37 protein-coding genes, 3 tRNA genes and 1 pseudogene (1 of these 41 cut by a window edge) are annotated in these 43623 nt (G+C 57.1%); 20 read left to right on the top strand and 21 right to left on the bottom strand.

Annotated features, from left to right (window positions below):
* Positions 1-78 precede the first annotated feature (78 nt).
* From GRX64_RS17935 to GRX64_RS17915, 5 genes are all read left to right on the top strand, one after another.
* Complete coding sequence (locus GRX64_RS17935) at positions 79-1650, top strand: transposase (RefSeq protein ID WP_166269262.1); 1572 nt, start codon at positions 79-81, stop codon at positions 1648-1650.
* 211 nt (positions 1651-1861) lie between these two features.
* Positions 1862-2188: an antibiotic biosynthesis monooxygenase family protein gene (locus GRX64_RS17930; protein ID WP_166269260.1), complete on the top strand. Its 327-nt coding sequence runs from the start codon at positions 1862-1864 to the stop codon at positions 2186-2188.
* Positions 2189-2308: 120 nt separating this feature from the next.
* A complete protein-coding gene (locus tag GRX64_RS17925; RefSeq protein WP_166269258.1) occupies positions 2309-2674 on the top strand; it encodes a cupin domain-containing protein in 366 nt (121 codons plus the stop codon).
* Between the two features lie 513 nt (positions 2675-3187).
* The gene (locus tag GRX64_RS17920) at positions 3188-3781 is read left to right on the top strand and encodes a hypothetical protein (protein WP_166269256.1); all 594 of its coding nucleotides are present in this window, start codon (positions 3188-3190) and stop codon (positions 3779-3781) included.
* A gap of 400 nt (positions 3782-4181) precedes the next feature.
* Complete coding sequence (locus GRX64_RS17915) at positions 4182-4562, top strand: hypothetical protein (RefSeq protein WP_166269254.1); 381 nt, start codon at positions 4182-4184, stop codon at positions 4560-4562.
* 561 nt (positions 4563-5123) lie between these two features.
* Here the strand turns inward: GRX64_RS17915 and GRX64_RS17910 are convergent.
* Positions 5124-5210: transfer RNA gene (locus GRX64_RS17910), tRNA-Leu, on the bottom strand.
* Positions 5211-5469: 259 nt separating this feature from the next.
* On the opposite strand from GRX64_RS17910, the gene rnr reads away from it, so the two are divergent.
* From rnr to alr, 8 genes are all read left to right on the top strand, one after another.
* A complete protein-coding gene (gene rnr, locus GRX64_RS17905; protein WP_166269252.1) occupies positions 5470-7956 on the top strand; it encodes a ribonuclease R in 2487 nt (828 codons plus the stop codon).
* A 3-nt stretch (positions 7957-7959) separates the two neighbouring features.
* Positions 7960-8697, top strand: coding sequence for a 23S rRNA (guanosine(2251)-2'-O)-methyltransferase RlmB (gene rlmB / locus GRX64_RS17900; protein ID WP_166269250.1), 738 nt, complete (start codon positions 7960-7962; stop codon positions 8695-8697).
* Between the two features lie 191 nt (positions 8698-8888).
* Positions 8889-9305 (top strand): 30S ribosomal protein S6, encoded by a 417-nt coding sequence (gene rpsF, locus GRX64_RS17895; protein WP_166269248.1) that lies wholly within the window; start codon positions 8889-8891, stop codon positions 9303-9305.
* A 28-nt stretch (positions 9306-9333) separates the two neighbouring features.
* Positions 9334-9564: a 30S ribosomal protein S18 gene (gene rpsR, locus GRX64_RS17890; RefSeq protein ID WP_166269246.1), complete on the top strand. Its 231-nt coding sequence runs from the start codon at positions 9334-9336 to the stop codon at positions 9562-9564.
* Between the two features lie 29 nt (positions 9565-9593).
* Positions 9594-10460, top strand: coding sequence for a hypothetical protein (locus GRX64_RS17885; RefSeq protein WP_166269244.1), 867 nt, complete (start codon positions 9594-9596; stop codon positions 10458-10460).
* 20 nt (positions 10461-10480) lie between these two features.
* The gene (rplI, locus tag GRX64_RS17880; RefSeq protein WP_166269242.1) at positions 10481-10927 is read left to right on the top strand and encodes a 50S ribosomal protein L9; all 447 of its coding nucleotides are present in this window, start codon (positions 10481-10483) and stop codon (positions 10925-10927) included.
* Between the two features lie 239 nt (positions 10928-11166).
* Positions 11167-12564 carry a replicative DNA helicase gene (gene dnaB / locus GRX64_RS17875; RefSeq protein WP_166269240.1) on the top strand — a complete coding sequence of 466 codons (1398 nt, stop codon included), beginning with the start codon at positions 11167-11169 and terminating at the stop codon, positions 12562-12564.
* Positions 12564-13637 carry an alanine racemase gene (alr, locus tag GRX64_RS17870; RefSeq protein WP_166269238.1) on the top strand — a complete coding sequence of 358 codons (1074 nt, stop codon included), beginning with the start codon at positions 12564-12566 and terminating at the stop codon, positions 13635-13637. Before dnaB ends, alr begins: the two co-directional genes overlap by 1 nt.
* Before the next feature lie 17 nt (positions 13638-13654).
* Here alr and GRX64_RS17865 read toward each other — a convergent pair whose 3' ends face one another.
* Positions 13655-14017, bottom strand: coding sequence for a hypothetical protein (locus GRX64_RS17865; protein WP_166269236.1), 363 nt, complete (start codon positions 14015-14017; stop codon positions 13655-13657).
* Positions 14018-14209: 192 nt separating this feature from the next.
* Here GRX64_RS17865 and GRX64_RS17860 point away from each other — a divergent pair, with 192 nt between their 5' ends.
* On the top strand, positions 14210-15088 hold the full coding sequence (locus GRX64_RS17860) for an SDR family oxidoreductase (RefSeq protein ID WP_166269234.1): 879 nt from the start codon (positions 14210-14212) through the stop codon (positions 15086-15088).
* A 68-nt stretch (positions 15089-15156) separates the two neighbouring features.
* Here GRX64_RS17860 and fabB read toward each other — a convergent pair whose 3' ends face one another.
* Positions 15157-16368, bottom strand: a complete 1212-nt coding sequence (gene fabB / locus GRX64_RS17855) for a beta-ketoacyl-ACP synthase I (protein ID WP_166269232.1) — start codon at positions 16366-16368, stop codon at positions 15157-15159.
* 202 nt (positions 16369-16570) lie between these two features.
* Here fabB and GRX64_RS17850 point away from each other — a divergent pair, with 202 nt between their 5' ends.
* On the top strand, positions 16571-17077 hold the full coding sequence (locus GRX64_RS17850; RefSeq protein ID WP_166269230.1) for an Mpo1 family 2-hydroxy fatty acid dioxygenase: 507 nt from the start codon (positions 16571-16573) through the stop codon (positions 17075-17077).
* Positions 17078-17173: 96 nt separating this feature from the next.
* Positions 17174-17899, top strand: a complete 726-nt coding sequence (locus GRX64_RS17845; protein ID WP_235937740.1) for a helix-turn-helix domain-containing protein — start codon at positions 17174-17176, stop codon at positions 17897-17899.
* Here the strand turns inward: GRX64_RS17845 and ylqF are convergent.
* Positions 17888-18784 (bottom strand): ribosome biogenesis GTPase YlqF, encoded by an 897-nt coding sequence (gene ylqF, locus GRX64_RS17840; RefSeq protein WP_166269226.1) that lies wholly within the window; start codon positions 18782-18784, stop codon positions 17888-17890. The two genes, GRX64_RS17845 and ylqF, sit on opposite strands and share 12 nt — an antisense overlap.
* 220 nt (positions 18785-19004) lie before the next feature.
* Here ylqF and GRX64_RS17835 point away from each other — a divergent pair, with 220 nt between their 5' ends.
* Positions 19005-19460, top strand: a complete 456-nt coding sequence (locus tag GRX64_RS17835) for a Spy/CpxP family protein refolding chaperone (protein WP_166269224.1) — start codon at positions 19005-19007, stop codon at positions 19458-19460.
* Positions 19461-19688: 228 nt separating this feature from the next.
* Positions 19689-20636, top strand: a complete 948-nt coding sequence (locus GRX64_RS17830) for a substrate-binding periplasmic protein (RefSeq protein ID WP_166269222.1) — start codon at positions 19689-19691, stop codon at positions 20634-20636.
* Here GRX64_RS17830 and GRX64_RS17825 read toward each other — a convergent pair.
* The 4 genes from GRX64_RS17825 to GRX64_RS17810 all read right to left on the bottom strand — a co-directional run bounded on the left by GRX64_RS17825 (position 20537) and on the right by GRX64_RS17810 (position 26508).
* The gene (locus GRX64_RS17825; protein WP_166269220.1) at positions 20537-23044 is read right to left on the bottom strand and encodes an efflux RND transporter permease subunit; all 2508 of its coding nucleotides are present in this window, start codon (positions 23042-23044) and stop codon (positions 20537-20539) included. The genes GRX64_RS17830 and GRX64_RS17825 overlap by 100 nt on opposite strands.
* A gap of 137 nt (positions 23045-23181) precedes the next feature.
* Positions 23182-24219, bottom strand: coding sequence for a lipoyl synthase (lipA, locus tag GRX64_RS17820; protein ID WP_166269218.1), 1038 nt, complete (start codon positions 24217-24219; stop codon positions 23182-23184).
* Between the two features lie 130 nt (positions 24220-24349).
* Positions 24350-25624: an O-acetylhomoserine aminocarboxypropyltransferase/cysteine synthase family protein gene (locus GRX64_RS17815; protein WP_166269216.1), complete on the bottom strand. Its 1275-nt coding sequence runs from the start codon at positions 25622-25624 to the stop codon at positions 24350-24352.
* A 230-nt stretch (positions 25625-25854) separates the two neighbouring features.
* Positions 25855-26508 carry an SOS response-associated peptidase family protein gene (locus GRX64_RS17810; protein WP_345790094.1) on the bottom strand — a complete coding sequence of 218 codons (654 nt, stop codon included), beginning with the start codon at positions 26506-26508 and terminating at the stop codon, positions 25855-25857.
* Positions 26509-27047: 539 nt separating this feature from the next.
* On the opposite strand from GRX64_RS17810, the gene GRX64_RS17805 reads away from it, so the two are divergent.
* Both GRX64_RS17805 and gbdR read left to right on the top strand, forming a co-directional pair.
* Positions 27048-29618, top strand: a complete 2571-nt coding sequence (locus GRX64_RS17805; protein WP_166269212.1) for a GcvT family protein — start codon at positions 27048-27050, stop codon at positions 29616-29618.
* Positions 29619-30347: 729 nt separating this feature from the next.
* Positions 30348-31472 (top strand): choline metabolism transcriptional regulator GbdR, encoded by a 1125-nt coding sequence (gene gbdR, locus GRX64_RS17800; protein WP_166269209.1) that lies wholly within the window; start codon positions 30348-30350, stop codon positions 31470-31472.
* A 67-nt stretch (positions 31473-31539) separates the two neighbouring features.
* On the opposite strand, the pseudogene GRX64_RS17795 reads toward gbdR, so the two are convergent.
* From GRX64_RS17795 to GRX64_RS17735, 13 genes and pseudogenes are all read right to left on the bottom strand, one after another.
* Positions 31540-33176 (bottom strand): annotated as a pseudogene (locus GRX64_RS17795) (formate--tetrahydrofolate ligase).
* Positions 33177-33281: 105 nt separating this feature from the next.
* Positions 33282-34211, bottom strand: a complete 930-nt coding sequence (locus tag GRX64_RS17790; RefSeq protein WP_166269207.1) for a methylenetetrahydrofolate reductase — start codon at positions 34209-34211, stop codon at positions 33282-33284.
* A gap of 47 nt (positions 34212-34258) precedes the next feature.
* Complete coding sequence (locus tag GRX64_RS17785; RefSeq protein WP_166269205.1) at positions 34259-35620, bottom strand: glycine cleavage T C-terminal barrel domain-containing protein; 1362 nt, start codon at positions 35618-35620, stop codon at positions 34259-34261.
* Positions 35621-35775: 155 nt separating this feature from the next.
* Positions 35776-35852 (bottom strand) — tRNA-Met (locus tag GRX64_RS17780).
* Positions 35853-35973: 121 nt separating this feature from the next.
* Positions 35974-36693 carry a 4'-phosphopantetheinyl transferase family protein gene (locus tag GRX64_RS17775; RefSeq protein WP_166269203.1) on the bottom strand — a complete coding sequence of 240 codons (720 nt, stop codon included), beginning with the start codon at positions 36691-36693 and terminating at the stop codon, positions 35974-35976.
* 31 nt (positions 36694-36724) lie between these two features.
* Positions 36725-37816 carry a redox-regulated ATPase YchF gene (gene ychF / locus GRX64_RS17770; protein ID WP_166269200.1) on the bottom strand — a complete coding sequence of 364 codons (1092 nt, stop codon included), beginning with the start codon at positions 37814-37816 and terminating at the stop codon, positions 36725-36727.
* A 94-nt stretch (positions 37817-37910) separates the two neighbouring features.
* Complete coding sequence (gene pth / locus GRX64_RS17765; RefSeq protein WP_166269198.1) at positions 37911-38495, bottom strand: aminoacyl-tRNA hydrolase; 585 nt, start codon at positions 38493-38495, stop codon at positions 37911-37913.
* A gap of 21 nt (positions 38496-38516) precedes the next feature.
* Entirely contained in the window at positions 38517-39167 is a 651-nt protein-coding gene (locus GRX64_RS17760; RefSeq protein WP_166269196.1) for a 50S ribosomal protein L25/general stress protein Ctc, read from the bottom strand.
* A 155-nt stretch (positions 39168-39322) separates the two neighbouring features.
* Complete coding sequence (locus GRX64_RS17755) at positions 39323-40267, bottom strand: ribose-phosphate diphosphokinase (RefSeq protein ID WP_166269305.1); 945 nt, start codon at positions 40265-40267, stop codon at positions 39323-39325.
* Positions 40268-40319: 52 nt separating this feature from the next.
* Positions 40320-40394: transfer RNA gene (locus GRX64_RS17750), tRNA-Gln, on the bottom strand.
* Positions 40395-40413: 19 nt separating this feature from the next.
* Positions 40414-41265, bottom strand: a complete 852-nt coding sequence (gene ispE / locus GRX64_RS17745) for a 4-(cytidine 5'-diphospho)-2-C-methyl-D-erythritol kinase (RefSeq protein ID WP_166269194.1) — start codon at positions 41263-41265, stop codon at positions 40414-40416.
* On the bottom strand, positions 41265-41906 hold the full coding sequence (gene lolB / locus GRX64_RS17740; protein ID WP_235937739.1) for a lipoprotein insertase outer membrane protein LolB: 642 nt from the start codon (positions 41904-41906) through the stop codon (positions 41265-41267). The genes ispE and lolB overlap by 1 nt, the downstream gene beginning before the upstream one ends.
* On the bottom strand, positions 41903-43623 hold the 3' portion of the coding sequence (locus tag GRX64_RS17735; RefSeq protein WP_166269192.1) for a tetratricopeptide repeat protein. Its footprint extends 25 nt past the window's final position; 1721 of the gene's 1746 nt are visible here — the last part of the coding sequence; its start codon lies off the right edge, out of view; it ends in the stop codon at positions 41903-41905. The genes lolB and GRX64_RS17735 overlap by 4 nt, the downstream gene beginning before the upstream one ends.

Raw genomic sequence — 43623 nt, 5'->3', positions numbered from 1 at the left:
GCGTTGAGGCTGTAGAAAAACCCCGAAAATCCCCTCCCGGTTTGATAGGATCAGGCAAACAGACAAGGAGTCGTTGGCATGCCTCGCTTCAAGCATTACAACTACGACCAGAGCGCCCTGGTCGTGATCAACTACCAGGAACAGCTTCAACCCGGCACCTTTGAACACGCGGTGCACTACCTGATCGAACACAAGCTGGACCTGTCAGTTTTCCACCCCAAATACCGCAACGAAGACACCGGCCGCTTAGCCTACAATCCGGCCATCCTGCTGAAGATCATCCTGTTCGCCTACTCCAAAGGCATCACCTCCAGTCGCGAAATGCAGTGGTGCTGCGAGACCAACATCATCTTCAAGGCACTGTCCTGCGATACCGTTCCCCACTTTACGACATTGGCGAAGTTTGTCAGCAGCCATGCCGGGGAGATTGAAGAGTTGTTCGAGCAGGTACTGTTGGTCTGTCACGAACAAGGCCTGCTGGGCAACGAACTCTTTGCCATCGACGGCTGCAAGATGTCCTCGAATGCCGCCAAGGAATGGTCCGGCACCTTCAAGGAATTGGGTGAAAAGCGGGCGAAGCTGCGACGACTGATCCGCCACCACTTGAAGGAACATTACGAGCGGGATGAGGCCGAAACCGAAGCTGAGCTGGACCGGGATATCCGCCGGGCAAACACCATCCTCTCGCTGGATGAAGCCATGAACAAAGTGGACCGCTTCCTAAAGACGAACCGCCCAAGGATGGGTCGGGGGAAGCGGAGCAAGGAAGTGAAGAGTAATATCACCGATAACGAAAGTGCCAAGATGACCACCAGCAAAGGCACGATCCAGGGCTATAACGGCGTGGCCACGGTGGATAAGAAACATCAGGTGATCATCGACGCCCAGGCCTTTGGCGAAGGCCAGGAACACCACACCCTGCAACCGGTACTGGAGAGCGTCGAAACCCGATTCAAGAAACTGGGTATCGCAGACAGCATCTATCAGCAGGGGACCGTGGTCACCGCCGACACCGGCTTCGCCAACGAAGCCAATATGAAGTACCTGCATGAACAACGAATCAACGGCTACGTGCCGGACAACCGCTTCCGCAGCCGGGATCCGACGTTCCAGAACCAGAAAGACAAGTACGGCAAACGCCATCAGAATTTGCCAGATACAGGCTGGAAGAAAACCCTCCCGGCCAGTGAATTCCAGTTCGACCCGGTCACCATGACCTGTGTCTGTCCAGCAGGGGAATCCCTGCACTACGAGGGTACAAGAACCGATCAGAACGGCATACTCCGGACTCACTTCCAGGGGCGACTACTCCAGTGCCGGCATTGCCCCAAGAAACACCAATGCATGCAGAACCCGGACTCTGCAAATCATCGCAAAGGCAAAGGACGGCAAGTCTCCTACACTCTGGAGCTGAAACACGGACCCACTTATACCGATTGGATGAAGCAACGCGTCGACAGCCAGCGGGGCAAAGAGATCTACGGCCACCGTATGTCAGTGGTGGAGCCGGTGTTCGGCAACATCGGCACCAACAAACGACTGAACCGGTTCAGCCTGCGAGGCAAGAAGAAAGTACAAGGCCAATGGCAGCTATACTGCCTCGTACACAATATTGAGAAGCTGGCGAATTACGGGCAGCTAGCGGCATGACGCAGGGATCAGAAGGCCGGAAATGGGGCTGCTGGATGCCAGCAGTACCTCACTGATACCGTCAAAGAATCAGAACTGATGGCTGAACATCGGAATGACGCAAATCGGCTAGTTGATGGCCGCTACTAAAAATTAGGAACCAGGCAGCGGGAACGACTCAGAATCGGGTTTTTCTACAGCCTCGTTACAAAGCAAGGGAGAGTGCGTGGTAATGATCGCCAGGGAATGGAAATGCCGAATACCTGAAATCCACAGTGAAGGGTTCACGAGCTATCTTTACGAAACCGGGATCAAAGATTCGTCCGCAACTCCTGGGTTTCTAGGCGCACAGATTTTCCGACGTTCCCTCACCGGCAAAATTGAACTCACTCTCATCACATACTGGGATAAGCTGGCATCCATCAAGGCGTTCGCTGGCGACAATATTTCGCAGGCCCGTTTGTACCCAGAAGACGAGGTTTATGAGCTTGAGCCTGACCTCACGGTGCAGCACTATGAGGTTATAGAGCATCAGTTTTTACCAGAGATGCGGGGGTAAACGGGGTGCTCTTGCTTTGTAACCAGTCAATCAAGTTCGTTCCGGCCTGCGGCCTCCACCGGACGTCCCTGACGGGCCGCCGCTTATTTCAGCGTTAACTGTCACCGAAAAGGAGTTCACATGAACTATCAGGCGGTCAATTTCAAAACCAAGCTCGGCCTCTTTGATGAGCAATGGTCACCGAAGGTCATCGCCGAAATGAATGACTACCAGTTCAAGGTCGTCAAAATTCAGGGCGAGTTCGTATGGCATGACCACAAGGAGACGGACGAAACTTTCATCGTTCTCGAAGGTAGTCTTAGAATCGATTTCAGAGATGGGTATGTGGATCTGTCCGAGGGCGAAATGTACGTGGTCCCCAAGGGCAGCGAACACAAGCCCTATGCGGAACATGAAGCCAAAGTCTTGCTGATCGAACCACGAGGAGTAGTCAACACTGGTGACGAGTCCGGTAGTAAGACCGCCGAAGACGATGTTTGGATATAGACCAATTAACAATGCCATTAAGTCTGTTCCGGGCCTTCGGCCCTCCACCGGACGCCCTTGTCAGGGCGCCGCTTATAGCTGGCGTTATAAGCCAAGGCTCCTGTAGTTTTTTGGTGGTTGGGTGTGCGTGGGCCTTGGCGGCAAATTATGTGGTAGTTTTTGGTTTCGCGTCGTTGCCAAGGCCAGCAACATTGTCGTCCAAACTGGAAGCCAATTTCGGCTTCTATCGGGTTATCAGCAGGGTGTCCAGGCTGTGGGGCTGTTCGCCGAAAGTTCCGAGTAGGCCGGGTATTTTGGTGCTTTGTATCGGTGTCGAACCTTGAGCATGTGCGGGACTTCTTTGGAGTTCGCATGCGGGTTAAGGGGTGGACCATAAACTAGCGGGTGAACCGGCTTCTAACCAGTCGCTGTAGTACGCGGCCGATGGCCGCCGGACGCCCTTGTCAGGGCGCCGCTAAGCTTCGCGTTATGCGCCTGGTCTAAATTTCTGCAAAGTCACAGGGAGAGCCTTGGATGGAAAAGCTACTAATGTGGCTCATAGAGCTCTTAAGGGAGATTCGGGGGCGTCGCGGCAAGAACGAGAAAGACCTTCAGTATCTTTGCGCGCATTTGGTTGTCTCTTTGGAACGATATGTAGATAGCTGTGCAGCTGTGGTAGGTGATGATGGCTTATGTTGTGGTCAGCCTGACAAAGACGGATATCACGTCGCGCAGGTGGATCAACCAAAGCTTGGGGTCGATCCATACAATCAAGAACTAAAGCTGCTTCCCACACCAATCATGCATGCGCTCGTTCAGTTCCCAAGGGACATCGAAATAGCCAACGCAAAGATTGATGGCGCTTCGGAACACGCCACACCTCCAGAATATGAAGAGGCGTTTGAGGAACGTCAGTACCAGTACGCCAAACTGGGCCTCGAGGCGCAAGAACTCGCGTCCGAACTTAGAACTTTAGCCGCAATGTCGCCGCGAGAATTCGGAGAATGGAGCATCATCGAATACATAAAAGGGCAGATGGCTGGTATTGAGGAGTATCGGATTCGTCGGGCAGAGGCCAACTCGAAGTTATGGGAAAGCCTTCGTGAAACATCAACTGGCGGCGAATAACAAGGTGGTCAACGGGGCGCCAACTACGCTGCGCTCCGTTGGCGCCCATTACCACTGTCGTTAGGTGAATTCATGAAGTACCGAATTCAGATTCGAAAAGGATTTCACTTTCTGACAATTGGGCTCACTTTCATGAGCTTCAGTCTGGCGTACGCGACTTTCGAATGGACAACAGTCAACGGATTTCGGGTGAACTACTGTCTACTCCCATTTTTCCTTTCAGTGTCCGTTGCTGCCATTATGTTGCGCATAAACAAGAAGCGGATTGATGTTTTTATCAAAAGGAATTTTAGGGTCTAGTGGCCGGTCACCTAACAAGTTGTTGTAGTCCGTTCCGGCCTATGGCCTCCACCGGACGCCCTTGTCAGGGCGCCGCTAAACCAAAGCGTTAGGTGTCAGGATGAGCATAGTGCAAAAACTCTTTGATAGACTCAAACGTAGGAATGCTCCACTTTCTGAGTGGTATCAAGTTTCATTCGATGAGTTGCGGATCAACATCTCGGCACAGCCCCCTGGAAAAGATGCTTGGGAACAATCAATTACATGGGCAACAATTATCCGGGTATTGTGGCAGGGAGAAGGAGGTCTAGTTTCTGATGGTGTTTATCTATTTACGTCAGAACGTGAAGAAAGTTACGTTGTGCCTACAGAGTCCAAAGGTGGTGATCGCCTAGTCAAGGAGCTGATTAATCGGGGGTATTTTTCCTCGGATAAGTTTACAAAGGCGGTTACTGATCCGTATGGTTTTTATTGCTGGCCCGAAGATGAACAAAGCACCTAACAAGTGCAGCTTGCCGGACTTGGGTAAACTGTCACCTTTTTCGCGCTGCGCAGCAAAAAAGCCGCCAGTTCACCCAAGCCGCAACTGCAGGCGTTGATGCCAAAGAACGGCCCAGTTTGGACCGGCAAAAAGGATCGCTTTGAGAACAAAGCGCAGGCGTTACGCCCGAATCTGAATGTTCGCTTTGCGACCTTACCGAGCGGTTAATTTACGGCATGAACTGCGGGTCACGCGATAGCTCCAGTATCAGGTTGCGACACGACTTGCGTGTGAACACTTCAAGGCAGAGCTATCAAAAGCTCATTGGCCATGGCCCTTGTTATTTTGAAGCATAAAGCTTCCTCAATGATGACGATCTGGATGAAAGACTGTGGAAGCATAACTTTTCCAAATCGGCGCCGAGGGGATCAACTGGTTGAAATGCAAATGGAAATTGGGGCGTCGGTCGAGTAAAGGGTTTCTTGGGATCGGAGCGAAGATGAGGTGTGATAACCATAACGCTACCAGGGCGGAAAAGTTATGTTTCAAACGACAGAACTCACCATCTCTTGGGGGAAGAGATGGTGCCGAGGAGAGGACTTGAACCTCCACAGGGTTGCCCCTACTAGCACCTGAAGCTAGCGCGTCTACCAATTTCGCCACCTCGGCAGGTGACCTACAGGTTGCTTCTCACTCAGCGATCAATGTTAGATGGCTGATATTCTGAAAGTTCTGCAGTCTGGCGAGGTGTTGACCTCACCAATGGCGCGTACTTTAATCATTCGCAAAATCACTGTCAAACGTTTTTTTAATAGGTGATTGTGCGACCATGTTAGGTAGGTTTGTGTTCTGGACGTTATACTCGGCACACACCCATAACGCCGGCCCGCACAATGATGTGCCGCGCGGCTCAAAGGCAAAAGACTGAATGTTTTTTAGAAAAAAGAAAACAGATAAGATTAAAGACCCTCATGCAAAGCGTGAGGCAAAGAACTATGACAACCCCATCCAGAGTCGTGAGTTCATTCTCGAGCATCTACGTAAACGCGGCGCTCCCGCCACTCACGAAACACTCTGTGAAGAATTGGGGCAGACCAGCCCGGAAGGTGTTGAAGCGTTGCGTCGGCGACTGATTGCCATGTGCCGTGACGGACAGGCCATTTGCAATCGCCGGGGCGCCTACCTGCCCATTGATGAAGCCGATCTGGTGACCGGAAAAGTGCAGGGGCACCGGGACGGTTTTGGGTTTTTGGTTCCGGACGACGGCGGCTCGGATTTGTTTCTCAGCGCCCGCCAGATGCGTCAGGTATTTCATGGTGACCGCGTTGCAGCCCGCGTCGACAGTGTCGACGACCGGGGGCGCCGTGAAGGTGTCATTGTTGAGGTTCTGGAGTACCGAACCCAGCAAACGGTCGGACGTTTGTTTCGTGAAAGCGGCATTTCTTTCGTGGTGCCGGAAAACGCCAGGATAAACCACGAAGTGCTGATCCCTGAAGAGCAGTGCGGCACGGCGCTTCACGGTCAATATGTCGTTGTGGATATCATTCGGCAGCCCACTGTGCGGGCGAAGCCTACGGGTAAAATCGTCGAGGTGTTGGGGGATCACATGGCTCCGGGTATGGAGATCGATGTCGCCATTCGGTCTTACGATATTCCGCACAGTTGGCCACCCGCCGCAGGCGAACAGGCGGCCGCCATTCCTCTGGAAGTGGGCGAAGCGGACAAGGCAAACCGCGTTGACCTGACCGACCTGCCATTAGTCACTATTGACGGTGAAGATGCGCGTGACTTCGATGACGCGATCTACTGTGAGCGTCGTCCGCGTGGTGGATTCCGCCTGGTCGTTGCCATTGCGGATGTATCGCACTATGTACGGCCTGGTTCGCCGCTGGATGAAGAGGCGGTCAGTCGCGGCACGTCGGTCTATTTCCCGGATCACGTGGTGCCCATGCTGCCGGAGAAACTGTCCAACGGCCTTTGCTCCCTGAACCCCGGAGTAGACCGGCTCTGCGTGGTTGCCGACATGACGATCAGTTCGTCTGGCGGCATCAGTAGCTATACTTTCTATCAGGCGGTGATGCACAGTCATGCCCGGCTGACCTATACCAAAGTCAGCGATATGCTTGAGCGCCCGGATTCCGACAAGGGCCAGTCACTGCGCGACCAATACACCGATGTCGTGCCGCACCTGGAAGTGCTCTACGATGCGTACAAGCTGTTCCGCAAGGCGCGTACCGAGCGCGGCGCCATCGATTTTGAAACCACCGAAACCCGGATCATTTTCGATGCTACCCGCAAAATTGAAGAGATTGTGCCGGTCCATCGCAACGATGCGCACAAGATTGTCGAAGAGTGCATGCTCTGTGCGAACGTGGCGACGGCGCGATTCCTCAAGAAACACAAACTGCCCTCCCTTTACAGGGTACACGATGGCCCGTCGGTCGAGCGTCTGACGGGGCTGCGATTGTTTTTGGGTGAGCTTGGCTTGCAACTGGGCGGTGGCGATAAGCCGGAATCGGCGGATTATCAGGCGTTGTTGTCGAGCATTTCTGATCGTCCGGACGCCAATGTTATCCAGACCGTGATGCTCCGATCTCTCAGCCAGGCAGTCTACAGCCCCGAGGAGAGCGGGCATTTTGGTTTGGGGTTTGAGAGCTACGCGCACTTTACCTCGCCGATTCGCCGCTATCCGGATTTGATTGTTCATCGCGGTATCAAATCGGTCATTCATGGCAGTAAGCGCACCGATACGGTTGTGCGGCCTGGCAAGCGAGACTCTGAACTGGCCAAGTACCCGTATGATCTGGCCAGGATGGTGCAGCTTGGCGAACACTGCTCAATGACGGAACGTCGGGCCGACGATGCAACCCGCGACGTGATGGCGTGGCTGAAGTGTGAATATCTGAAAGAGCATGTGGGCGAGGAATACGAGGGTGTGATTGCCGCAGTGGTGCCGTTTGGCTTCTTTGTGGAGTTGAGTGGCGTGTATGTCGAAGGCCTGGTGCACGTATCGACACTGAGCGGTGATTACTTCCATCACGACGCCGGCAAACATCGCTTGATTGGTGAGCGCACAGCGGTGAGCTTCCGTCTCGGTGACGAGGTTCGGGTGAAAGTGATACGAGTGGGCCTTGAGGACCGCAAAGTGGACCTGGAGCTGGTCAGCGAGCCCAAACGTCGGCAAGCCGATCGCGACGCTCTGAAGGTCAAGAGCCGGGGCGAGCACAAGGACAAAGGGCGGTCTGACGGGCGTGGCAAGTCAGGCGCAAAGTCCAGGCGGGCAGGCGGTAAATCGTCGAAGCCAGCCTCCGCCAAAGCCAAACTGGTGGCCGAGGCGGCTAAAAGTGCTGGCAACGCGGGCTCCAGAGGCGGTGAAGCCAGTAAGCCGTCGAAAGCCCGTAAAGCAAGGAAGTAACCGGTGGCTGACGAGTTTATATTTGGTTGGCATGCGGTCGAAGCCGTCCTTAAGCGAGAGCCCGGTCGGCTGCAGCAAGTGTGGATACAATCCGGCCGTCAGGATCGGCGGGTGCAGGAAATAACTGTGGCATTGGACGAGCTGGGCGTTGGCTGGCAGGAAGTTCATCGGCGCGAACTGGATTCTCGTGTGGCGGGGGTTCATCAGGGTGTCGTGGCCCAGGTCGGAGAAAGCCGGGAGTGGACTGAGGCCGACTTGCTGTCTCAGCTTGAGTCCTCAGGCAAGCCGCCTTTTCTGTTGGTGCTTGATGGCGTTACTGATCCTCATAATCTGGGCGCCTGTTTGCGCACCGCCGATGCGGTGGGTGTGCAGGCCGTGGTGGTGCCCAAGGACAAGTCGGCGGCATTGACACCAACTGCGCGTAAAGTGGCCTGTGGCGCGGCCGAGACCGTGCCCCTGGTCCGGGTCACCAATCTGGCGCGATTTCTGCGCGCTCTGCAGGAACAGGGCGTTTGGCTGATCGGGACCGCGGGTGAGGCGGGTGCGACGCTGTATCAAGCTGACTTCAAGGGCCCCGTGGCGCTGGTCATGGGCGCCGAAGGCAAGGGTATGCGGCGGCTCACCCGGGAACACTGCGATCTGCTCATCAACATTCCCATGCAGGGTCACGTCGACAGTCTCAACGTTTCGGTCGCGACCGGGGTCTGTCTTTACGAAGCCCTGCGGCAAAGGCTTGCATAAGCCGATAGCGGCGCATAGAATGCGTGTCCCCCTTTTTGGGGGTGGTGTCTTATTGTCTGAAAATCATTTCTTGCATCCGACGCTCTGTGTTGAATAAAAGCAGTAAACCGACAGTTGCCAGCGAGCACTGTCACCTCCTTGCTTCTGGCGGAACTGACCGGTAGAAGCTGTACAAACCGTAGGGAGAACTCATGCGTCACTACGAAATCGTATTTATGGTACACCCGGATCAAAGCGAGCAGGTGCCCGCTATGATCGAGCGTTATACCAACGTCATTAATGAAGATGGCGGCAAGGTACATCGCCTGGAAGATTGGGGCCGTCGTCACCTGGCTTACCCGATCAACAAGATTCACAAGGCTCATTACGTCCTGATGAACATTGAATGTTCACAGGTGGCGATGGACGAGTTGACTCACAACTTCCGTTTCAACGACGCGATCATTCGTGATCTGATTACCCGTCGTGATGAAGCGGTTACCGAGATGTCACCGATGAAGGCCTCCGAGTCAAGGGAAGATCGTCGTTCTGGCGGTGAAGAGCGCCCGCGTCGTGCAGCGGAAGCTGACGAACCTAGTCAGGCGGAAACCCAGGACGAAGAAGAGTAAACCAACCCCGGACTTGAGGAGTTCATTCATGGCTCGTTTTTTTAGACGTCGCAAGTTTTGCCGCTTTACCGCGGAAGGCGTAAAAGAGATCGATTACAAAGATCTTGATACCCTGAAAGGATATGTTACTGAAACCGGCAAAATCGTGCCCAGCCGCATCACCGGCACCAAGGCACGTTACCAGCGTCAGCTGGCGTCCGCGATCAAACGCGCACGCTTCCTGGCCCTGCTGCCTTACTCGGACGGTCACGATAACTAAGTAGTCAGTAAACAACAGGATTTGGGACCATGCGTGCATTGGCACAATTTGTAATGCGCGGTCCCTTGCAGGCGGCTGGGGTCGCAGCGGTTACGACCGCGATCCCCCTGCTGTTCTGGATCGGATCCGCCGTCATTGGTCTGGTGATACTGAGGTTGGGCCTTAGTCAAGGCCTGAGCATAGGTCTCTGGGCACTGCTTCCGGCGCTGGGCTGGAGTTGGTTTGGGCAAGACCCGACCGCTCTGGTCGTGCTTTTGGAAGTGGCACTGATGGCGACGGTAATCAGGACGACACTGTCCTGGGAGAAGGCCCTGCTTGCGGGCAGTGGTTTGGCATTGGTGACAGGTTGGCTGCTACCGGTGCTGTACCCCGGGTTGCTGAATCAGCTTGTGGAAGCAGGCGTGTCGTTCTATCAGCAGTATGATCCAGACGTTGCCCGAGAGATGGGGGGCAAGCTCGAACCGGTTATCCGGAAGACCATGAACGCAAGTATGGCAGGCACGTTCCTGTTTGCGGGTGTGGTACTGACGATGCTGGCCCGAAGCTGGCAAGCCGGGTTGTACAACCCGGGCGGCTTTCGCAAAGAGTTTCATGCGCTTCGTTTGTCGGGTCCGGTTGCCATTGCCTGTGTTGTGGCAATGTTTGCCGGGCCGGTACTGGGGTTAAACTCGGTATTGGTGGCGTGGGTGGCGGGTCTCCCACTGGTGGTTGCCGCGATTGCACTGGTGCATGGCCTGGTGGGTCTGAAAGGGATGGGTGTTCAGTGGCTGGTTATGTTTTATATAGCCCTACTGTTGCTCGGTCCAAGTCTGTTGTTGTTGCTACTGGTTGTGGCGTTTGTGGATAGCTGGCTGGATATTCGAGGGCGAATAAAACCCTCCAAACCGGCTGAATAAAGCACGAAGAGGTTAACGAGATGGAAGTTATTCTGCTCGAAAAAGTTGCAAACCTGGGTACCCTGGGTGACAAGGTTAAGGTTAAATCCGGCTATGGCCGTAATTTCCTGGTGCCGTATGGCAAAGCTGTACCGGCCACCCAAACCAACCTGAAGGCGTTTGAAGAGCGTCGCGCAGAGCTGGAAAAAGCGGCCGCTGACAAACTGGCGTCCGCTCAGGCTCGTGCCGAAGCTCTGACTGGCACGTCCTTTACCATCAGCTCCAAAGCGGGTGATGAAGGCAAGCTGTTTGGCTCGATTGGCGTCCGCGATATTGCCGATGCCATCACCACCGGCGGCACCGAAGTTGAGAAGAGTGAAGTTCGCCTGCCTGAAGGACCACTTCGCGTGGTTGGCGAATACGACATCGAACTTCAGCTGCACTCTGACGTAACCGTCGAAGTGAAGCTGGCCGTTGTTGCTGCGTAAGGCGACTGAATCAAGTTGCTGAATAATCAGCGGTTCCGATCTTAAATCGGTGACCGCTGAACCGATACGGGGCTGCCTTTATGTCGTTCAGACGAAGGCTCCCCGGTCGTAAACAGGCCCGGACCGCGACAGCGGCTTCCGGGCCTGTTTCTTTCTGATATGCTTACAGGTTCGAGCGGCCATCGTTATCTGCGAGTATCGATGGTGTGCCCCAGGCAGACATCACTGAAGACGTATTCATGGCCAACACCAATCTGAAGCCAGCTCCGGCTGATAGCGAAACCAGCAGAGTCAAAGTGCCACCACACTCTCTGGAAGCAGAGCAAGCCGTGCTGGGCGGTCTCATGCTGGACAACCGGCGGTTTGACGAAGTCTCCGAAATGATCACTGCCGCCGATTTTTACCGGCAGGATCACCGGCTCATTTTTGGCGCCGCAGAACGCCTGGCGGGGGACAGTGAGCCGCTGGACGTTGTGACCCTGGCGGAATTTCTGGAGCGGGCAGGGGACATTGAGGATGCCGGCGGTCTGTCGTATCTGGCAGAGCTGGCCGAAAAAACCCCGGGCGCAACCAACATCAAGGCCTACGCCCAGATCGTCCGGGAACGGTCGGTGCTGCGGCAGTTGATCGATGTGTCCGGTGGCATTGTTGACTCGGCGTTCAATCCGCAGGGCCGCAACAGTGACGAGATTCTCGATGAAGCGGAAAGAAATGTATTCCGCATCGCGGAGTCCAGAACCAAGGCCGGCTCCGGCCCTCAGGCCATTAACCCCATTCTGACCAAAGCACTGAGCCGCATCGAAGAGCTGTTTGAGTCGGGTGACACCATCACCGGCCTGACCAGTGGCTTCAAGGATCTGGATGAATGGACGTCGGGCATGCAACCGTCCGATTTGATCATTGTGGCGGGGCGGCCGTCGATGGGTAAAACCACCTTCGCCATGAACATTGTTGAAAATGCCCTGATCAGTTCTGGTGAGCCAATACTGGTGTTCAGTATGGAGATGCCCGCCGATTCATTGGTGATGCGTATGTTGTCGTCGCTGGGCCGCATTGACCAGTCACGGATGCGCAGCGGTCGCCTGGAAGAGGATGATTGGCCTCGCCTGACGTCGGCGGTCAGCCTGCTCAAGGACAAGCCGCTGTACATTGACGATACCCCGGGGCTGAGCCCGACCGAGATGCGCTCACGGGCACGTCGAATCGCCCGGGAGAACGATGGCAAGCTCAGCATGATCATGGTCGACTACTTGCAACTGATGCGAGTGCCGGGGAGCAACGAAGGCCGTACCGCCGAAATATCCGAAATTTCCCGCTCACTCAAAGGGCTTGCCAAGGAGTTGAGTTGCCCCGTGGTGGCGCTGTCCCAGCTGAACCGAAGTCTTGAGCAGCGTCCCAACAAGCGACCGGTGAATTCGGATTTGAGGGAGTCCGGTGCGATCGAGCAGGACGCCGACGTCATCATGTTTGTGTACCGGGATGAGGTGTACAACGAGGACACCCAGGATAAAGGCATAGCGGAAATCATCATTGGTAAGCAGCGTAACGGTCCTATTGGCACCGTCCGGTTGGCGTTCCTTGGCAAATTTACCAAGTTCGAAGATTTAGCCCACGGCGATTACGGCGGTGACTACTGATGCCAAGAAATACCGTTGCCAAAATCAACCTGGAGGCACTGCGGCACAATTACCGGTTGGCCTGTGAGCGCGCCGGTGGCGCTCAGGCGATGGCGGTGGTCAAGGCCGATGGTTATGGTCACGGCATTGCTGCGGTCACCCAAGCGCTGGCTACGGAAGCCGGGTGCTTTGCCGTTGCCTGCCTGGAAGAGGCCCTGGCCATAAGAGCCCAGGGGCTGACGCATCCGGTGGTTTTGTTGCAGGGGGTGCACGCGCGTAAGGATCTCGCCGTGTGTCTGCAGGAAGGTTTCGAGCCGGTGTTGCACAGCCAAAGCCAGATTGACTGGTTAATGGCCGACGCCGTGCGCCCGATGATCTGGCTGAAAGTGAACACCGGTATGAACCGCCTGGGCTTCAGTCCCGGCGAGTTTGCAGCGGTGATGGCCAGCCTGAGGCCAATGCAAGGCATAGTGAAAGGCCTGATGACGCACTTTGCCTGCGCGGATGATACAGCCTCCGATGCCACGCAGCTGCAAACCAATGTCTTCAGGGACATTGCCGGCGCCTATCCGGACTGCGTCCGCAGCGTGGGCAACTCAGCGGCCCACTTTCGCGATAACCAGGCGCTATTCGAATGGAGCCGCCCCGGTATCATGTTGTATGGCGCATCACCGATGCTGGGCGCCAGCGGCTCTGAACTGGGCCTCCGGCCTGTCATGAAATTGGAGTCAGAATTGATCGCGGTCAGAACCCTGGCGGCAGGCGAGTCGGTGGGCTATGGCGAAAGCTGGACCGCCGACAAGCCGACGCCGATGGGTATTGTTGCCATTGGTTATGGGGATGGCTACCCCCGTCATGCCGGTACCGGCACGCCGGCGTGGGTTGGCGGCCGACGTATTCGACTGATTGGCCGGGTGTCCATGGATATGCTGGCGGTGGATCTGTCTGACGTGCCGACGGCCCAAGTGGGTGACCGGGTCGAGCTATGGGGTGATCATGTCGGCGTTGATGAGGTTGCGGCCTGCGCGGGTACCATCGGATATGAACTGCTGACCGGAGTCACCGCACGGGTGCCCCGGCTGTACAGTGAGTAGCATTCGCGTCCGAGGGTTCAAGCTGCCGTCGGTTCCGGCTCGAAGATGATCTCCTCGATAAAATCCAGAATATTATTAAGGCTTCGGTCATCCAGTTTCTTCAGAACCTTGTGAATGACCATTTTACTGCCTTTCAGCATGCTGCCGATTCCCATCCTGGCCATACCCATCATCATGGTGCTGGCGCTGAGGCGCCGTAATGGTTCGAGGAAATAGAAATCGAGGCCGGATTCGGTCAGTTCAACAATGAGCTGGTACAGCTTATCGATGGCCTCTTTGTCGGCTTTACCGTTTGCACGCAATTCGCTGACGGTATAAAGCGCCTTGCTCTTTAGCTCGTCGGTGATCGGCGCGACGATGTGGCTGTGTTGCTTGAGCATAAAATTCCCTGTTGTTGTATGCTTTGGTTTATAGACGCAGTGTCTTATCGCTGGTTCGTATTGTAGTGACTGCAAGCTTGTCGCCATTGGCTTGAATGTATATGCGCGGCTGTCAGATTAGTGATACAAATAGTACCTAGGCACTGGAATTCCAATACATATCTGTTTTAAACGCGGAGTGGTTTACGCCCTGTGAATGTCGTTGTTGTACATGATTATGGCCCGCTTGGGCACATTCTGCTGGAGCGATTGAGACAAACGTCGCTGCACATCACTCCCCTTTTGATCAGTGAACCGGAAGATGTCGATTTGTCGGCGCTTTCAGAGTGGCTACCCGAAGACACCGACCTGATTGTCAATGCGTTGTGGCTGGCCGACCCGGAGGCCGCCGAGTCCGACCCGGAGGCGATTCGTCAGGCGGCGTTTTCAATTCCCATAGCGCTTGCCGAGCACGCCAGGGCAAAACAGATGGCGGTACTTCAGCTGTCGACAAGCTATGTCTTCGATGGTCGCAAACAGAGCGCCTATATCACCTCCAATCCCGGTCAGCCGTTCAGTCAGTTGGGTATTTGGCAATGGGAGTGTGAGCAGGCGCTCCGAACCCTGTTGCCACACCACATTATTCTGCGTACCGGCTGGAGCCTCGGCCGCTTCATTCACAAAGTTCAAAACAGCGCCGCGAGCCATGACACTCTGGCATTGTCCAGCCGGAATCGTGGCCAACCGGTGTCCTATCGGGACCTCGCCCGGGTGGTGGTTGCGATTATTCAGCAATTGGATTGTGGCGCCGAGGTGTGGGGCACTTACCAGTATGCCGGCGCGGAAGAGATATCCCAATACGATTTGGGCTTGGTGCTGGTCACCCTGCAGGGTATTGCCGGCGATGTGCGGGTGGTTGATAAGGCGCCGTCCTGGGCCGCTTTGGAGCTTGAAAATGCGACCCTCGGTTGCACGAAAATACGCAACACCTTCGGTGTCAAACAGCTCCCCTGGCGGTCCCAGCTGGACGATGAACTGATGGCGTTGGGCCTGAACGAAAACGACAGCGTGGCGGATGAAGTAACCGAATAGGTGAACAACGCCGGAAGGATTGAAAAAAGGCAAGCCCCTCCCTCATGGCTTGCCTTTTTGCTGTCTGATTACGCGTAACGGCTGAACACCAGTGATGCGTTGGTGCCGCCAAAACCAAAGCTGTTAGACATGACGTTGTCGAGGTGGGCTTCTTTCGCCTTCGGTCCGACAATGGGCATATCGACAATTTTTTCATCGGTCGACGTCAGGTTGGCCGTGCCACTGATGAAGCCTCCCTGAAGCATCAGCAGCGAGTAAATTGCCTCATGCACACCGGCGGCCCCCAGTGAATGGCCGGACAGCGACTTGGTCGACGAAATCGCCGGTACGTGCTCGCCAAACGCTTCCTTGACCGCTTTCATTTCGGCAACATCACCCACCGGTGTGCTGGTGCCGTGGGCATTGATGTAGTCAATCGGGCCGGTGACGGTTGCCAGTGCCTGGCGCATGCACCGCATGGCACCCTCGCCGGAGGGCGCGACCATGTCATGGCCGTCGGATGTGGCACCGTACCCGGTGAGTTCAGCAATGATCGGCGCGCCACGCTTCAAGGCATGCTCCAGCTCCTCCACCACCAGCATGCCACCGCCACCGGCGATGACAAAGCCGTCCCGTTCGTTGTCAAACGGCCTTGAGGCCGTCTCTGGCGCTTCATTGCGTTTGGTGGAAAGCGCGCCCATGGCATCAAACAGCATAGTCAGACTCCAGTCTTCTTCTTCACCGCCTCCGGCAAACACCACATCTTGCTTGCCGAGCTGGATTTGCTCCATGGCATGGCCAATGCAGTGGGCACTGGTGGAGCAGGCTGACGACATGGAATAGTTTACGCCGCGTATTTTAAAGGCGGTCGCAAGGCAGGCCGATACGGTGCTGGTCATGATGCGGGGAACCATGTAAGGCCCAATCTTCCTGACGCCCTTTTCGCGCATCAGGTCGATGGCTTCTACCTGACTGGCGCAGGACGCGCCTCCCGATCCGGCAATAATGCCAGTGCGGTCATTGGAAATCATCTCATCGGTCAAGCCCGATGACGCAATGGCCTGCTGCATCGCCAGGTAGCTGTACATGGCTGATTGGCCCATGAAACGCCTCATCTTGCGATCGATCTGCGACGTATCGACGTCGACCGAGCCCGACACCTGGCTGCGAAAGCCCAGATCGCGATAGGTTTCATTGAAGCGAATACCAGACCGCCCCAACTTGAGACTTTCCTGCACCGACTCCGTCGAATTGCCCAAGCACGATACAATGCCCATTCCCGTGATGACGACCCGTTTCATACAATCTCCTTGCCAGATATGTGGGCCGGTAAGCAGCCCAGACTCCGTGATAAAAATATGTTAGCGCCAGTGTAAGGCTTTTTGAACCGGTGCGGTATTTGACCTTTGTAAGGGGCAGGGCATTACTCGGCAGCCGTTGCGTACAAGATGCCGGGTCCGGTTGCAGCTATCTTGTGGGTCCTGTCTTTTTTGGAGTGTCCTGATGAGATCCCTAGCGCGTTTTCTGTCGGATTACGGCGACAGTCACCAAAATCCGGTCAACCAGTGGGTTCATATTCTCTGTGTGCCTGCCATAGTTGCCTCGACGCTTGGCCTGCTCTGGCTGATCCCCGTGGGCAATTGGCTGGGCCTGACCGGGGCCGTCGGTGGCTGGGTCAATGGCGCCACCCTCGCAGGCGTGGTGGCGGGCGTGATGTACTGGCGGTTGTCGAAGGCCGTCTTTACCCTGATGGTGATCTGGTTTGCGGCGTCCGTTTGGGCGATCCTGACGATCCTTGCCATGGCGTGGCCCCTGTTCTGGGTCAGTCTGATCACTTGGGTTGCGGCCTGGGCGCTGCAGGTCTGGGGTCACAAAGTTGAAGGCAAGAAACCGTCCTTTGTCGAGGATCTGGTGTTTCTGCTGATCGGCCCGATATTCGTCAGCGTTGAGCTGGCCAGGAAACTCGTTGCCAGTCTCGCCGATGTCGAAAAAGCCCAGTCTGACGGGTAACTGAGTGCTGAAAATCGGCTATGCTGCTGATTTTGGCGGCAATGAGGCGGCAAAGTGAACCATCGATTACCACCTCTCCACCAGGGGGCGCTCTTCTTGTGGTCGGATTATCGACTGGTCTACGGTCGTTTGCTGCCCAATCGCCCCCACCGGCACATCAGTGCTTCGGTATTGGTGGGTGTCGACGGCCCCTTTCACTTGCAAGTACAAGGCCGCTGGCGGGAGACCCGGGCCGCGCTGGTCGCGCCAGATGTTTCGCAGGCCCTCGACCCCGGCACTCGCACTTTGTGGATCGCTCAGATGGACCCGGATGCCGAACCCTGGTTACGGTTGCGTGGCCATCTGCAGGGTCAGCCAACCGTCGACCTGGCGTTGCCCTCTGGCAACCTGTCTGTCGTTCCAGAGCCCAGTTGTGAGGGTATGGCGCAGTATTTCCAGCGTTTGGTCGCGCTCATCGGCCATTTTCCCGAACCGTTGGATCCGCGAGTGCACCGGGTTTGCCGCCTGTTACGTGAGACCTTGCCTGAAAAGCTGGAGGTCAGCGTTCTCGCGAGCCAAGTGAATTTGTCGGCCTCGCGTTTGACCCATCTGTTCCGGCAACACACGGGCGTGCCGCTCCGGCGTTTCCTGTTGCACCTCAAAATGAGTCGGGCGCTGGGCCACTGGCAGCCGGGCAAACCGTTCTCCGAACTTGCCCTCGAGGCAGGGTTCTACGACCAGCCTCATATGGTTCGTACGGCTCGGGACATGTTTGATGCTTTGCCGTCCCGGTACATCAATTCGGATTGGTTCCAGGTGTGTCGATGCGGGCTACCGCTGTGAGTCTTCGTCGTGCTTTTGCGCCTGTTCTTTAGCGGCGGCTGCCGCCTCTTCCGCCACCATTTCCGGTGTTTCCAGACTGATTGCCCCGAGTTTTCCGGAACGCAACTCGTTGATCAGCACTTCGGACACCTTGTGCAGGTCTGGCACACCGCCCCGGGAATAGAAGTTCCGTTGCGCGGCGATAGTGTCCATCAGGGCCAGGCCGTCTACGGGCAAAGTGTCGAGCTTATACCGCGCTTGCAGAGCCTCCGGGTAAGCTTTCAGCAGGTAATCCGAAGCGAACAGGGCAACGTCATCAAACTCGATGACGGCGCTGCGTATGGCGCCGGTGACCGCCAATCGATAGCCGCAGGCCGCCGGCGACAGCTTGGGCCAGAGGAATCCGGGCGTATCGTACAGCAGGATGTTATCGGGCAGTTTGATCACTTGCTGGGCTCGGGTGACGGCCGGCTCGTTGCCGGTTTTAGCCGCGCTTCGGCCTGCCAGCGTGTTGATCAATGTTGATTTGCCGACGTTGGGAATGCCCAGAATCATCACTCGCAAGGCACGGCGTTCCAAATTTCGGTGTGCACACATGTCCCGGGCCAGCTTCAGAATCGCGAGCGCTTCCGCACGCTGGTTGTGGGTGAGGGTCACCGCACGGATGTGGCTGTCCTGTTCCAGGTGCGCCTGCCAGCGTTGCGTAATGGCAGGATCGGCCAGATCCCGCTTGTTGAGCACCTTGATAACCGGGGTATCGCCACGCAAAGCCGGTACCAGCGGATTTTCACTACTGAATGGAATGCGGGCATCAATCACCTCAATAATGAGATCCATTTGCGGCATTATTTGTTTGATCTCCTTGCGGGCCTTATGCATATGCCCTGGAAACCAGTTAATCGCCATGGTGTCGTACTCCGTCAAAGGATCTTAAGCGCGCCATTATGACTGTGAATGAAGAAATTTTCACACAGTACCGAAAGCCGCGTGTGTGGCGGGCTCTGGTGCCACCGAGAGTGCTGTGTGTACAAAAATACGGGGGGTTGGGATGAAATTGCCCTGCGCTTTGCTTTAGGGTGTAGCGTCTAAAGAATCCGAACTAACTCATTGATCGATGGAGATCGTTATGAAGCTCGTTAAAATGTTTGGGATTGCACTGGTTGCCTTGGGACTGGGTTCACCGGCTCTGGCCCAACAGGCGGCGCCTGCCGGCCAACCGGATCAAGTCGACCAGCTTGCCGAACTTGTTGGTCTGAATGATGACCAGCAGAAAGAAATTCGCGGGATCATTGATAGCATGCAGAGCGAGATCAGCGAACTGCAGGCGGAAGCCCAGGGCCTGCAGCAGGAGCTCCAGGCCGAGATCAAGCCCGACTTTGACGAAGAGGCCATTCGCGAAAACTCCGAAAAATTGGGCGATATCACGGGTGAAATCACCGCGCTGTCCACCCTGATGCAAGCCAAGGTTGACAAGGTGTTCACCCAGGAGCAACGCGACGAGCTGGAAAAACGCATGAAGCAAATGCAGCAACAGATGCAGCAGCGTCGGATGCAGCAGCAGATGCAACAGCAAATGCAGTAAGGACGCCATTGGCCGTTTAATCGGCTTTGCGAGTCCAAAAAAGTCGCCGGGAATCATTCCGGCGACTTTTTTTTGGGCCAACGGGTAGCGCAAGCGTATATCTTAAACAGGCAGCGGAGACCAGGTTCGGTCTCAGGCCCGGTGGCGAAGTGAGTGACGAGTAGGTGTTTTGCCTAATATATTCAGACGGGGCGTAATAGCCCGCATCGAAACAAGGGCAAACGGTGCATGTATCGGTGGACAAAGGCGTTGGCAGTGACGACTGGGTTCGTGTTGTCCGTAGCGGCGGATCCTGGAATGGCAGGCACCGACGTGGTGACCGCACCCCCGGTTGTCCGTATAGGACTGGAGCCCTTTCCACCCCTGATTAATGAGGACCTCACTGGATTCAGTGTCGACTGGCTCAAGTTGATGGTTACTGCAGCCGGCTATCGTGCCGAGATCCGGCTTATGCCATACAGTCGTGCCCGGCTGGCGTTGCGTACCGGCAAACTGGACCTGATCGGGCACACACCCGTAAACCTGGAAACGCCTGAATTTTATCGGCAGGCCCAAGAGCTGAGCTGGGCCGTTCCAACCAAGCTTGATGCGTACGCGATGAATCGGGCCAACCTGAGTGCGGAGGCGCTCCAGCATTCGGCCATCGGCGTGCCATTTGGTAACGCGGCGTTTATTGCCGAGGTGTTGGGCGTTCCGCCGGCACAAGTGGCGGAGTTCTCACTGGGCCAGTTAGTGGGACTGCTTCGGTTGAGACGGATTGACGTGGTGGTGTTTGAGCGCGGATCGGTTATGACGGCGCTTCAGAAGGCGATGAATGCGCCGGTCTACTATCGCTTGATTCAACAGATTCCGGCTGGCTTTGCCGTTACGAGGTCAAAACCATCTCTGTACCTCGAGCTTGAAAAAGCGGCCAGGGCAAACCCTCTTGCAATGCCCATGACCGGCCCATACGGTGCCTTCCTGGCGTTGCCGGACGCCGGACAAGTGCCGGACTTGCGCTTGCCCAAGGCGGCACCGAGTGCCCCATCGAATGCACCGTCTAGATCACTCGGGCTCCCCCGGAGCGCATTGATGACTTACCCAAACGGCTTGAATAGCAGTATCAGCTTAGGCAGCAGCGTGAGTGCGCCCAACAGGGCCATCAGCATGGCAAAACCGGTGAAAAGCCCGAAGTAAATGGTCGGGATGAAGTTTGATAACACCAGTATCGAAAAGCCGATGATGATGGTCAGGGAAGTGTAGAACATGGCGCGGCCGATACTCTGGTGGCAGCGGTGCATGGTGGCCAGGTAGTCGCCGTCTTTGGCGAATTCCACTTTAAAGCGGTGAATGTAATGAATGGTGTCATCGACCGCAATCCCGACCGTAATGGCCGCCACGGTGATGGTCATCAGGTCCAGCGGCACGCTCAGCCAGCCCATCAATCCCAGCACACTGCCGGCAGCCAGCAGGTTGGGCGCGATGCCAATCAATGCCAGCTTGAAGGAGCGAAACAGGATCAGGAACATGGCGGCAATGGCTAAAAATACGATGCCCAGCGTTTTGATCTGGGAGTCGAACAGACTTTGCAGCATGTTGTTGTACATCACCGTCATACCCGTGAAGATGATTTGCTCTTCTTTATAGCCCAGTTCCTCGGTCAGGTGGCGGTGGATTTTGGTCAGTAGGGCTTGCCGCCGTAAGTCTGGGGCGGAGTCGATCAGGCGCATGGTAAAGCGGGCCTGATCATGCTCCTCGGAGATGTAGGGCGTCAGCAGAATATCCTTGAGGTCATCCGGGATGGCGGCCGGCACAAAGGCCAGTTCCAGGGCATTGAGGGGTTTGTCCTGATTGATCTGCGCCAGCAGTTTGAGCGTCGTGGTTATGGACAGGGTTTTACCGGTCTCGCTCAACCCGTTCAAATAGTCATGCACGCGTTCAAGACGATCCATTTTCTGATAGGTGTACCAGGTATCCCTTTGTGAAGCGTCACCGTCACAGTCGTCCAGGAACGGGTCACAATCACCGGCGAAAGGGTCACTGGCAAAGGCATCGCGGGTGAACGGATCGCCGGCGGGCCCGTTATCGGGCACGTCGTCATCGGTAATGATGAGGTCCAGCGGAGAGGTGCCGCCCAGCTTGTTATCGATCTTCACCATGCCCTGATAAATCTCGGTGCTGGGTTTGAAGTAATCAATGAAGCTGTTTTCCACCGTCAGTCGGCTGATGCCCGCCACGCAGAGCCCCGCCAGTATCACGCTGCACACCAGCACAGTGCCGCCAAAATGCTGGGTAAAGGCGGCAAACCGCCGGGTGAAGGCTTTGCCTTCGTCGGCTGGCTGGTTGACGGCTTTGGGCGGCAGCAACATGACCAGGGCGGGGAATATAACGAACGTGATGGCAAACGCCAGTGCCAGTCCAAAGGTCATCATCCAGCCAAAATCAATGACCGGTCGAATACCGCTGAAGGTCAGGGACCCGAAGGCAACAATGGTGGTGACCGCCATGTAGAAACACGGTTTGATCATGCTGCCGACGGTGGACAACATCCGCGCCTGATGTCCGACCTGCGGTTCATCGTGCTGCAGTTCACGGTAGCGCACAATCAGGTGGATGGTCATCGACAGGGTCATGATCAGTAGCAACGACACAAAGTTGGATGAGATGACCGTGACCGGCCATTCCAGCCAGCTCAAATAGCCCATTACCAGCCACACCGTGAACAGGCAGCACAGCAGCGGCACCACCACCCAACGCCACTGACGGAAGATGACCGCCAGTGTCAGCACCAGAAACAGCAACACGCCAACGCCAAACGTAGACAGGTCGCTTTCAATGAAACGGATCATATCGGCGACGATCATGGGGACGCCGCCGAGGTGAATCTCGGCCCCGTCACGGAATTGCTCGAGAATGCCGCGAACCTGCCCGATGGTTTTTTCCTGGCGGGTGCTGAAGGACTCCGATACGTCGATGAACTCTTCGCTTACCTGGGCCAGCCGGGCTTGCTCGCTCTCGGACAACGAGTCGCTCCGGGCTTTGTCACTGAGCCGGTTGCGTTCTTCAAGCAACTGGAAGTACTCGGGGGGCGCCGGCAGGTTGACCTGTATCGCGGTTGTGTTGGCGTCTTCGCTGATCAGCAGGTTGGGGTAGAGTGGGTTGCTCAGCAGCGCCTGGCGAGCGGTTTCAGGTGTCACGCCGTCAGCATCGAGGGTCAGGATGTCTGAGTCGACCGTATCCAGCGTCAGGTCGGGGCTGTGAAGCAGCGGGATATTGAGGATGCTGTTGGTGGAGCCAACCCCCTCGAGCGCAGCCAGAGTGTCGCGCAAGGAGCGCAGCGTGGCCAGGCCGCTGTCGGTAAACAGCTCCTCGGTTGGCGTGTAGGTGACCACTAAAAAATCGTCAGAGCTGGTGAAGCGCTGGGTCATGGTCCGGTATTGTTCCAGTGCCTGATCGTTCTCAAGCACCAGCGATTCCGCCGAGGCGTCCAGACGAAACTGATCCAGTCTTAAGCTGGCAATCACCAGGATGAGGGCAAATCCGACCAGGACGGCCAATGGGTGGGCAAGAACAAGACGACGGTACAGCTCAGCGGCGGCAGGCATAGACATCCATTGATTGAGTTTCAGACCAGGATGCAAGTCTGCCACAAATCAGCAGGCAATGGAGCCTATCTCGACGTTCGCCTGCCCTGGCAATGAGAACGCCCGTCCGGAGAGCTCGCCAGGGGCTGACCCGGCGATCAGTCGAGCGCTTTGACCGGAATCTGGTTGGCCTTCGGGGTGGGTACTTTGGGCACGGCCAGGCCCAGATTATTTTTATCAAACACTTGGTCGGCCCGGTAGCTGGAACGCACCATTGGACCGGAGGGCACTTCCATGAAGCCTTTTCCCAGGCCGATCTCGCGGTAACGGTTGAACTCTTCCGGCGTCACGTAGCGCTCTACGGGCAAATGGTTCGGCGTCGGGCGCAGGTATTGGCCCAGGGTGAGAATGTCGACGCCGATGGCGAGCAGGTCGTCCATGGTCTGGAGAATCTCGTCCTCGGTTTCACCCAGTCCGAGCATCAGGCTGGTTTTGGTCAGTACATCGGGGCGATGCCGTTTGGCATGGGCCAGCACACTCAGGGTTTTCTCGTAACCAGCGCGAGGGTCACGGACACGTTCGGTCAGACGTTTGACGGTTTCCACGTTCTGGGCAAACACATCCAGCCCGGAATCGACGACTTTTTCAACGTGCATCATGACTGCATCGAAGTCCGGTGTCAGGGCTTCAACCGCCACCTCCGGAGTGCGTTGTTTGATGGCGGCCACACAGGCAGCGTAATGAGCGGCGCCGCCGTCGTCGAGGTCATCACGATCCACTGAGGTTAGAACGATATACCGCAGCCCCATCAACTCAACGGATTTAGCCGTGTTGTCCGGTTCGTCGTGATCGAGCCAGCCTTTGGGATTGCCGGTATCGACCGCGCAAAAGCGGCAGGCGCGGGTACAGACGGACCCCATTACCATGATGGTCGCCGTGCCGTTATTCCAGCACTCACCAATATTGGGGCAGTGGGATTCCTGACACACGGTGCTGAGCTTGTGGTCTTTCACGTTGCGACGGACCGCTTCAAACCGCTCACCACCAGGCATGCGGGCCCGCAGCCACTTGGGCTTGGGTCCGGAAGGCATGTCCGTGTTCGCACTTTTCTTGATGCCATCTTTAATGGCGGAAAAGCCATGTTCGTTACGGAATTTGGAACCGCTGGCAATGCGGGATTTCGTGCCGTCGCTCATGACAAGCAAGCTCTTTTGATCGCGGAAAGGGAATGCCTTTTAGAGTAAGGATTACCGGGCGCTGATACAAGTCGAATAGGGGAAAACACGGGGCCTGGCGCGCCAGACCTTGGTCTAACGCGCCAGTGGTTCAGCAGGCTTTCGCAAGTGCCTGGGTGATGTCCGCGATAATGTCGTCGCAGTGTTCGATACCGATGGACAAGCGCACCAGGTCCTCGCTGACACCCGCATTCCTGAGCTCTTCTGGGTTGAGTTGTCGGTGGGTTGTCGATGCCGGATGGCAGGCGAGGGATTTGGCGTCGCCGATGTTGACCAGACGGTAGATCAACTGCAGGGCATCAATGAAGCGGGTACCGGCCTCCAGGCCACCCTTGATGCCAAAGCTCAGAATGCCAGAGGCCCGGCCGCCGCAAATTTTCTGACAGGTTTCCCGGTATGGACTGTTACCCAGCGTGGCGTAATTGACCCATTCGACACTGGCATGGTTCTGCAGAAAGTTTGCCACCTTCTCGGCATTGTCGCAGTGCCGCTCCATCCGAAGCCCGAGAGTTTCCAGCCCTTGCATGATCTGAAAAGCGTTGAACGGCGACAGGGCCGAGCCGGTGTTCCGCAGTGGCACCACGCGGCAGCGACCAATAAACGCGGCGGCGCCCAGCGCCTCGGTGTACACCACACCGTGGTAAGACGGGTCGGGTTCGTTCAGTACCGGAAATTTGGCCTTGTTGGCGACCCAGTCAAACTGCCCTGAATCCACCACAATGCCGCCCAGGGTGGTGCCGTGACCACCAATATACTTGGTCAGGGAGTGGACCACGATGTCGGCGCCGTGATCGAAGGGCCGGCAGATAAAGGGCGTGGCTACGGTGTTGTCGACGATCAGGGGAATACCATGGCGATGAGCGATCGCTGCCCACTGGGCAATATCCACCACATTGCCCGCCGGGTTGCCAATGGACTCACAAAACAGCGCCCGGGTGTTGTCGTCGATGGCGCGTTCCACGGCATCAAAGTCATCGTGTCGGGCAAAGCGGCAGTCGATGCCCTGATTGGGCAACGAGTGCGCGAACAGGTTGTAGGTGCCACCATACAGCTGCCCGGTGCTGACAATGTTGTGGCCCAGCTTGCATATGGTTTGCAGTGCGTACGTAATCGCCGCCATCCCTGATGACACCGCCAGCGCGCCGATACCGCCTTCAAGTTGCGCCATGCGCTCCTCGAGCACTGCATTGGTCGGGTTCATGATACGGGAATAGATGTTGCCCTGGACCTTCAGGTCAAACAGGTCCGCCCCGTGTTGGGTGTCATCGAATGTGTAAGAGGTGGTTTGGTAGATTGGAGTGGTTGCGGCGTGAGTGGTGGGGTCGCCATTAAAGCCTGCATGAAGCGCCAGTGTTTCCAATTTCATTTCAACCTGTTCCTTTTGGCAGTTGAGCTGTTTTTGTGGGTATTGGCTCAAGAGTATGGCACAGCAAACCGGGAGGCCAAGCGCCGGTTATCCAGGAGTGAAATAAAGGCTTACAAACGGCTTCGAATGGAAGGCCAAATGCTGGTTTTGGCGCTGAGACGTCCGAGGTTGGCGACTCAGCGCATTCTGGCCACGGGGCGTGAGGTAGGGCACGTTGTGCGGCGCCTCTGTTAATCCGCCGCCAGCACTTCCGCGTCTGCTGTGGGGGTCAAGTCGTTTGGGTTATTGACTGGCTGGCAGACCAGTGGTGCCGGAATGTGAGTTTTCATCAGTCCCTGGAAGGCGTCCGTCTGAGTGAAGGTCGGGTCCAGCCAGGCATCGAAGTCACTCGGGCGAAGCATGAGCGGAATACTCTTGTCGTGAATGTGGCTGAACCGGGGGTGCGGTGGCAGCGTGATGACGGTAAACGAATAAACCGGATCATCGCCAAACTGCCATCGCTGCCAGAGTCCGGCCAGGGCCGTCGCCTCGTGTTCCGGATGAATGTTGTATACCTGTTTTCCGCGCCACTCATGAAAGCCGCTGACGGGCACGACACAGCGCTGTGACGGGTAGACCCGCTTCCACAAGGGGCTGGTGGTCAAGCGGTCCGAGCGCGCGTTAAACGTGTGAAGCCTGGGATTGGGGCGATAACCCTGGCCGCTGGGACGGGGCTCGATCAGCAGGGACCACAACCCGGGCACAAGGTGACGGGCCCCGTCCGTCTCATACACAAATTCGGCGGTGCCGCCGGGGGGTATGTTGTATTGAGGCTGGGGTGTCGCGAAAGGCAGCCCCAGTTGCACCATCAGGTCCTGAACCAGTGGGTCGTCGGTCACGTTCATTCGGCCGCACATTGCACACCTCCGTTGTCTGTCTGGTCAGTGTAAACCCAGAAGGTATCGGGCGTAAGGCGGGGTAAGGTGGGGTAAGGCGAGGCATGATGAAGGACACCGGTTTGTTCGGCCCAATACATACAGCGGTTTTCCAGCCGGTCGTTTTCTGCGCGGCACTTGCCTTGCGAACCGGGGTAGCGATCCGTTCGATAACGTATCAACTATCAAGGCCAGGCCGATGACAGGACCCCAGTGCCAGACAATAAGGTGGTGAAAGAGTAACGGTCAGGGCGGCCACGCGCGCACTGGTAAACCCGCTGGTCGCTGCTGTTGGTGCCGAATCAGTGAGGACCAATCCCCTGGCCAATTGAAGAGAGCAGTGCCACTCACCTCAAGTTTCTCTTTCAAGTTTCTCTGGTGGTGCTCAATCCATTGGAGCTCAGTGCCGCTTTTAGGCGGGTGCATGTCGCATTCGATGAAGCGCCGACTTGCAAACGCGGTCAAATTGTCAGTATCCGACCCGGTATGGCATGAAATAGGTGACCGATATGGCACAGCTCCCGAAACGCGCAGAGATTGTCATCATAGGGCAAGGTGGAATAGTGGGTGCTTCCGTCGCCCACCACCTGATTGAGCAAGGCTGGAACAATATTGTCGGCCTGGAGAAATCCGCGATTCCCACGGATATCGGGTCGACGTCCCACGCGTCTGACTTCTGCTTCACCACCTCCCACGACAAATTCAATGTCTTCACCACAAAATATAGCCAGGCGTTCTACGCCAAGCGGGGCAATTATGTCAAAAAGGGTGGTATGGAGGTGGCCCGCATTGACGATGACGGCCGCATGGAGGAGTTGAAACGTAAGGTCGGCTCCGGGAAAGCGTTCGGAACCAACGTCCGGATGGTGACACCGGCGCAGGCCAAAGAGCTTTTCCCGCTGCTTGATGAGACCCGGATCCAGGGTGCGATGTGGGATCCCGACGCAGGTTTGGTGGTGCCTCGGTCACAAAAAGTGGCGGGTGACCTGGTTGAGGAAGCCGTCGAGAGCGGCAAGTTGCAGGCCTTTGCCAACACCCCAGCGATCCGGATTGACGTTCAGAATGGCCGTGTTTGTGGTGTCGAGACCCCCAAGGGCTACATTGAAACGCAGTACGTCGTGCTTTCCATGGGTATCTGGGGACCTTTAATGGCCGACACGGCGGGTTCGCGCCTGCCGCTTATGCCGGTCGAGCACCCGCTGCTGTTTTTCGGACCTTATGAGCCACTGCAGGGTACCGGTGAGCAGATCGTCTACCCGTTGTTCCGAGATCAGGGTAACTCGGCCTATGTCCGCGATACCGGTGATCCGACAACCACAGAAGGGGGCCATATTGAGTGGGGCTATTACGAGCCCGATAATCCACGGCTGGTCTATCCGAAGGATATTGCCGAGCCGGGGCAGGCAAGGTTGTCGCCGTCGATGCGGGATCTCAGCCTTGATCAGGTCATGGCCGCGTACGAGAAAGCGATCGACATGACCCCGGTTCTGGGCGAGCTGGGCTGGGAGGAAAAACACTCCTTTAACGGGTTGCTGTCGGTCACCCCCGACGGGGGCTCGCTGATCGGCGAATCGCCGGACGTACGAAATCTCTGGTTCTGTGAGGCGGTGTGGGTTAAAGACGGCCCGGGTGCCGGCAAGATTCTTGCGGACTGGATGACCCGGGGCCGACCGGATATGGACCCACACAGCGTCGATATTGCGCGTCACTACCCGATTCAGAAAACCCCGCAGTATGTTTACGAGCGCTGCTATGAAATTGCCAAGAAAATCTACACGCCGGCCGTGCACCCCCGGGAACCTTTTACGGGCGGACGGCGGATGCGCACCAGTCCGTTTTATCCCCGTGAGGTCGAGTTGGGCGGTTATTTCATGGAAGCCGCCGGGTGGGAGCGGGCTCACGGTTACCAGGCCAATGAAGCACGGCTACTCGGCAAATACCGGGACCGGATTCCGGCGCGGGAAAATGAATGGGATGCCCGGCACTTCTGGGCGGTGTCCAATGCCGAACAGTTGGAAATGAGTGAAAGCGTGGGCATGATCAACCTCTCGCATTTCGCCATTTTCGACGTCTCCGGTGCTAATGCCGAAGCCCTGCTGGAATTTCTGTCGGTTGCGAAAGTGGGTGGCACTACCCCTGTGGGTAAAGGGGTGTACACCCATTTTCTGGATGCCTGGGGTGGCATTCATTCCGACCTGACGATCATTCGGCGCGACCAAAACGACTATCGTGTGATTTGTGGGGGGGATACCGGTTATCGCGACTATGTCTGGATGAAACGCGCGGCAGAAAACCGGGGCTTTGACGCTGTCCGGATCCAGGACATGACGGATCACATCGCGACATTGGGGTTATGGGGTCCAAACGCGCGGGCGACCCTGGCCCAGTTTATGGAGGACCCGAACGAACTGTCGGCTGAGAACTTCCCCTTTGCGACCGCCCGGGACATTTGGGTTCAGGGCATTCCGGTCTGGGCCTTCCGGATTTCCTACGTGGGCGAGCAGGGCTGGGAGCTGCACTTTCCCTTCAGTTATGGTCTTAAATTGTGGGACCTTCTTTATCAAGCGGGTGTGACGCCCGTGGGCATTGAAACCTACGCCAACAGCCGGCGTCTGGAAAAGAGCCTGCGGCTGCAAAATGTTGACCTGGAAGTGGACTACAATCTCTACGAAGCCGGTCTGGCCCGGCCCAAGGTTAAGGAGGCCGATTTCCTGGGTAAGGGGGCTTACCTGGCGCAGCGTCAGCGTACCCATCAGCCAAGCTACCTGTGCACCATGTCCATGCTCGACAATCGGGACGCCAAAGGTATCGCCCGTTATCCGGTCGGTCAGTTCCCGATACTCGATCCTGCCAGTGGCGAGGTGCTCGTCGACAGCGAAGGGCGCCGGTCCTACAACACCAGCGCGGCCTATGGACCGTCCGTCGGAAAGACTCTTTTACTGGGTTACATTCCGTATGAGTACGCAGAGGAAGGCCGGGAACTGGTCCTCGAGTATTTCGAGGAGCGGTTTCCGATTCGCATCGAAGCCGTGGGCTATCGGGCGCTGTTTGACCCGGAGAATGAACGGTTGACGTCGTAACGGATCATCGCGCCGGCCCTGGGGACCCTCCGGAAAAGGTACTCTTCAATGGCTCTTAACACTCGGGGATGTTCGCTGCCCGCCTTCTCGTTGCGTAATGCGCCGATACCAATCTTGAACACTTCCTACAGACTTGTCGTCCATTCGCTCGCTCAGCCTTGGTTTCGACAGGGGTACTAACAACTTGCGGTTACCTATCCGGCACTTGCTACCGATTCCGGCGTTGCCAGGTCCCTTTGTCCGGTCGGTTCCGGTCCGGCTCAGGGCGACAGGTCGGCGCTAAGTGACGGCACCGGCTGGGAACATTGACCGAAAACCCATCGCGAGTGTCGCAAGTGAGCGTTTAACGGTTGGATTGATGTCGTTTTTGGACAACTCGCATGCTTCCGTGCGTCGTAAACTGAGGATCAAACGGTGTTTGGTCAGTGCGAATTGACCGCCAAGGCGGGGCAATCGCCGATGATAATGAGTGATTGCATGGATTGCCCCGGGCCCTTATTGTCGAGTAGTAAGAAAGCGTTTTCGGGCCAGGTTGTGCAAACGTATGAAAAGGCCAGCGCCGAAAGATCAGTCGTAGACACTTGCGCCGACTGTCACTGTCTGTTGGGTGATTGCCGGTGTTTGCAGTAACGGATGTTGTTACCCGGGCCGTGGTATTGCTGGCGGCAATTGCCAATAATGTGTGATGCCCGAAAGTCTATGGCAGCCCCACCAACGGAGGGTGAGGACATGGCTGAACCCAGGAGCATTCACGCCAGCGAGCCTGGCAATCATCCCTACCGGATCGGCTTCCTGCTGATTGATCATTTTACGTTGATTGCGCTGGCAACCGCCATTGAGCCGCTGCGAATGGCCAATCAGCTGACTGGCAGGGAGCTGTATACCTGGACACTGTTGTCGGCCGATGGCCAGGCGGCGAGAGCCAGTGATGGCATTGCCATAGTACCCGATGCTGCCATAGCAGACCGGCGGTCGTTTGACCTGGTGATTGTTGTCGCCGGCGTTGATGTGACGCGGAGCTTCTCCAGTCGAGAGGTCAACTGGCTACGCTCACTGGCACGACAGCATGTGTTTCTGGGGGCGGTCTGTACCGGTGCGTATGTTCTGGCCAGTGCCGGGGTGCTGGACGGATACGCCTGCAGTGCCCACTGGGAATGCCTGGCGGCGCTTCAGGAGGGCTTTCCGCGGGTTCATTGCAACAATCACCTGTTTACTATTGATCGTGAACGCATGACCTGCACGGGCGGCGGTGTGCCCATGCACATGATGCTGAATGTACTGGCGCGTCGGCATGGTCAGCCGCTGGCCGATGCCATTTCCGACATGTTTGTCTGCGATCGAATGCGCGATGAGAGCGAGCAACAGCCGGTCCCGTTGCGACAACAGCTGCTGTCGTCGCAGCCCAAGTTGGCGGAGGTCGCCCAGTTAATGGAGGCTAATATTGAGGAACCCATTGAGTTGCAGGAGCTCGCAAAGCTGGCGCGTATTTCCCGCCGACAGCTTGAACGTCTGTTCCTGAAACATCTGGGCTGTCCGCCATCACGCTTTTATCTCAAGCTGCGACTGGACCGGGCGCACCGGCTGCTGAAGCAATCGTCTTGCGCCATCGTCGATATCGCTTCCATGTGCGGTTTTGTCTCCACCACGCACTTTAGTCGTTGCTACCGAAAATACCGGGGTACCGCACCCAGGGCCGCGCGGGCAGCGGTTTCTCCCTTCAGCCAGTCTCACCAGGCGTTGGGGGCTGAGTGTGGTCACGTGCAGTCGGCATCACTGGAGGCCTTGCAGCGTGCGCAAACCGAGCCGACATACGGGGTGTTCACCTACACGCCGGTGCCCGTCAAAACACACTGACCACTGGCACGGTTTGAAACAGGGCATAGCAACATGGGCTTGAAATAACACCGGGCTTGTCGCCGGCTCAGCAGAGCCCGACTACGTCACCTTGCTCGTTAAGCCCCATGTCCAGTGCGGCAGGGTGACGCGGCAGGCCCGGCATGGTCATGATATCGCCGCAGACGGCCACGACAAATCCAGCCCCCGCTGAAAGCCGGACTTCGCGCACGGGCAAGACATGGCCGGTGGGTGCGCCCAGAAGTTTCGGGTTGCCGGAAAAGCTGTACTGGGTCTTGGCAATGCACACGGGAAAATGGCCAAAGCCGAGCTGTTCGTATTCCTCCAACTGCCGTCTGGCCTCTGCCGAGTACTCCACCCGCGCGGCGTCATAGAGGCGCGTGGCAATGGTTTCAATTTTCTCGGACAACGGCATCGCGTCTGGATACAGAAACTGAATCTCCGGTTTGCCCTGATCCATTTGATCCAGCACGGCCTGAGCCAGCGCGGTGGCGCCAGCCCCGCCCTTGGCCCAGTTTTGGCAAGCGATTGCCTGAACCCCCCATGCGCTGCAGATTGCTTCGACGGTGGCGATCTCGTCTTCGCTGTCGGTCGGGAACCGGTTGATCGAGACCACAGGAGTCAGACCGAATTGCCGGAGATTACGAATATGGCGTTCCAGGTTGATGGCGCCGGCACGGAGCGCCTGAATGTCCGGAGTCGCCAGCTGTTTTCCGGGAACGCCGCCCTGCATTTTCAACGCGCGGACCGTACAGACCAGCACCGCCGCATCCGGTCGCAATCCGGTTTTCCGGCACTTGATATCAATAAATTTTTCCGCCCCCAGGTCGGCACCAAATCCCGCTTCCGTCACCACCACATCATTCAACCCCAGTGCGTACCGCGTCGCCATGACGGAGTTGCAGCCATGGGCGATATTGGCAAAGGGGCCGCCATGGATGAAGACCGGGTTGTGCTCCAGGCTTTGAACCAGATTGGGCTGCAATGCGTCTTTCAGCAATATGGTCATGGCACCCTCTGCGCCCAGATCCTTGACTGTCACCGGTGACAGGTCATGGCGGTGCCCGACGATAATGTCACCCAGACGGTGACGGAGGTCTGCGAGGCTTTCGGCAAGGCATAGAATAGCCATGATCTCCGACGCGGCGGTAATGTCGAACCCGGTCTGACGGGGCATGCCATGGGCGGCGCCGCCCAGACCGGTGATCACGTTGCGCAGCGCCCTGTCATTCAAGTCAGCGATCCGGCGCCAGGTCACGTAACGCGGGTCCAGGCCCGACTTGCCACCCCAGTGCAGATGGTTGTCGAGGATGGAAGCCAGCAGGTTATGGGCGGCCGTAATGGCGTGGAAATCCCCATTAAAATGCAGGTTAATGTCTTCCATTGGAATGACCTGGGACCGCCCGCCGCTCCGCCCTTCATGCCGAAGCAGGGCCCGAGTGATGGCTCGCGCAGGCAGACGGACGCCCGGACGCCAAGCTGATTGAAACCATCGTTCAGGCCAACGCTGGTCGTGGTCTTGCCCTCTCCGTATGGCGTGGGAGTCATCGCGGTGACCAGCACCAGCTTACCGTAGGTGTTTGGATCAGGGAGCGGAAAGTGGTTCATATTGAGCTTGGCCTTGTAGTGGCCGAAAGGAACCAGACTGTCCGCCGGTAACCCATAGCGTTGCTGGGCCAGAAGAAGGATCGACTGTGGTTGCACGGCCCGTGCAATTTCGATGTCCGGTGTGCCGGGAGGGTGCCGTTGTACGGGTTCCGGGCTTGTGGTAGTCCGCTCGTCGATTTGGCCACTCACAGGGATCTCCTTCTATACCTGAGTCTGCGAAACAGTGTCGGCGCCGTAGATTGGCTTATCGCGAAGGCCACGCAACCATTCTGACGAGCGCTGCAGCCCACCAAACGGAAACACATGAATGCCTTGAAAAAGTGACGTCGGGTTGTCTGCGCGGTGGCGGGCCATGGCGGCTACCAGCCGGTCCGGCGTCCAGGCGCGCAGCAGGCGTGAGGCATCCGGGTTGCGTCGCATCATTCGAGCGGAAACACCCACCCCGCACCGGGCGGCGTAGGCAATCAGCATTCGTAGACGGGTGGGGCCTGCAATGCCGAAATACACCGGCAGGGGATCCACGACCTCCTTCATGCTCTGAAGCCAGTGGATGAACGTATCCGCTTCGAACGCGAACTGCGTCACTACCCACATGCGGGTTGCTGTGGCGGTCGCGTACTCGCGCTTGATCGCCATCGCGCGTGTCAGCTCCTCGCTTGATGCCACCGGGTGGCCGTCTGGATGCCCGGCTATCCCCAAATGGCAAAATGCGTAGTCGGCCAGAAGCCCCGAGTTCAGCACCGCCAGGGTGTCTGGAAATGGCCCGGCGACCTGGTGGCTGTCACCGGCAATAAGCATCAGCCGGTCGGTACTGGCGGCCGCCAGTTCGCCAAGCCAGTCCCTGGCTTGGGCGCGGCTCGCGATTGCCCGCGCCGGGAAGTGCGGTATTGGTACCATGCCTGCGGCCCGCAGTCGCCAGCATGCGGACACGGTGTCCTCAAATCTGGCGTTGGGCAGGAAGGGGATATAGACGGCGGTACCGGCAGGCAACCAGTCGGACAATGCCTCCATTCCCAAGATCTGTAAGGGCGCCGCCTCAATGGAGGCCGTCCGTGCTAATTCGCGCAGTACCGCCGCCATCTGAACAGTGTCCTGAGATGAGCTGGCACTGGATTCGTGAGCAAGCTTCATGGCAACCCTCACCTTTATCGATCGGGCGTGTTGATCAGACCCTTCAGTTAATCGGCGAAATCGATGCCTTTCGCTCTTGCTCTTTCGCGGGCATTGGGATTAACCGATGGCCTGAACGGTACGGCCACCACTTCGGCCTCGACATCGAGTGCATCATCCGGGGCGGCGTATTCCTGTGGTAGTTGCACCGACAGCCGGGTTCCAATGTCGCGCATTTCCAGCGGTACGTAGGCGAGCGCAATGTTGGTGTTCAGCTCCGGGGAATACCAGGGTGAGGTCACATAGCCCACGGGCTCGCCACCATCGGCGGAACTGACAAGCCAGAAATCGTTGGCATAGTCTGTTATTGGCGCTCCGCCCAGGCGTATCCCCACCATAACCTGACGGAAAGGCGGACAGCCGGCCTCAACCTGGTCACGAATCGCTTCCAGTCGTTGCTTGCCGATGTAATCGGCTTCCTTGTTGCGCGGAACCTGGTAAGCGAGGTTGCACTGGAAGGGCAGGGTTTCCTGGTCAAGATCCTGGCCCCAGGAAAGAATGCCGGCAGCAATGCGCCGGTGGTGGGCGGGTGCAATGACTCGCAGATTGTGGTTCGCGCCGACGTTGAGCACCGTGTACCAGAGGTCTTCAGCATGCTCGGTGGCGTCCCTGAGATAGATCTCGTAGCCCTTTTCACCGGTGAAGCCAGTTTGGGACACCACGACCGGGTGCCCGGCCACCTCGCCCTCCATCAGACCGTAGAAAGGAAGGTCTTTGACGCAGTCGCCAAAGAGGTCGGTCATCAACGCCTCGGACTTGGGCCCCTGGATCTGCAGGGGAGCGACGTCGATTTCGGCAATCGTCACGTCGAATTTTCTGGAAATATTAACGCCGCGCAGCCACATTTCCAGGTCGCTGTCGGACAGCGAGAACCAGAATTCATCTTCCGCAATCCGCAACAGAACCGGATCGTTCAGGATGCCACCCTCTTCATTGCAGAGAATGACGTACTTGCCCCGCAACGGTTTTATCTTCGTTGCATCCCGGGTGATTACGTAGTTTACAAACGCTTCAGCATCTGGGCCTTTCACCTGAATCTGTCGTTCGACCGCCACATTCCACAGGGTGACGTCGTTCACCAGCGAGGCATACTCAACCATCGCACCGCCATCTTGTGGCTGCACATAACCGCGCGGATGGTACATCCGGTTGTAAACGGTGGCGCGCCAGCAGCCTGCTTCAAAGGCCAGGTGCCAGTAGGGGGACTTACGCACGCGGGTGGAAATCAGCATTTCCACCGGGGTGGGTCCGGACTGGCGCAGATTGATCGGAACCCTGCGATCAGACTGGTCAACGCTGTGAGGTTGCCGGGCAGCGCCTGCTCGCTGCTGTGGATAATCCGATTTTGCGCCTTCAAGTTTGATCGCCATCTCAGCCTCCAACTCTTCGTGAGTGTTGATAGCTGTAATTTGACGTTGTTTTAACGGCGCGGCTTGATCAAGTACGACATGAAAAAGCCTAAAAGCGGCACAGGAGGGGGGAGACAAAAAAAGGCCCGTGTTTGCACACGGGCCTTTATCAATACTGGTAGCAAGGGGCGGAGTTGAACCGCCGACCCCAGCATTATGAGTGCTGTGCTCTAACCAACTGAGCTACCTTGCCAACACCGTTTCGAACACAATCGTGCTCCAAACGAGGCGCGTATTCTCTGGATTTTCCGGGCCCCTGTCAACCCCTCGAGGAGGATTGCTTGGATCCGGCCCGCTTCGGGTATGTGCCGCCATTACTCGGCTGGAATCGTCACCAGGGCAAGTACCCGGTTTTCCACAACGCAGAACTGGGAAGAGACCTCTCGACCGTGGCTCCAGGTAGGGGACAGGTCGGTTAACAGGCGCAGACTCGCCCGGCCGTCGGCCGTCCAATCCACCAATTCCGCATGCCGGAAGTAAAACCGGGACTGCACAAGCGGGTAGAGCGCCTTGAACAGGCTTTCCTTGAGGGCGAAGATCAGGGTGACCAGAAAGCCGAGATCGTCGGTTTGCGCAAGCGGAAAGCGTGCCAGTTCGTTGGCGGTCATGACCTCGCTCGACAGCCGGTGGGCCCGGTCCTCTGACAGCAGGGATTCGGCATCGAGTCCCAGGCCAAGATAGTGCTCGTTGTGCGCCGCGATCGCCGCAGCCCAGCCGGTGCTGTGGGTGATTGCGCCGACACTGTGCTCGGGCCATTGCGGAGCGCGATTGGCCAGGGTGCCTGGGGTCGAGGCGACGCCCGAGAGGCTGCGCAGCGCCTCTGTGGCACAGAGGCGGCCCGCGAGGTATTCGGTTTTACGTTTGCTGGCGGCGTGCAGGACCTGACTCGGTGGGTTGATGCCACACCGCTCAAAGTCATCAGACTGAAATCGTTCGATGTTGTAGTGTGTACTGGCAAAGTGAAGCCCCGGCAATTGTCGGGGCCAAGGCCAGCTATTTTCAAATTCAGAGCAGCAGGTGGGTAGGCGTAGCACAGTCCTGTCCTGAGTTGAATTTTCGGAGTCGTCAGACGTTGAACCGGAAATGGATCACATCGCCATCCTGAACAATATACTCCTTGCCTTCCAGACGCCACTTACCGGCATCCTTGGCGCCCGCCTCACCGTTGTATTTGACAAAATCATCGTAGCTAACCACTTCGGCCCGAATAAAACCGCGTTCGAAGTCGGTGTGAATCACGCCTGCGGCCTGGGGGCCGGTTGCGCCCACACGAACGGTCCAGGCGCGGACCTCCTTCACGCCAGCGGTGAAGTAAGTCTGCAGGTCGAGTAGGGCGTAGCCGCCGCGAATAACGCGATCGAGACCGGGTTCGATCATGCCCATTTCTTCGAGGAAAATAGACTTTTCATCGTCTTCCAGCTCGGCGATCTCGGCTTCCAGTTTATTACAAATGGGCACGACAACGGCGTTTTCGGTGGCCGCAATCTGCTGGACGGTGTCGAGGTATGGGTTATTCTCAAAGCCGTTTTCATCGACATTGGCGATGTACATGGTGGGTTTGATGGTAAGCAGGCACAATTCACGAATCAGGCCGCGCTCGTCATCACTCAGGTCCATGCCGCGAACCGGTTTGCCTTCATTCAGCACGGGCAGCAGTGTTTCAAAGATCTCAAGCTGGGCCTTGGCGTGCTTGTCACCGCTTTTTGCAACCCGCTGTACTCGCTTGATAGCCTTCTCAACCGTGTCCATATCGGCCAGTGCGAGTTCGGTGTTGATGATTTCTATATCGGCGGCCGGATCGATCTTGTTGGCGACGTGAATCACATTGCTGTCATCAAAGCAGCGCACAACGTGGGCGATGGCGTCTGTTTGGCGAATGTTGGCCAGGAACTGGTTGCCCAGACCTTCACCTTTGGAGGCGCCGGCAACGAGCCCGGCAATGTCCACGAATTCCATGGTGGTGGGCACGACCCGCTGGGGCTTCACGATTTCTGACAACTTGGTCAGGCGGGGGTCAGGCATGCCGACAACGCCAGCGTTCGGCTCGATGGTGCAGAAAGGAAAATTCTCGGCGCCGATGCCGGCCTTGGTCAGTGCATTAAAAAGCGTGGATTTGCCGACGTTTGGAAGGCCGACGATGCCGCAATTGAAACCCATGGAAAGCCTCTGATGGATGCGAAAACAAAATGTGAGATTGGAAAACGAAAGTATACCGGTGACCGGGTTCAGGTGCGAACAGGAGGCACCGGATTCACGGCCTGAAAGCGTGCAGGGCGTTCATGGCTCGGGCCATGTGATCGCCGGCAGCGTCCGGCAAGACCCGAATGCTTTGTTCGATAATGGCCTCCAGGTCGGCTGATTCCTGTTTGCCCAGTCTGCCCAGCACATAGTTGGTGACCTGTTTGGCGGAACCAGGGTGGCCAATGCCGAGTCGTAGACGAAAAAAATCGTTGGTGCCCAGGTGGGCAATGGCATCTCTCAGACCGTTATGTCCGCCATGGCCACCACCGCGTTTGAGTTTGGCGGTGCCGGGGGGCAGGTCGAGTTCGTCGTGAGCAATCAGAATCTGGTCAGGCTGAATCTTGAAAAAGTCCGCCAATGCCTTGATGGCAAGGCCGCTGCGATTCATATACGTCGTGGGGTTGAGCAGGTGCAGGTCGAGCCCCTGGAGGTGGGCTTTGGTGTACAGACCGTGGTATTTCTTGTCAGGGCGAAGGCTCTGACCCGCTGCGCGGGCCAGAGCTTCAACAAACAGGGCGCCGGCGTTGTGGCGCGTATTCTCATAGTCAGGGCCGGGGTTTCCCAGTCCAACCACCATGACAATCTGCTGCGCCATTTGCCGTTACCCCCGGAGTGATTACTCCTTGCTGTCGTCTTCTTCTGCTTCTGCGTCTTCCGCGTCTTCGGCTTCATCAGCCTTGGTGCCGCGTGGCAGGTGAACAGAGACAACCGGCAGGTCGTGGTCTTCGCCCTGAACCAGAGCAGCAATACGCACGCCTTTAGGCAATTGCAGATCGCTCAAGTGGATTACCTGGTCCATCTCGATGTTCTGCATGTCGAGTTCAATGAACTCGGGCAGATCCTGCGGCAGACAGATAACTTCGACTTCGTTCATCTGGTGCGACGGTACACCGCCCTGGAGCTTAACAGCCGGAGCTGTGGCTTCGTTCAGGAAGTGCAGCGGTACGTTGACGTGGATCTCGTGATGCTTGTCTACGCGCAGGAAATCCGCGTGGGTCAGCAGCGGCTTGTAGGGATGGCGCTGCAGATCCTTGAGGATCACGCTTTCTTTCTTGCCGTCGAGCTCAATGGTCAGAATGTGCGAGAAGAACGCTTCGTTCTCCAGCGCTTTCTTCAGCTCGTTGTGCCAGATGGAAATCGATACGGCGTCTTTCGCGCCACCGTAAATGATCGCCGGGATTTTACGCTCTTCGCGACGCAGGCGGCGGCTCGCACCTCTCCCCTGTTCGTCCCGAGAGAAAGCTTCAATTAGGAATTCTTGGGCCATGATCTGTACCTCATTAATCACCTGTGGGACTCGCGACCAAGTGCACCGCAGATGCTTCTCTGGTGTTCCCGAAAATAAAACCTGTATTTTCGGGGAGTTAAACAAACAAGGAGCCTTAAAAGGCTCCTGGTCTGAATGCGTTCGGAACGCGGACTTTATTCAAACAGTGCGCTGATGGACTCTTCGTTGCTAACGCGGCGAATCGACTCAGCCAGCAGACCTGCCATTCCGAGGGGGCGGATTCTATCACAATTAAGCGCTTTGTCACCCAGTGGAATGGTATCGCACACCACCAGTTCGTCGAGTTCAGAGGCATTGATGTTATCAATGGCCGGTCCTGACAAGACTGGGTGCGTGATGTAGGCAACGACGCGCGCCGCACCATGCTCTTTCAGTGCGCCAGCGGCCTTGCACAGGGTGCCGGCAGTATCGACGATGTCGTCCACCAGAATGCAGGTTTTGTCGCGCACATCACCAATGATGTGCATAACCTGTGACACATTGGCTTTCGGACGGCGCTTGTCGATGATGGCCAGGTCGGCGTCATCCAGGCGCTTGGCCACTGCGCGGGCACGGACAACACCGCCGACGTCTGGCGACACCACGATGAAGTTCTCAAAACGCTGTTTTTCAATATCTTCCAGCAACACCGGTGTGGCGTAAATGTTGTCGACCGGTATGTCGAAGAAGCCCTGGATCTGATCGGCATGGAGATCCACCGTTAACACCCGGTCTATGCCGATACTGGTGATCATGTCGGCAACGACTTTGGCGCTGATCGAAACACGGGTGGAACGAACCCGGCGATCCTGGCGTGCATAGCCGTAATAGGGCACAACGGCGGTGATTCGAGTGGCGGAGGCGCGACGCAGTGCATCGGCCATCACAATCAGTTCCATCAGGTTATCGTTGGTGGGAAAACAGGTAGGCTGGATGATGAAGACATCGTGACCGCGAACGTTTTCGTTGATCTCAACAGTTGTTTCGCCATCACTGAACTTACCGACAGTGGCTTGTCCCATTGGGATGTGCAGCTTCTGGGCAATGCTCTTGGCGAGTTCCGGGTGGGCATTCCCGGCAAATATCATCAGTTTGGACACGACGGCATCCTTCTCAATATCAGAGGTCATTTCGGAAGAATCGGGAGAAAGGTGGCTGGGGTGGCAGGATTCGAACCTGCGCATGACGGGATCAAAACCCGTTGCCTTACCACTTGGCGACACCCCAGTATCGTGCTTTTTTGGCATCATTTCAGCTCTGTTAGCTTTCGGTGTAACGGTGAGTAGTTCACCCCTTTAGCTACGAACCCCTTGATGCCGGAGGGTTTGCTTGCCCAAACTTTTTGGGCTTTGGATTCTGTTGGGAAACGTCCAAATATGCAAGCCCCGGTTCCGGTTAATCTTGCAGGTCCGAATTGTGACAGCCAATCCAAGCTCTGGCCTACCTCCGGATACAGTCCACGAACCATATCCTCACAGTCGTTTCGGTACCTCGAGGCGTCTCCCTCAAAAGCGGGCGCTATTTTGATTCTCGGGGTGTCCCTTGTCAACCCTTGCTGGGAAAAAATCAGACCGGTGTTGATGTTACAGGCCGGTTTTAGCACTACAAACCAGTCCTCGGGCGGCTGTGCCGGGGTCAGCTTTTCTCCGATGCCTTCACCCACTGCGGCAAACCCGCGAACAAAAACCGGCACATCGGCACCCAGTTGCAGGCCGAGCTCTGCCAATGTGTCGAGAGGGAGATCCAGTTGCCACAGATGATTCAAGCCCAGCAGCGTGGTGGCCGCGTTGGAACTTCCTCCCCCGAGCCCGCCGCCCATGGGCAGGCGCTTTCGCAGCGTCAGGGTAGCGCCGGCGCCCGGGTTGGGACTGAGGGGCTGCAGGAGCCTGGCAGCGCGGAGGACGAGGTTGTCCGCGTCCGGCACCCCCGGAAGCGGTGGGTGCAGCACTAGCCGCCCGTCAGAGCGCAACTGGAAATCGAGCTCATCACCGTAGTCCAGAAATTGGAACAGTGTCTGGAGCTCATGGTAGCCGTCGCTGCGGCGACCATTGATGTGGAGAAACAGGTTCAGTTTTGCGGGCGAGGGCAGGCTGAACATCAGAACGGTTCCGGATCCTTGGGCTGCCAGTCTGTAATGGCGAGTCGGACTCGCTTGTCACCTTTGAGGGCGGTGATTCTGGCCGGCAGGGTAGGAAGCTGTTCGGTAAAAGTTTGCCAGCGCTCGTACCGTATTTCCCAGCCTTGCTGGCGAATAACCGCTAATTGCCCTGAGGTATTGAACAGCAGTTGAAAATTGTCACCCGGGCTCGGTAGCCCCTTGATCCACCAGGTCAGGCTGTCGATCGGTAGCTGCCAGCCCGTGGCGGCATGGATCAGGTCCTGCGGGTTGTTGGAGCGGTACGTCTCGCCATCTGGCAGTGTCAGCTCCAGGTAACCGGGTACGCCGGCCAGTTCGGTGCGGCCCAGTCCCAAAAAGGCAGAAGAAAGCGACAGTCGATAGTGCTCGTTATCCTGAGTCCAGCGATTGATGATGGCGGTGCCACTGTCCGAGGGCTGGCGGACCGCCAGTTTACCCTGCAGCTGCCAGTGACGGACGCTGCTCAAGGCCTGTTGGCGGTCGCTCCAGCCCGCGGGCGGCTGATCCGATAGGCCGTCCGGCAGCGGCTGCATGGACGTTGACGCACAAGCGCCCAGCATCAACGTAGCCAGGGTGGTAAGCGTTAGGCGATATAGGGTCACAAATCCTGCCCGGCGCCCAGGCGCTCAATGGTTTCAATGATCAGCTCATCGGAAGGGGCTTGCTCCAGGCCCTCCCGCCAGATGATGCGAGCCTGCTCCCGTTGACCATTCTGCCAAAGTGCTTCGCCGTAATGGGCCGCAACCTCGGGATCGGGAAAGGCCTCGTAGGCCGCGCGCAGGTATTCCAGGGCCTGGGTTGATTCGCCCAGTTGGAAAAGCACCCATCCCATGCTGTCCAGTATGGCCGGGTTTTCTGGGTCGATCTCCAGGGCACGCTCAATCAACAGGCGCGCCTCATCCAGTCGTCCCTGGCGAGTCGTCAGGATATAGCCCAGCGCGTTGAGCGCCACGGCGTTGTCGGGCTCCTGCTCAATAATGCGCCGCAAGTCCTGTTCGGCGGCGTCGAACTGGTCTTCGCTGTCGAGCAGCATGGCGCGGGCGTATCGAATGCGGACGTTATCCGGGTACGCCGTAATCGCGGTGTTGGAAACCTCTAGCGCCTGGTCGGGCATGTCCATATCCAAGAGCAGGTTGATTTCCAGAAGCCAGTAACTTTCAGCCCGGTCGGGGTGGGTGTTGCGTAGGCGCAGGATGTTTGCCCGGGCCTGGTCCAGGTTGCCGGCTTCCGCGCGCAGCGTGCTGGCCCGTGCCAGGGCCGCCAGGTAATGATTACCGTCGTCGACGCGATCATAGTAGCCGATGGCGGTATCGCTATCGCCGTCCTCGTCGGCAATTCGGCCCAGGTAGTAGTGCGCTTCGCTGACGTGGTGGCCTTGCTCGATCAATTGTGTCAGGCCCTGTTTCGCGAGTTCTTTTTCGCCATTCTCCAGTGCCACCAGCGCGTGGGACAAACGCAGGCCAGGTACGTCGGGAAACTGTGTGACCAAGCGCTGAAATTCATCCTGGGCTGCTTGCATTTGCCCTTCGCCAATCAGCATGCGGCCGTACAGCGTGCCCATTTGCCGGTTTTGAGGATAATGGCGGGTGTTGTAGAGCAGGTGTTTGAGGGCTTCGTCTTTTCGGCCCAACTGATAAAGCAGGTCGCCCTTCAGGACCAGGGCCGGCTGAAACTCGGGCTGGTTGTCCAGGATGGGTTGCAGGGCCTCAAGCGCGGAGGCATTGTCGCCGAGGACCTTGAACAGCAATGCGATGCTGTACTGGATTTCCAGATTATCCGGATGGCGTTGGGCCAGACCTTCATACAGTGACAGCAGTTCCAATTGCCCGTCGGCGGTCAGATTGGCCGCCATCGCCGCGAGGCTGTCAAAATCGGCATCGCCGCCGAGCTCCAGGATGCGCTCCATGTGAGACAGCGCACTCTCCAATTCATTGCGTTTTACGCTTTGAATGGCTGCCACGCGATGGGCCTCAATGCTGTCGGGGTGAGTCTCGAGCCAAAGGTTGGCTAGCTGGCGCTGGGCATTGTCGGCTTTCAGGGACTGGGCAATGCGCATGGCGCGTTCGATCACGGCGGCATCCTGTGATTGCTTGGCCGCTTCCACGTAGTTGACGAGGGTTACATCGTACCGGCCCCGTTGCGCGGCAATTTCAGCGGAAAGCAGCAAATAGAGCGTTTCGGGTTCAAAATCGCCGTAAGGTGTCGCCGCCGGCGTGATCTGTGCGGTTTCCGAGGTGGTCGTCTTGGCCGGTTGGGGCGATGGATCACTGCCTTCGTTCGTCAGGTTCGCGCAACCAGACAAACCTAGAAAACTGGTGA

It is taken from the genome of Marinobacter caseinilyticus (assembly GCF_011074955.1).
Lineage (GTDB): Bacteria > Pseudomonadota > Gammaproteobacteria > Pseudomonadales > Oleiphilaceae > Marinobacter > Marinobacter caseinilyticus.
This window is presented reverse-complemented; position numbering and strand designations above follow the sequence as displayed.

What these genes read in the sequence shown, in the direction of transcription:
- GRX64_RS17935 (WP_166269262.1), top strand. Translation starts at nt 79, where the DNA reads ATGCCTCGCTTCAAGCATTACAACTACGACCAGAGCGCCCTGGTCGTG.
- GRX64_RS17930 (WP_166269260.1), top strand. Translation starts at nt 1,862, where the DNA reads ATGATCGCCAGGGAATGGAAATGCCGAATACCTGAAATCCACAGTGAA.
- GRX64_RS17925 (WP_166269258.1), top strand. Translation starts at nt 2,309, where the DNA reads ATGAACTATCAGGCGGTCAATTTCAAAACCAAGCTCGGCCTCTTTGAT.
- GRX64_RS17920 (WP_166269256.1), top strand. Translation starts at nt 3,188, where the DNA reads ATGGAAAAGCTACTAATGTGGCTCATAGAGCTCTTAAGGGAGATTCGG.
- GRX64_RS17915 (WP_166269254.1), top strand. Translation starts at nt 4,182, where the DNA reads ATGAGCATAGTGCAAAAACTCTTTGATAGACTCAAACGTAGGAATGCT.
- rnr (WP_166269252.1), top strand. Translation starts at nt 5,470, where the DNA reads ATGTTTTTTAGAAAAAAGAAAACAGATAAGATTAAAGACCCTCATGCA.
- rpsF (WP_166269248.1), top strand. Translation starts at nt 8,889, where the DNA reads ATGCGTCACTACGAAATCGTATTTATGGTACACCCGGATCAAAGCGAG.
- rpsR (WP_166269246.1), top strand. Translation starts at nt 9,334, where the DNA reads ATGGCTCGTTTTTTTAGACGTCGCAAGTTTTGCCGCTTTACCGCGGAA.
- GRX64_RS17885 (WP_166269244.1), top strand. Translation starts at nt 9,594, where the DNA reads ATGCGTGCATTGGCACAATTTGTAATGCGCGGTCCCTTGCAGGCGGCT.
- rplI (WP_166269242.1), top strand. Translation starts at nt 10,481, where the DNA reads ATGGAAGTTATTCTGCTCGAAAAAGTTGCAAACCTGGGTACCCTGGGT.
- dnaB (WP_166269240.1), top strand. Translation starts at nt 11,167, where the DNA reads ATGGCCAACACCAATCTGAAGCCAGCTCCGGCTGATAGCGAAACCAGC.
- alr (WP_166269238.1), top strand. Translation starts at nt 12,564, where the DNA reads ATGCCAAGAAATACCGTTGCCAAAATCAACCTGGAGGCACTGCGGCAC.
- GRX64_RS17865 (WP_166269236.1), bottom strand. Translation starts at nt 14,017, where the DNA reads ATGCTCAAGCAACACAGCCACATCGTCGCGCCGATCACCGACGAGCTA.
- fabB (WP_166269232.1), bottom strand. Translation starts at nt 16,368, where the DNA reads ATGAAACGGGTCGTCATCACGGGAATGGGCATTGTATCGTGCTTGGGC.
- GRX64_RS17850 (WP_166269230.1), top strand. Translation starts at nt 16,571, where the DNA reads ATGAGATCCCTAGCGCGTTTTCTGTCGGATTACGGCGACAGTCACCAA.
- ylqF (WP_166269226.1), bottom strand. Translation starts at nt 18,784, where the DNA reads ATGGCGATTAACTGGTTTCCAGGGCATATGCATAAGGCCCGCAAGGAG.
- GRX64_RS17835 (WP_166269224.1), top strand. Translation starts at nt 19,005, where the DNA reads ATGAAGCTCGTTAAAATGTTTGGGATTGCACTGGTTGCCTTGGGACTG.
- GRX64_RS17830 (WP_166269222.1), top strand. Translation starts at nt 19,689, where the DNA reads ATGTATCGGTGGACAAAGGCGTTGGCAGTGACGACTGGGTTCGTGTTG.
- GRX64_RS17825 (WP_166269220.1), bottom strand. Translation starts at nt 23,044, where the DNA reads ATGCCTGCCGCCGCTGAGCTGTACCGTCGTCTTGTTCTTGCCCACCCA.
- lipA (WP_166269218.1), bottom strand. Translation starts at nt 24,219, where the DNA reads ATGAGCGACGGCACGAAATCCCGCATTGCCAGCGGTTCCAAATTCCGT.
- GRX64_RS17815 (WP_166269216.1), bottom strand. Translation starts at nt 25,624, where the DNA reads ATGAAATTGGAAACACTGGCGCTTCATGCAGGCTTTAATGGCGACCCC.
- GRX64_RS17810 (WP_345790094.1), bottom strand. Translation starts at nt 26,508, where the DNA reads ATGAACGTGACCGACGACCCACTGGTTCAGGACCTGATGGTGCAACTG.
- GRX64_RS17805 (WP_166269212.1), top strand. Translation starts at nt 27,048, where the DNA reads ATGGCACAGCTCCCGAAACGCGCAGAGATTGTCATCATAGGGCAAGGT.
- gbdR (WP_166269209.1), top strand. Translation starts at nt 30,348, where the DNA reads ATGGCTGAACCCAGGAGCATTCACGCCAGCGAGCCTGGCAATCATCCC.
- GRX64_RS17790 (WP_166269207.1), bottom strand. Translation starts at nt 34,211, where the DNA reads ATGAAGCTTGCTCACGAATCCAGTGCCAGCTCATCTCAGGACACTGTT.
- GRX64_RS17785 (WP_166269205.1), bottom strand. Translation starts at nt 35,620, where the DNA reads ATGGCGATCAAACTTGAAGGCGCAAAATCGGATTATCCACAGCAGCGA.
- ychF (WP_166269200.1), bottom strand. Translation starts at nt 37,816, where the DNA reads ATGGGTTTCAATTGCGGCATCGTCGGCCTTCCAAACGTCGGCAAATCC.
- pth (WP_166269198.1), bottom strand. Translation starts at nt 38,495, where the DNA reads ATGGCGCAGCAGATTGTCATGGTGGTTGGACTGGGAAACCCCGGCCCT.
- GRX64_RS17760 (WP_166269196.1), bottom strand. Translation starts at nt 39,167, where the DNA reads ATGGCCCAAGAATTCCTAATTGAAGCTTTCTCTCGGGACGAACAGGGG.
- ispE (WP_166269194.1), bottom strand. Translation starts at nt 41,265, where the DNA reads ATGTTCAGCCTGCCCTCGCCCGCAAAACTGAACCTGTTTCTCCACATC.